At 47.9% G+C, this 55,843-nt stretch carries 63 protein-coding genes and 1 pseudogene (1 of these 64 cut by a window edge); 27 read left to right on the forward strand and 37 right to left on the reverse strand.

What is annotated here, in order from left to right:
- Window positions 1–601 precede the first annotated feature (601 nt).
- From HNR50_RS09525 to HNR50_RS09545, 5 genes are all read left to right on the forward strand, one after another.
- On the forward strand, window positions 602–886 hold the full coding sequence (locus HNR50_RS09525) for a BrnT family toxin (protein WP_184746346.1): 285 nt from the start codon (window positions 602–604) through the stop codon (window positions 884–886).
- A gap of 4 nt (window positions 887–890) precedes the next feature.
- Window positions 891–1,106: a CopG family antitoxin gene (locus HNR50_RS09530; RefSeq protein ID WP_184746348.1), complete on the forward strand. Its 216-nt coding sequence runs from the start codon at window positions 891–893 to the stop codon at window positions 1,104–1,106.
- A gap of 679 nt (window positions 1,107–1,785) precedes the next feature.
- The gene (locus HNR50_RS09535; RefSeq protein ID WP_184746350.1) at window positions 1,786–2,085 is read left to right on the forward strand and encodes a CopG family antitoxin; all 300 of its coding nucleotides are present in this window, start codon (window positions 1,786–1,788) and stop codon (window positions 2,083–2,085) included.
- A gap of 139 nt (window positions 2,086–2,224) precedes the next feature.
- Entirely contained in the window at window positions 2,225–2,542 is a 318-nt protein-coding gene (locus tag HNR50_RS22830) for a transposase (RefSeq protein WP_184746352.1), read from the forward strand.
- A gap of 233 nt (window positions 2,543–2,775) precedes the next feature.
- Window positions 2,776–3,987, forward strand: a complete 1,212-nt coding sequence (locus HNR50_RS09545) for an ATP-binding protein (protein ID WP_184746354.1) — start codon at window positions 2,776–2,778, stop codon at window positions 3,985–3,987.
- A 44-nt stretch (window positions 3,988–4,031) separates the two neighbouring features.
- Here the strand turns inward: HNR50_RS09545 and HNR50_RS09550 are convergent.
- Window positions 4,032–4,175 (reverse strand): annotated as a pseudogene (locus HNR50_RS09550) (transposase); the annotation flags it as partial.
- Between the two features lie 122 nt (window positions 4,176–4,297).
- Here HNR50_RS09550 and HNR50_RS09555 point away from each other — a divergent pair.
- Both HNR50_RS09555 and HNR50_RS09560 read left to right on the forward strand, forming a co-directional pair.
- Window positions 4,298–5,293 (forward strand): YhdH/YhfP family quinone oxidoreductase, encoded by a 996-nt coding sequence (locus tag HNR50_RS09555; protein ID WP_184746356.1) that lies wholly within the window; start codon window positions 4,298–4,300, stop codon window positions 5,291–5,293.
- Window positions 5,294–5,362: 69 nt separating this feature from the next.
- Window positions 5,363–6,394, forward strand: coding sequence for a serine hydrolase domain-containing protein (locus tag HNR50_RS09560; protein ID WP_184746358.1), 1,032 nt, complete (start codon window positions 5,363–5,365; stop codon window positions 6,392–6,394).
- Window positions 6,395–6,490: 96 nt separating this feature from the next.
- Here HNR50_RS09560 and HNR50_RS09565 read toward each other — a convergent pair whose 3' ends face one another.
- Entirely contained in the window at window positions 6,491–6,919 is a 429-nt protein-coding gene (locus HNR50_RS09565) for a hypothetical protein (RefSeq protein ID WP_184746360.1), read from the reverse strand.
- A gap of 1 nt (window position 6,920) precedes the next feature.
- Entirely contained in the window at window positions 6,921–7,370 is a 450-nt protein-coding gene (locus tag HNR50_RS09570; protein WP_184746362.1) for a LytTR family DNA-binding domain-containing protein, read from the reverse strand.
- Between the two features lie 276 nt (window positions 7,371–7,646).
- Between HNR50_RS09570 and HNR50_RS09575 the strand changes: the two genes are divergently transcribed.
- Complete coding sequence (locus HNR50_RS09575) at window positions 7,647–8,120, forward strand: GNAT family N-acetyltransferase (protein ID WP_184746364.1); 474 nt, start codon at window positions 7,647–7,649, stop codon at window positions 8,118–8,120.
- A 62-nt stretch (window positions 8,121–8,182) separates the two neighbouring features.
- Here HNR50_RS09575 and HNR50_RS09580 read toward each other — a convergent pair whose 3' ends face one another.
- The gene (locus tag HNR50_RS09580; protein WP_184746366.1) at window positions 8,183–9,115 is read right to left on the reverse strand and encodes a hypothetical protein; all 933 of its coding nucleotides are present in this window, start codon (window positions 9,113–9,115) and stop codon (window positions 8,183–8,185) included.
- A 327-nt stretch (window positions 9,116–9,442) separates the two neighbouring features.
- On the opposite strand from HNR50_RS09580, the gene HNR50_RS09585 reads away from it, so the two are divergent.
- Both HNR50_RS09585 and HNR50_RS09590 read left to right on the forward strand, forming a co-directional pair.
- Window positions 9,443–9,877, forward strand: coding sequence for a hypothetical protein (locus HNR50_RS09585; RefSeq protein WP_184746368.1), 435 nt, complete (start codon window positions 9,443–9,445; stop codon window positions 9,875–9,877).
- 14 nt (window positions 9,878–9,891) lie between these two features.
- Entirely contained in the window at window positions 9,892–10,371 is a 480-nt protein-coding gene (locus HNR50_RS09590) for a hypothetical protein (RefSeq protein WP_184746370.1), read from the forward strand.
- Here the strand turns inward: HNR50_RS09590 and HNR50_RS09595 are convergent.
- Window positions 10,361–11,050 carry a Crp/Fnr family transcriptional regulator gene (locus tag HNR50_RS09595; RefSeq protein ID WP_184746372.1) on the reverse strand — a complete coding sequence of 230 codons (690 nt, stop codon included), beginning with the start codon at window positions 11,048–11,050 and terminating at the stop codon, window positions 10,361–10,363. The two genes, HNR50_RS09590 and HNR50_RS09595, sit on opposite strands and share 11 nt — an antisense overlap.
- Before the next feature lie 143 nt (window positions 11,051–11,193).
- On the opposite strand from HNR50_RS09595, the gene hcp reads away from it, so the two are divergent.
- Window positions 11,194–12,819, forward strand: coding sequence for a hydroxylamine reductase (gene hcp, locus HNR50_RS09600; protein WP_184746894.1), 1,626 nt, complete (start codon window positions 11,194–11,196; stop codon window positions 12,817–12,819).
- A gap of 117 nt (window positions 12,820–12,936) precedes the next feature.
- Here hcp and HNR50_RS09605 read toward each other — a convergent pair whose 3' ends face one another.
- The gene (locus tag HNR50_RS09605) at window positions 12,937–13,128 is read right to left on the reverse strand and encodes a hypothetical protein (protein ID WP_184746374.1); all 192 of its coding nucleotides are present in this window, start codon (window positions 13,126–13,128) and stop codon (window positions 12,937–12,939) included.
- 190 nt (window positions 13,129–13,318) lie between these two features.
- Between HNR50_RS09605 and HNR50_RS09610 the strand changes: the two genes are divergently transcribed.
- The 9 genes from HNR50_RS09610 (at window position 13,319) to HNR50_RS09650 (ending at window position 23,354) form a co-directional block, all read left to right on the forward strand.
- On the forward strand, window positions 13,319–15,409 hold the full coding sequence (locus tag HNR50_RS09610) for a methyl-accepting chemotaxis protein (RefSeq protein WP_184746376.1): 2,091 nt from the start codon (window positions 13,319–13,321) through the stop codon (window positions 15,407–15,409).
- A 20-nt stretch (window positions 15,410–15,429) separates the two neighbouring features.
- On the forward strand, window positions 15,430–16,338 hold the full coding sequence (locus HNR50_RS09615) for a helix-turn-helix transcriptional regulator (RefSeq protein WP_343060173.1): 909 nt from the start codon (window positions 15,430–15,432) through the stop codon (window positions 16,336–16,338).
- Window positions 16,339–16,372: 34 nt separating this feature from the next.
- Window positions 16,373–16,906 (forward strand): GyrI-like domain-containing protein, encoded by a 534-nt coding sequence (locus HNR50_RS09620; RefSeq protein WP_184746378.1) that lies wholly within the window; start codon window positions 16,373–16,375, stop codon window positions 16,904–16,906.
- Window positions 16,907–17,006: 100 nt separating this feature from the next.
- Window positions 17,007–17,639 (forward strand): PAQR family membrane homeostasis protein TrhA, encoded by a 633-nt coding sequence (gene trhA / locus HNR50_RS09625; protein WP_184746387.1) that lies wholly within the window; start codon window positions 17,007–17,009, stop codon window positions 17,637–17,639.
- A gap of 70 nt (window positions 17,640–17,709) precedes the next feature.
- The gene (locus HNR50_RS09630) at window positions 17,710–18,675 is read left to right on the forward strand and encodes an aldo/keto reductase (protein ID WP_184746389.1); all 966 of its coding nucleotides are present in this window, start codon (window positions 17,710–17,712) and stop codon (window positions 18,673–18,675) included.
- Between the two features lie 30 nt (window positions 18,676–18,705).
- A complete protein-coding gene (locus tag HNR50_RS09635) occupies window positions 18,706–19,542 on the forward strand; it encodes an EamA family transporter (RefSeq protein WP_184746390.1) in 837 nt (278 codons plus the stop codon).
- A 237-nt stretch (window positions 19,543–19,779) separates the two neighbouring features.
- Complete coding sequence (gene katG / locus HNR50_RS09640) at window positions 19,780–21,984, forward strand: catalase/peroxidase HPI (RefSeq protein WP_184746392.1); 2,205 nt, start codon at window positions 19,780–19,782, stop codon at window positions 21,982–21,984.
- A gap of 56 nt (window positions 21,985–22,040) precedes the next feature.
- The gene (locus HNR50_RS09645; protein WP_184746394.1) at window positions 22,041–22,673 is read left to right on the forward strand and encodes a GyrI-like domain-containing protein; all 633 of its coding nucleotides are present in this window, start codon (window positions 22,041–22,043) and stop codon (window positions 22,671–22,673) included.
- 21 nt (window positions 22,674–22,694) lie between these two features.
- Window positions 22,695–23,354 carry a lysoplasmalogenase gene (locus HNR50_RS09650; protein WP_184746396.1) on the forward strand — a complete coding sequence of 220 codons (660 nt, stop codon included), beginning with the start codon at window positions 22,695–22,697 and terminating at the stop codon, window positions 23,352–23,354.
- On the opposite strand, the gene HNR50_RS09655 is transcribed toward HNR50_RS09650, so the two are convergent.
- The 14 genes from HNR50_RS09655 to HNR50_RS09720 form a co-directional block, all read right to left on the reverse strand.
- Window positions 23,355–23,675 (reverse strand): ArsR/SmtB family transcription factor, encoded by a 321-nt coding sequence (locus HNR50_RS09655; RefSeq protein WP_184746398.1) that lies wholly within the window; start codon window positions 23,673–23,675, stop codon window positions 23,355–23,357. It lies immediately after the preceding gene.
- A gap of 160 nt (window positions 23,676–23,835) precedes the next feature.
- A complete protein-coding gene (locus HNR50_RS09660; RefSeq protein ID WP_184746400.1) occupies window positions 23,836–25,620 on the reverse strand; it encodes an FAD-dependent oxidoreductase in 1,785 nt (594 codons plus the stop codon).
- 3 nt (window positions 25,621–25,623) lie between these two features.
- Window positions 25,624–26,796 (reverse strand): NADH-quinone oxidoreductase subunit D, encoded by a 1,173-nt coding sequence (locus HNR50_RS09665; RefSeq protein ID WP_184746403.1) that lies wholly within the window; start codon window positions 26,794–26,796, stop codon window positions 25,624–25,626.
- Window positions 26,790–27,326, reverse strand: coding sequence for an NADH-quinone oxidoreductase subunit C (locus HNR50_RS09670; RefSeq protein ID WP_184746405.1), 537 nt, complete (start codon window positions 27,324–27,326; stop codon window positions 26,790–26,792). The genes HNR50_RS09665 and HNR50_RS09670 overlap by 7 nt, the downstream gene beginning before the upstream one ends.
- A 9-nt stretch (window positions 27,327–27,335) precedes the next feature.
- Complete coding sequence (gene nuoB, locus HNR50_RS09675) at window positions 27,336–27,992, reverse strand: NADH-quinone oxidoreductase subunit NuoB (RefSeq protein WP_221439850.1); 657 nt, start codon at window positions 27,990–27,992, stop codon at window positions 27,336–27,338.
- Window positions 27,993–28,002: 10 nt separating this feature from the next.
- Window positions 28,003–28,935: a respiratory chain complex I subunit 1 family protein gene (locus tag HNR50_RS09680; protein WP_184746407.1), complete on the reverse strand. Its 933-nt coding sequence runs from the start codon at window positions 28,933–28,935 to the stop codon at window positions 28,003–28,005.
- Window positions 28,935–32,171, reverse strand: coding sequence for a proton-conducting transporter transmembrane domain-containing protein (locus tag HNR50_RS09685; protein WP_184746409.1), 3,237 nt, complete (start codon window positions 32,169–32,171; stop codon window positions 28,935–28,937). Before HNR50_RS09685 ends, HNR50_RS09680 begins: the two co-directional genes overlap by 1 nt.
- Window positions 32,165–32,521: a sodium:proton antiporter gene (locus HNR50_RS09690; RefSeq protein ID WP_221439851.1), complete on the reverse strand. Its 357-nt coding sequence runs from the start codon at window positions 32,519–32,521 to the stop codon at window positions 32,165–32,167. The genes HNR50_RS09685 and HNR50_RS09690 overlap by 7 nt, the downstream gene beginning before the upstream one ends.
- Entirely contained in the window at window positions 32,518–33,219 is a 702-nt protein-coding gene (gene mbhE / locus HNR50_RS09695) for a hydrogen gas-evolving membrane-bound hydrogenase subunit E (protein ID WP_184746411.1), read from the reverse strand. Before mbhE ends, HNR50_RS09690 begins: the two co-directional genes overlap by 4 nt.
- A complete protein-coding gene (locus HNR50_RS09700) occupies window positions 33,212–33,481 on the reverse strand; it encodes a Na(+)/H(+) antiporter subunit B (protein WP_184746413.1) in 270 nt (89 codons plus the stop codon). The genes mbhE and HNR50_RS09700 overlap by 8 nt, the downstream gene beginning before the upstream one ends.
- Window positions 33,478–33,819, reverse strand: coding sequence for a monovalent cation/H(+) antiporter subunit G (gene mnhG / locus HNR50_RS09705; protein ID WP_184746415.1), 342 nt, complete (start codon window positions 33,817–33,819; stop codon window positions 33,478–33,480). The genes HNR50_RS09700 and mnhG overlap by 4 nt, the downstream gene beginning before the upstream one ends.
- 1 nt (window position 33,820) lies before the next feature.
- The gene (locus HNR50_RS09710; protein ID WP_184746417.1) at window positions 33,821–34,081 is read right to left on the reverse strand and encodes an MrpF/PhaF family protein; all 261 of its coding nucleotides are present in this window, start codon (window positions 34,079–34,081) and stop codon (window positions 33,821–33,823) included.
- Window positions 34,074–34,571 carry a Na+/H+ antiporter subunit E gene (locus HNR50_RS09715; RefSeq protein WP_184746419.1) on the reverse strand — a complete coding sequence of 166 codons (498 nt, stop codon included), beginning with the start codon at window positions 34,569–34,571 and terminating at the stop codon, window positions 34,074–34,076. Before HNR50_RS09715 ends, HNR50_RS09710 begins: the two co-directional genes overlap by 8 nt.
- A gap of 112 nt (window positions 34,572–34,683) precedes the next feature.
- Window positions 34,684–35,205, reverse strand: coding sequence for a DUF1801 domain-containing protein (locus HNR50_RS09720; RefSeq protein ID WP_221439852.1), 522 nt, complete (start codon window positions 35,203–35,205; stop codon window positions 34,684–34,686).
- A gap of 67 nt (window positions 35,206–35,272) precedes the next feature.
- Here HNR50_RS09720 and HNR50_RS09725 point away from each other — a divergent pair, with 67 nt between their 5' ends.
- Genes HNR50_RS09725 through HNR50_RS09735 form a run of 3 tightly spaced genes read left to right on the forward strand, consistent with a single transcriptional unit; the run spans window position 35,273 to window position 37,883 of the window.
- Window positions 35,273–36,208 carry an ABC transporter ATP-binding protein gene (locus HNR50_RS09725; RefSeq protein ID WP_184746421.1) on the forward strand — a complete coding sequence of 312 codons (936 nt, stop codon included), beginning with the start codon at window positions 35,273–35,275 and terminating at the stop codon, window positions 36,206–36,208.
- Complete coding sequence (locus HNR50_RS09730) at window positions 36,205–37,062, forward strand: ABC transporter permease (protein ID WP_184746423.1); 858 nt, start codon at window positions 36,205–36,207, stop codon at window positions 37,060–37,062. Before HNR50_RS09725 ends, HNR50_RS09730 begins: the two co-directional genes overlap by 4 nt.
- Window positions 37,059–37,883 carry an ABC transporter permease gene (locus HNR50_RS09735; protein ID WP_184746425.1) on the forward strand — a complete coding sequence of 275 codons (825 nt, stop codon included), beginning with the start codon at window positions 37,059–37,061 and terminating at the stop codon, window positions 37,881–37,883. The genes HNR50_RS09730 and HNR50_RS09735 overlap by 4 nt, the downstream gene beginning before the upstream one ends.
- Here the strand turns inward: HNR50_RS09735 and HNR50_RS09740 are convergent.
- Window positions 37,873–38,619, reverse strand: a complete 747-nt coding sequence (locus HNR50_RS09740; protein ID WP_184746427.1) for a type 2 periplasmic-binding domain-containing protein — start codon at window positions 38,617–38,619, stop codon at window positions 37,873–37,875. The genes HNR50_RS09735 and HNR50_RS09740 overlap by 11 nt on opposite strands.
- Before the next feature lie 209 nt (window positions 38,620–38,828).
- Between HNR50_RS09740 and HNR50_RS09745 the strand changes: the two genes are divergently transcribed.
- The 3 genes from HNR50_RS09745 (at window position 38,829) to HNR50_RS09755 (ending at window position 40,558) form a co-directional block, all read left to right on the forward strand.
- Window positions 38,829–39,143 (forward strand): hypothetical protein, encoded by a 315-nt coding sequence (locus tag HNR50_RS09745; protein ID WP_184746429.1) that lies wholly within the window; start codon window positions 38,829–38,831, stop codon window positions 39,141–39,143.
- Window positions 39,144–39,239: 96 nt separating this feature from the next.
- Window positions 39,240–39,395 (forward strand): hypothetical protein, encoded by a 156-nt coding sequence (locus HNR50_RS09750; RefSeq protein ID WP_184746431.1) that lies wholly within the window; start codon window positions 39,240–39,242, stop codon window positions 39,393–39,395.
- Entirely contained in the window at window positions 39,392–40,558 is a 1,167-nt protein-coding gene (locus HNR50_RS09755) for a M20/M25/M40 family metallo-hydrolase (RefSeq protein WP_184746433.1), read from the forward strand. The genes HNR50_RS09750 and HNR50_RS09755 overlap by 4 nt, the downstream gene beginning before the upstream one ends.
- A gap of 11 nt (window positions 40,559–40,569) precedes the next feature.
- On the opposite strand, the gene HNR50_RS09760 is transcribed toward HNR50_RS09755, so the two are convergent.
- The 14 genes from HNR50_RS09760 to HNR50_RS09820 all read right to left on the reverse strand — a co-directional run bounded on the left by HNR50_RS09760 (window position 40,570) and on the right by HNR50_RS09820 (window position 53,873).
- Window positions 40,570–41,310 (reverse strand): ABC transporter permease, encoded by a 741-nt coding sequence (locus tag HNR50_RS09760; RefSeq protein WP_184746435.1) that lies wholly within the window; start codon window positions 41,308–41,310, stop codon window positions 40,570–40,572.
- Window positions 41,310–42,044 (reverse strand): ABC transporter ATP-binding protein, encoded by a 735-nt coding sequence (locus HNR50_RS09765; RefSeq protein ID WP_184746437.1) that lies wholly within the window; start codon window positions 42,042–42,044, stop codon window positions 41,310–41,312. The genes HNR50_RS09760 and HNR50_RS09765 overlap by 1 nt, the downstream gene beginning before the upstream one ends.
- Window positions 42,045–42,049: 5 nt before the next feature.
- Complete coding sequence (locus HNR50_RS09770) at window positions 42,050–42,646, reverse strand: UbiX family flavin prenyltransferase (protein ID WP_184746439.1); 597 nt, start codon at window positions 42,644–42,646, stop codon at window positions 42,050–42,052.
- The gene (locus tag HNR50_RS09775; RefSeq protein WP_184746441.1) at window positions 42,636–43,526 is read right to left on the reverse strand and encodes a UbiA-like polyprenyltransferase; all 891 of its coding nucleotides are present in this window, start codon (window positions 43,524–43,526) and stop codon (window positions 42,636–42,638) included. Before HNR50_RS09775 ends, HNR50_RS09770 begins: the two co-directional genes overlap by 11 nt.
- On the reverse strand, window positions 43,513–44,967 hold the full coding sequence (locus tag HNR50_RS09780) for a menaquinone biosynthesis decarboxylase (protein WP_184746443.1): 1,455 nt from the start codon (window positions 44,965–44,967) through the stop codon (window positions 43,513–43,515). The genes HNR50_RS09775 and HNR50_RS09780 overlap by 14 nt, the downstream gene beginning before the upstream one ends.
- Entirely contained in the window at window positions 44,967–45,824 is an 858-nt protein-coding gene (locus HNR50_RS09785) for an ABC transporter substrate-binding protein (protein WP_184746445.1), read from the reverse strand. The genes HNR50_RS09780 and HNR50_RS09785 overlap by 1 nt, the downstream gene beginning before the upstream one ends.
- Window positions 45,825–45,919: 95 nt before the next feature.
- A complete protein-coding gene (locus tag HNR50_RS09790) occupies window positions 45,920–47,641 on the reverse strand; it encodes a GGDEF domain-containing protein (protein ID WP_221439853.1) in 1,722 nt (573 codons plus the stop codon).
- 50 nt (window positions 47,642–47,691) lie between these two features.
- Window positions 47,692–48,276: a hypothetical protein gene (locus HNR50_RS09795; RefSeq protein ID WP_184746447.1), complete on the reverse strand. Its 585-nt coding sequence runs from the start codon at window positions 48,274–48,276 to the stop codon at window positions 47,692–47,694.
- 15 nt (window positions 48,277–48,291) lie between these two features.
- Window positions 48,292–48,873: a hypothetical protein gene (locus tag HNR50_RS09800; RefSeq protein ID WP_184746449.1), complete on the reverse strand. Its 582-nt coding sequence runs from the start codon at window positions 48,871–48,873 to the stop codon at window positions 48,292–48,294.
- Window positions 48,874–48,911: 38 nt separating this feature from the next.
- On the reverse strand, window positions 48,912–49,037 hold the full coding sequence (locus tag HNR50_RS22600) for a hypothetical protein (RefSeq protein ID WP_281389081.1): 126 nt from the start codon (window positions 49,035–49,037) through the stop codon (window positions 48,912–48,914).
- A 308-nt stretch (window positions 49,038–49,345) separates the two neighbouring features.
- Window positions 49,346–49,786 carry an ADP-ribosylglycohydrolase family protein gene (locus HNR50_RS09805; protein ID WP_184746451.1) on the reverse strand — a complete coding sequence of 147 codons (441 nt, stop codon included), beginning with the start codon at window positions 49,784–49,786 and terminating at the stop codon, window positions 49,346–49,348.
- Window positions 49,787–49,826: 40 nt separating this feature from the next.
- Window positions 49,827–50,174, reverse strand: coding sequence for a hypothetical protein (locus HNR50_RS09810; protein WP_184746453.1), 348 nt, complete (start codon window positions 50,172–50,174; stop codon window positions 49,827–49,829).
- Window positions 50,174–52,639, reverse strand: a complete 2,466-nt coding sequence (hrpB, locus tag HNR50_RS09815; RefSeq protein ID WP_184746455.1) for an ATP-dependent helicase HrpB — start codon at window positions 52,637–52,639, stop codon at window positions 50,174–50,176. The genes HNR50_RS09810 and hrpB overlap by 1 nt, the downstream gene beginning before the upstream one ends.
- 49 nt (window positions 52,640–52,688) lie before the next feature.
- Entirely contained in the window at window positions 52,689–53,873 is a 1,185-nt protein-coding gene (locus HNR50_RS09820) for a glycosyltransferase (protein ID WP_184746457.1), read from the reverse strand.
- 121 nt (window positions 53,874–53,994) lie between these two features.
- On the opposite strand from HNR50_RS09820, the gene HNR50_RS09825 reads away from it, so the two are divergent.
- On the forward strand, window positions 53,995–54,630 hold the full coding sequence (locus HNR50_RS09825) for a hypothetical protein (RefSeq protein ID WP_184746459.1): 636 nt from the start codon (window positions 53,995–53,997) through the stop codon (window positions 54,628–54,630).
- Here the strand turns inward: HNR50_RS09825 and HNR50_RS09830 are convergent.
- Window positions 54,608–55,504, reverse strand: coding sequence for a GNAT family N-acetyltransferase (locus tag HNR50_RS09830; protein ID WP_184746461.1), 897 nt, complete (start codon window positions 55,502–55,504; stop codon window positions 54,608–54,610). The genes HNR50_RS09825 and HNR50_RS09830 overlap by 23 nt on opposite strands.
- Window positions 55,505–55,556: 52 nt before the next feature.
- On the reverse strand, window positions 55,557–55,843 hold the final stretch of the coding sequence (locus HNR50_RS09835; protein WP_184746463.1) for an ATP-binding protein. It continues 1,972 nt past the right edge of the window; 287 of the gene's 2,259 nt are visible here — the last part of the coding sequence; its start codon lies off the right edge, out of view; the stop codon is at window positions 55,557–55,559.

Consider the following 55,843-nt stretch of genomic DNA (forward strand, 5'->3'; position numbering starts at 1 on the left):
AAAATGCACCTGACAGCCCTACTGTCACAAATACTGCTTTTCGCTTCGCGGCAGTATTTGCGCCAGCTTAACGGTCTGCAGGTGATTTTGGCGTTCTACGGATATATCCGTATCAGAATGTGGTTTATGTCGAACTGTATCTTTCTTCAAATTCGGAACATATAAATCCTGCTGAGCAGGATGAAAAATTATTGGTTATTGCAAAATCAAAAAAAGAAAGAACCAGAACAGATACTGATTACTGAATTGATAAATTGGTTCATAAATTAACAATATACGAATTAGAATGGAAAGTATGTAATAAATATTGGCGTTGTGATTTATTACCTCCGGTGGAAGATTATTAAGAAAGAATATAATCCTCCAGCAGAGGATGAAGAAAATAATGGGCTATAGAAAAAATCAATATGGAAAGTTTCAGAACCGTAAAGTTATTCTGAATTGATATATATATTCATATATTTTCAAAACATTAAGTAGAATCGGAACGTTTGGAATTGATTTCGGTGTCTGTGATTTATAGGTTCCCCTTTCAATTATTAAGTTTGCGTTCCAAAAATTGATCCTTTACAATTTTCAAGAATATAATTATTATATAATTATGAAATACATATCATTTGAATGGGATGATAACAAGAATTCTATCAATGAAGAAAAGCATGGAGTCTCATTCGATGAAGCAAAATCGGTTTTCTACGACGAAAATGCGATCGAATTCTATGATGAAAACCACTCAGATGAAGAAGATAGATTTCTTTTATTGGGTAGGAGTCATCATTTTCGAATAATTCTTGTTTGTCATTGCATCCGCGAAAAGGGATCAAAAATTCGGATTATTTCAGCCAGAAAAGCAACCAAGAATGAACAACAATATTATAAGGGGTAAGAGAATGAAAGAAGAATATGATTTTTCAAAAATGAAATCAAGAAAAAATCCCTATGCTAAAAAACTGAAAAAACAGATCACCATTAGAATAGCAGTAGATACAATTGAATATTTCAAAGAACTTTCTGAAGAAAGCGGTATGCCATATCAGAATTTAATAGACTTGTATTTAGAGGACTGTGCGAATCATCATAGAAAGCTTCATATGAGCTGGGAATAATAAGAACACCGTAGAACAAAAAAATGCAACTGACGACTTTTTTGTCACGCCAGCTGCATTCGCACCTGACGCGCCAACCCTTCGGGACAAAGTTGCAGCTGATTTTGGCGTTCTACGGATAAAATCCGTATCAGAACATTTTTTCTGTAGAACGGTTTTTCTTTTTCAAATTCGGAACATATAAAATCCTCCTGTGGAGGATGAAGAAATTTGGGCAATATAAAACTCAGAATGGAAAGAATCAGAACAGTAGCTTTTGTCTGAGTTGATAAATTGGTTTATATATTAACAATATAGAAATTTTAATTAGAAAGTATGCAAAGAAATCCGGTGTTGTGATTTATAACCTCCGGTGGAAGATTATGCTTCAGAGAAAGGTTGGCAATGTATATACGTGGAATATATATTTAAAATATGGATATCATCTGGGTTGAAGATAAGAATTTATGGTTGCAACTCAATCGAAACACATCATTCGAAGTAATTGCAGACAAGATTCTTAATAAGCAATACATCGATATACTTGAGAATCCAACATGAGAAGAACAATTATATTTTATTATGGAATTAAACAATTACACTTGGATTGTACCGTTTCTTATCAATGATAAAGAAGAGATTGTTCTTAAAACGGCTTTTCCAAGGCGTAAGTACCATAAGAAATATGGGGGTATATAGAATGGAACAGTTATTACCAGAAGAATTGGAAATAGAGAATGATATTGAGAATCTAGGACCTGTTTCCGCTGAAAAGAGGAATAAAATTGAAGGCCTTATTGATGCTGCTAAGAAAAATAAAGCTATCAGCCTACGCATAGCCAGCTATGACCTTGAAAAAATAAAGGAAAAAGCCGGAAAAGAGGGTATTCCTTATCAGACACTGATAAATAGCATTCTTCACAAATATATTACTAATCAATTACTGGAAAAAGATGAAATAATTAAGACGTTTTCAGTAATGCAAAAAATGAAAGTATAGATGAAATAATAAAGACACCATAGAACAAGCAAATGAACGTGACATTTCTATTGTCAAATTTCTTGCAGTTCTGCCAATCACAGCGGAGTATTCTTACCCCTGCTACAGTACATGGGTTCTGTTAAAAAGCAAGAAAATTATGGGACATATAAAGAATTGTACAAACTGTAATTTGCGGTCCAAGTGCTTGAGAAAAAATAACACAAAAGCAAGACAAGTCGTAATCTTTGATAAGGTTGAAAACGCGACAGAGAAAATGAAAAGAAAAATCGATACAGCTTATGGGCGGAGTCTCTATTCAAAAAGAATGGGGATAGTCGAGCCGGTCTTTGGACATATTAGAGGGACGCTTAAACTTGATAGATTCTCTTTTCGGAGCAGACAGAAGGTCAATAACCAATGGTTATTGTATTGCATAGTCCACAATATCGGGAAAATTAACCGGTATGGGATATGAAAAAGAAAGAAAAGTAGAGAATATTGATGAGAGACCGTATAATGGGTGTGAACCTGCCCCGATTGGAATATTGAAAGATCTGGGAATATCCAGGGAAACCCAATATTAGAGATGCCCTTCTGGTGAAAGCGACCTTTTCAAGGGTTATTCTACAGGCTCGTTATCTAGGCTTGATATTTTAGAAAACTAGAGTACAATCAAATATATGATAATAATTATTGGAGTGTACTCAAATGATAAGCAATTTTATAAATACCTATAAAAGACTCCTACAATATACTAAATATTCACACCATAGATACATATACTCTGATTTCAATACAGATAATCGACTAACAGGATTAATTGGTCCCAGAGGTACAGGTAAAACAACCTTACTTCTTCAGTACATAAAAGAACGAATACCAAATATCGATGAATGCATCTATGCATCAATTGATAATATTTACTTCTCCCAAAACACTTTACTTGAATTTGTAAATACTCTGTATGAGGATTATGGGGTAAGATATTTCTTCCTGGATGAAATTCATAAATACCCGCATTGGAACCAGGAATTAAAAAACCTCTATGATTCATACCCGGATATAAAGATTATATTCTCAGGAAGTTCCAGCATAGATCTTGTAAAGGGAACATACGATTTATCAAGGAGAGGTGTAATTTACAGAATTGGGGGATTATCATTTCGAGAATATCTATTATTCAATGATATAGCTGATACCGGAACAATTTCTTTCCAGGAAATTATTAATAATAGATTTTTATTTGAGTCTAAAATCGGTGAAATAAAGAAATTGAAAGGTTATTTCAAGGAGTATCTCGGTGCAGGATACTACCCTTTTGTGCTGGAAGGTAAGGACTCATACAGCCAGAAGATCCAGAGAATTATTGATAAGACAATATTTGAAGACATCTCAAATCACTATAAATTGAAAACAGAAAATCTATCCAATTTCAAACGGATACTGGCTTATATGGCTACAATACCGCCAGGAGAACTAAACCGAAATAGTATTTCCAGGAACATTGGACTTGATAATAGGACTGTTCAAAATTATTTGGAGATATTACAGGAAACAGGATTGATCACGTTATTATCTATGAATATAGCTGGAAGCCAAATTTTAAAGCAGACAGAAAAAATGTATTTAGATAACCCCGATCTATATTCCTCAATAACAAATGAAATCGGTTTTGCATCGCATATAGGAACTATAAGAGAGATTTTTTTTATTAATATGGTCAAAAACTCAGGGAATAATATCCATGTAAGTAAAATCGGTGATTTTGAAATAGATGGAAATTTATTCGAAATTGGAGGTAAGAATAAAGATAGAAAACAGCTGAAAGAAAATCCAGAAAACGGGTATATAGTCAAAGATGATATTTTATACGGATCTAAATGTGAAATACCATTGCACCTATTCGGTTTCCTTTATTAGCTGGTGGCTATGTTCCCAATCTTGTTATGGCCGCCTTACACCCTCTTTCCAGCCGATTCGTGAGAGCATTTGACAAGTCTGGAATAAGAGATGAAATTCCCAACATTTTCAAACCGGTTTATATCATAGATTTTATAGAGAATGACAAGAGAAAGAATAGGTCCGATTCCCGGTACAGTTCTCAACAGGGTTGCTGCAAATCCTCATCGCAACCAGATGAATCTAAACATACAAACTATGGTTTTTTTACTGTTTTGACTTAAAATTAGGTAATTAACCTGTATATTTTAATAATCCGAGGAGAGAGATAATGAAAGATATTGATTTTAAAGCTTACGTAGTGAATGAAGAAGAGAACAATTACCTTGGAAAAATTACCAGAAGAAAGATTGATGATCTTCCTGAAGGAGATCTATTAATAAAAGTATATTACTCCTCATTAAATTATAAAGATGCATTATCAGCTTCCGGAAATAAGGGGGTAACAAAAAGTTACCCTCATACACCAGGTATCGATGCTGTTGGAGAGATTGTACGATCAGAGGATCAAAGATTTACGATTGGAGACAAGGTAATCGTTACAAGTTACGATCTTGGTATGAATACTGATGGAGGGTTTGGCGAATACATACAAGTCCCTTCAAAATGGGCAGTTAAATTACCTGAGAATTTATCAATGAAGGAAGCAATGATTTATGGAACTGCAGGATTAACTGCAGGAATATCAATATTGAGGCTTACTGAATTAGTTAAACCGGAAGATGGGAAAATTATTGTATCCGGAGCAACAGGAGGCGTCGGTACTATAAGTGTCGCTATTCTAAAGAAATTAGGATATTCAGTCACAGCCATCACAGGAAAAGAAACAGAAAAAAAATATTTGTCGGATCTTGGTGCAGAAGAAATAATAATGAGAAAAGATTTTGAAGCTTTAGAAAAGAAGCCATTATTGAAAACAATATATGCTGGTGCAATTGATACTGTTGGTGGAATCATTTTGGAAAATATTATTAAGTCCATAAAACAGAATGGCGCAGTAACATGCTGTGGAAATGTTGCCTCTGCAAAATTAGAATTAACTGTTTTCCCTTTTATTTTACGCGGAGTAACATTAATTGGTATTGATTCTCAGAACTTGCCAATGATCTACAGAGAGAAAGTCTGGAAGCAATTAGCGTCTGATTGGAAACCGGATTCGTTAATGGATTCTTACGATGAAATTTCTCTAGATGATATTGATCAAAAAATCTCATTGATGCTTCAAGGAAAACTGAAAGGTCGTACTGTAATAAATATGAGTAAATAGCATAATGCAACGTATCGAACGCATAAACCAGAACTTCCTATGGCAGAAATCCTGTCCTACCGGAGTATTATGACAAAGAAAAATACGAAACAAATAATCAGAATAGCATTGCTGATAGGTACGATAGTCTCTTTATTTTTCGTACCATGGCTTTTGGTAAAAGCGTGGATTCTGCCATTGCCTGATACGGTTCAAGAACAGCTGGACGAAGCCATTAATCATGGATTTGACGGAATGATTGTCTATATTGACCAGGCCGGCAAACAACCGCAATTACTTTCTGCAGGCTGGCACAATCGAGAGTCCATGATACCAGCCAAACCTGATGCCTTGTTTAAAATTGCCAGCATCAGCAAATTATATGATGCCGTCGCTGTTACTAAATTAGTTAGCGAGGGACGCCTTTCTTTGGAAAAAACCATTGCTGATTATTTACCGGAGCTTGTCAGCAGAATTGAAAATGCCGAAAAAATTACCCTTAGACTAATGATCCAGCACAGAAGCGGAATCCCCAATTACACAGATTCTCCGAATTTCTGGGCTGAGCCAACTGGAACTTATGAAGAAAGTCTTGCGTTAATTGAAGGAATGCCGGCTAATTTTAATCCTGGGGATGACTATGAATATTGTAACACGAATTACCTTCTGATTAATAAGATCATGGATGATGTTTTGGGTTATCCGAATTTTCAATTTATACATGATGAAATTTTATTGCCCCTTAATCTAAACAATACCTATGGTTCATTAAATGAGGTAAATATGGATCAAGTTATGAGTGGATATCATGTAGGACATCCTTTTGATTTAAAGGCTGACGAACATGGCATGGTAGCTACGGCAGAAGATGTGGGTATATTTATAAGGGCATTGAATGAAGGATCATTGTTTAAACCGGGAGAACAGGAGATTTACTCTTCTATTTATGAATATGAACATGGTGGCTGGGTTCCCGGTTATCAAAGTTTTGCAAAGTATGATCAAGATCTTGATACTGTTTTTGTTGAATTCTACAGCACAACCGACTCTAAACTCTACTATTGGAATTTATCAGAAATTATAAATAATAGAATTGTTAAGATCATAAGAAAGAAATACTAGCCTCTACATTTTGCATATTTCAAATAGGGATACCAAAACATGTTTTTGCGGAAGACCCATTGAATCATAAACCGGAGAAATTAATCTCCGGCGTATTTATTCTGTATTTTTTACTTTGAGTTTTTTATTGATTTCCCTGGCGCTGTGGAAATTGATCAGATAACTCATAAGATAGAAGAGACTTTTTGCGATTACATATACGATGAATATAAGCCATCCTTTTCCGGCGAATGTTTTCCCTCCCGATGTGAAATGATAGAAAAGAATAAGAAGCGCCGCATCGGCCAGAACGGAAGTTATCAGATAATTGATACGCATAAGGTGCTCTTCCAGTTTATGGAAATTGACCAGCGATTCCATTCTGAAGACGACTGCGCCGCCAAGCAATATCATCTGCCACAGGTTTCTCCTCCCGAGAACTTCCATATTGTTGAATTGCAGGACCAGTGTCCAGACAAGCAATATGGCTCCGCAAACAGCCGCCGTTTCCCAGAACATTTTCCAATAATGATCTTTTAATGACATATTATTTCCTCCTGTTAATTCCCAATATGGATTTCAAATCCCCGACATATTTTCTCGAGATATAGACTTTCTTTTTGTTCTTTAGCATCGCTTCCATTCTTCCGTCGATGACAGGTCGAACCGATTCGATCTTCCCTGTATTGAGGATCATCCACTTCGACGCTCGGAAAAACTGATGTTTCGGCAATTCCTCTTCCAGTTCGTATAGTTTTTTCCGGCTTATGTATTTGTCGCATTCCCCATAGATAAAGACTCTTCTGTCAAAAGACTCTACATAATAGATCTTTTCCGGATCCAGTAAGTGAAGCTCTTTGTCAACTTCGCCGAACAAAGCTGTCGGCGGGGAATCGAGATATGTGAGAAGTGCGGATACTTCATCATCAATAGCGTGACAGTAGATGACCACTTCCGTTTCTGATTCTTCCGATATATGTTCAATAGATGTTTTCATTTAACCAGCTCCTTATGAAATTCAATATAATCTGATATGATTAAATGCTACAGGGATTAGGGGTAAAATGCGGAAAAGCTTGCTTAAGATGCATATTGAAGGAAAAGAATGGTTCCGCTGCCATTGGAAATCTCATATCATCAATTCTCCAAGTTCCAGATGCAGCATAGTTATTCAGAAAGAAAGCGATAATCCATATTTATGTGAACTGGTTTTTTAAGGTTGATAGATTTAAATCACAAAAATGATTAAGCCAAATCAGAAAAGGAATATAATATGATAAGTTTCAGAGATTTAAATACTCATGAGTTCCTGGAATATAAAAATTGTTTTATAGACGAATATAGTCAGGAATTGTCAGAAAACTACATGTACTCAAAAGATAAATCCCTGGTTATAGCGACACATGATTTTAAAACATCATTCGAAGATAGTGATATTAATCAAAATAACCATCTTTATGGTATTGAAATTGATGAATCGGGAATTAAAGAACTGGTTGGATATATCTGGTATTCGATTGATGAAGAAAAGCATTGCGCATTTATAAATGATTTTTATATCTTCCCCCAAAACAGAAATCAAGGATTAGGATCCATGAGTTTACTTCATTTAGAATCAATATTAAGTAAAAGTGATATTTGGGAAATAAAACTGCGTGTGGCTTATACAAATAAAAGTGCGGCCAGGCTATATAAAAAAATAGGTTTTACAGAAACCGGAATTAATATGAATAAAATTCTCAGATAGTCGATATATTCACGTCAACTTCCGGGATCTTTTGATTATTTATATTGATTGAACGAATTCCTCTAAAGGGGAGATATACCTAAAGTCCATGAATAATCATCATCGTTATGGGAATCTATTTCAAGGATTGTATCAGCTCCGACTTTCCGTTCTGTGAATTCGGTGAAACCGAGCTTGTCTACATTTATCTCGAACATCGGGGAATAGAGAGTTTCTGAATAGAAATAGCGGGGATAGGCTATATTGGAAAATCCGGTTATCTCGCAAGAGAAAACTCCCTCCGCATCCCCGGCGGTCCTGGTTCCATAGGCATCATATAATCCTGATAGACTGACTCGTGCGTTTGAATCAGATCTGTAGGTAAATGACCAGGAGATATGCAGTCTGAAGCCTTCATTATTGTAGGGGTAGTAGTAAACATTCTCTCTGTAAGTTCCTGTCCGGGTTTTTCCATCATGATTTCTTTCTTCGGTGGTTTCCAGTTTATAGGCCAATTCCCGGGACAATCTGTATTTCTGTCCGTCAGGTTTTATATATTCGATATAATTGTTTATATTGAGGGGATCCAAAGTAAACCCCGAATATCCCAGGTCCGATAACAGATTGGTATATTCCTGATCACCGGCAAATTTCATCGAATCGTGGTAACCGCTTTTAATGCCGGTAATAGAACAGTAAATATGATCTTCATCTGCTGTTGCGGAAATATCCATATAATACCGATCTGCAAAATCATATTTCTCTGAAGAAGTCTCATCATAAAACCGTTCCAGCAGAAGAGAGAATGTATAATCTCCCGTTTTGGTCAGGACAATATAGGTCAGTTCCTCTTTTTCTCCCGTATCCCGGATATCTCTGACAAACCAGTTAGCGCCTGTGGGAATTCCGGCGATATCCACTGTTTCGGTGATTCCGCCTCCTGTTGCAACATCACAGGATATGAGAAACAGCAGTAAAAACGGTATATATATTAAGGAATTAATTTTATATATCATATTAGTAAACTAGCCATTGTAATTTCCTTCCGTCAAGTCAAAGAATTGATTATTTATATTTTAACTAAAAATATTCACTGAATTGGTTAACATTCGCTTGTAGTATAGAATTAAATTATATGATTTGACAGTTCAAGTCAGCCTGATATACTTCTATTGGTTCTGTGATATATTCAGGTAAAGGAGACAGTTCTGGATTCGGTCAGCCATTCTTTTAAAATCTCTTTTCTCATTTTCTGCGGTTTTTTTGTTGTCCTGTTCCTTTTCTTTCTGGCGGTCACTCCTTTGATTCCCCGGTATATACATGTTTTTGACAGGCAGGTAAAAGTGCCGCACAGGCTCTTTGATATCGATGATTACCTGGCGGAAGACGGGCGGGGCAGGGGAGAATTTACACTCACTACCCATAGGGAATGGGCTAGGTACAAAACGATCCGCGGAATGAGGGGATGGATGAGAGTGCATGTCAAACTGGAGAGAATATCCGATTTATCCATCAAAAATCCCGAGAGGACTATATCGGACGGAATCGGTGACAGAAATGATATGGCGCTGCTTCTGGTGAATATGATTTACGTCATATCCGGACAGAAAGTCGATCTTGTCCGTATAGAGGACGATAATCCCAAGTCGGATTTTCCCATGTATTATCTCTATTATCACGATATCATTTATGAGGTGTTCAACGACAGATCATATCGGAACAGGGCGATTATCGAGCACATACCCTTTGACAGCCTGTTCGGCAAGGCTGAAAATTAAGTAAGGAAAATATTATGAAGAAGATTGTATTAGCTGCTTTTTTGATAGTGTCAATGAATGTGATACTTGCTTCCCAGGATAAGATGACCGCTTCCTACGGGAATATAAAGATTGATATTCCTTTGGGTTGGATGGTTCAGTATACCCAGTCTCCCAGTGTCTTTTTTATCTTTTCGCCCCTGGAGCCCAATGATACTTTTCAGGAAAATGCCAATCTGGTCATTGAAGCTCTGCCCTATAAAATTTCTCTGTCCGATTATATATCTCTCAGTCAGGAAGGCCTGAAAAGCGTTTACGGGAAGTTTGAAATGCTGGAAACCGCTGAAAATTACCATATAATCCGGGGGTATATCGGTTCCACTCAGGTTCAGCAGCTGCAGATTTTCTACGTAACGGATAATAATGCCTATATCCTGACCTTTTCATCAAACCCCGATAATTTTGCCAGATTCAGGGATCAGTTTTTCACACTGGCCGGCACATTCAGATATTAGAGGTTAAAATCTGCCTTAAAGCTTCTTTTTCCAGAATCCGGACTGTTTTCCCTTTAAGCTCCACCAGGCCTTCATCCGACAGTTCCGAGCAGGTTCTCGAAAGTGACGGGCGGGCTACGCCGAACAGTTCAGCCAGTTTCTCCCTGGAATAGGGGAGCGAGACTGTATCGCTCTTCTGTTTTGCCGAGAGGCTCAATATGTATCCGGTGAATTTTTCTCTTAATGATTTGAATTTGAACAGACGGATTTTTTCTGCCAGAAAGGCCACTTTGTTGCCTGAATCACTGAAGTAATTGAGTAGAAATTCTCTGCTCTTTTGCGCCAGGGACAGAACATCCTCTCTAGGGATGGAGATGAGGCGTATCGGTTTCTGCGATATAAGTGTTACCGGGAGAGTGTTGTCATCGGCAAACAGGATTCCCGAAGCCATGGCATCGGGGGCTTTCAGGTTTTCTATTTTGATTGTCCGCCCTGTATAATCCTGTATCTCTGCCGATACTTCGCCTTCCAGCAAGATCCTGAGGGAATCATAAAGATCTCCCCGGATCATAATCATCTCGCCTTTGCTGAAAGTCAGAATATGATAAGTTATTGATTCCATCAGTGTCCGGATCTCTTCCACTTCGATGCCTTTGAAGAGAGGACTGGACGCCAGTATGGCGATATCCCTGTTTTCCATCTCTTAAAAATATCATAAAAATGTTTAACATGTAACACATGTTACGGAATGGATAAAAAAAGACTGATAATCTCACTCCTGTAAGCAGAAGCAACCGGCTTTGAACCGGCTTGTGCAATTCAAGGAGAGTAAAAAGAATGAGTATGTTTTGTTTTCAGTGTCAGGAAGCAGCCGGGAACAAGGGCTGTACAAAAATCGGAATGTGCGGGAAACCGGAAGAAACTTCAAACCTTCAGGACCTTCTGGTATACACGGTTAAGGGAATTTCCATTTATGCCAATGAACTGGCGAAAAAAGGTGAAATAGAGAATTCTGTCGGGCAGTACGTTATCCGCGCCCTTTTCGCGACAATCACCAATGCCAATTTTGATGATGACAGAATCGAGGCCCTTATCACAGAAGGGCTGGTCCTGCGGGACCGTCTGGCGGAGAAAGCCGGTTATTCTGGGAATAGGCATGATGCTGCCACCTGGACGGTCAGCAATCCTGCCGGTTATCATATTAAAGCGACAGCCATCGGAATTCTTTCCACGGAAAACGAAGACGTCCGTTCGCTGAGAGAACTTCTCACTTACGGCGTTAAGGGAATGGCCGCTTATGCCGAACACGCCGATGTTCTGGGTTTTGAAGACCCCTCTATCTATAATTTCATTTACGAAGCCATGGCTTCAACGACAATGGATCTTTCAGTTGATGAAATGGTCGCCATAGTTATGAAGTGCGGCGAAACAGCTGTTACGACGATGGCTCTTCTCGATAAGGCCAATACAGAGACTTACGGCAATCCTGAAATTACAGAGGTGAACATCGGCGTAGGAACCAATCCGGGAATTCTTATCTCCGGCCACGATCTGAAAGATATGGAAGAGCTTCTGAAGCAGACAGAAGGCACGGGTGTCGACGTTTATACCCATAGCGAAATGCTTCCGGCCAATTATTATCCGGCTTTTAAAAAGTATGATCATTTTGTGGGTAACTACGGGAATGCCTGGTGGAAACAGGATAAAGAGTTCGCCTCATTCAACGGACCCATTATAATGACTACCAACTGTATCGTTCCTGTGAAGGATGAATACAGGGACAGAATTTTTACGACAGGTTCTTCCGGTTACCCCGGAGTTAAACATATCGGAGACCGTGCGGCAGGCGGAGCCAAGGATTTCTCCGAAGTCATTAAACTGGCTAAGTCCTGCGAACCGCCTGTTGAAATAGAGAAGGGGTCAATTATCGGCGGGTTCGCCCACAATCAGGTTATGGCTCTGGCCGATAAGGTTGTTGACGCTGTCAAAACAGGTGCAATTAAGAAGTTTGTGGTTATGGCCGGTTGTGATGGACGGCAGAATGCCAGAAGCTACTTCACCGATGTGGCTCAGGAGCTGCCGAACGATACGGTTATCCTCACTGTGGGCTGTGCGAAATACAGGTATAACAAACTGAATCTGGGAGACATCGGAGGAATTCCGAGGGTTCTCGATGCGGGGCAGTGTAACGACTCCTATTCCCTGGCGGTCATCGCCCTGAAGCTGAAAGAGGTTTTCGGCCTGGAAGATATCAATGAGCTTCCAATCGCATTCGATATCGGGTGGTATGAACAGAAAGCTGTTACGGTTCTGCTGGCTCTCCTTCACCTGGGAGTCAAGGGAATCAGACTGGGACCGACTCTCCCGGCATTCCTTTCTCCTGCTGTGGCCAAAGTCCTTGTGGAGAACTTTGATATAAAAGCAGTGGGATCCGTAGCGGACGACATTGCCGATATGATGGCTGTATAAGCCTTATTAAAGGAAACAGAGATGCGGGGCTTGAAGTCAGCCCCGCATTTTTCCCGGATCTTCCAACTGATGTTGATGTATGTGAAAACTACGATGTTTTATTGAAAGCTCTTGTGGTTAAACTGCGGTGACTGGTTGAACCGTTTTCCGGTATGCAATGGCGTAGGGTTGAAAATCTGCCGTTGAAAACACTTCTTCACAATAGAGACACACCAGTTTCTCCGATTTGTCTGACAGGTTGTACTTGTGAAATTCCCCGCAATGGGGACACTGAAGGTAACTCATCATTATCTTTTCCGTATTAACCATATTCTCCTGCCTTTCCCTTTAGAAGTACATCAAAGGGATATATCATAAAAATACAGTGTTCTTTTATGAAATGATATAGGAAAAATTCCTATTTTTCAGGTCGTTTTTCCATTCGCAGGTGTGATATCCTCTTATGAATTTGTGAAAGTCAGCCAAAGTACGCCTATAATATATAGAGAAGGAGATCCCCATGAGCAAAATGGAAAAAAGAGGTTTCGATCTCAGAAGAAAAATGATACTGATGGTTATATCAGGGATTCTGATGATCAGCATCATTTCCGTCAGCATGACTCTTATCCTGATCAGAACCGTGGACAGTTACAGCTTTTTTCTCAATACCATTTCGGGGAAAACCTACAATCTCAATCAGATCAATTTGAAGCTGAATGTCTCTCAGAATAAAATAAGAGCCTTTCTGATGGAGCTGGATCAGAACGAGTTTTATCTGGTTCGTGATCAGATACGCGCCATGGAGGATCTGGTTGAAGAAATCTCTGTTTTTGATCAGCAAATATACGGTTATCTCGATGACAGGGAATTCCTTGATTCAACAGCCGAAGTCCGGTCCGGTCTGCTTGAGCAGATCGGCGAACTGAAGACCGCCGCGGAAAAAGTTTTTCAACTTCAATCGGAGAGAGGTCTGGCAGAAAACAGCGGTATGAGAGGGCAACTGAACCGCATTACCGCAGCTCTCAACGTGGAAATGAATAAAAGTCAATCTTTCCAGGTTCTGGAGGCATTTGAAAAAACACGGGTTCTCGAACTGAATTATCTCCTCAGAGGCAATACTGATTTTATCGCGCCTTTCAGAGAGCAGCTGACAGAATTAAAGAATATGCTTCCCGCCGATACCGAGACGGCTGTTTTGCTCAACAGATATTCTATCGCTTTCCTGGATTTAACCGAGTCGGAGGCTGCCATCGTCAAGGCCATTGCGGATTTGGCTTCTGTCAATACAAAACTCGATTCTACCCTCAATGATGAAATTGAGAGAATGGATAACTTTCTGGTCGAACAGAAAACTCTTTTATCGGCATCCAATACAAGAAATGTGGTCAATATTCTGATTACGGCAATAGCTGTCGTGCTGCTTGAACTGATTATCGCCGTTATCATATTGAGATCTATTTCCGTCCCCATGAAATTTATCATGGATGAGACCGCCCGTCTTGAAACAGGTGATCTGCGGGCTGATATCGATTACAGAAAAAAAGATGAGATGGGTCGTGTTTCCCGTTCTATCAATGGAGCTATCGGGGCTTTCCGGCAGCTCATTTCGAGGGCGCAGAATGTATCGGAACAGAGCGTAGACCTGACATCATCCATCGTTGCCACCGCATCGGAAACAGCCGCTGCCACTACGGAAATAAATGCCAACATCAACTCCATCAATAAGAAAACCAATATGCTCCTGGAGCAGGTGGATAATTCCAGTAAGGCTACAGCGGATATTTTCCAAGTGATAAACCGGTTCAAAGAGTCTGTTCACACCCAGACAGCTTCCGTCGAGGAAGCCACGACCGCTATTGAGCAGATGATTTCAACAATACAGAGTGTCGCTCAGATCGCCCAGGAAAGAGGAAAGGCGGCGGAGAATCTCAACAAGGTTACGGAAAATGGCGAAAGCCAGATAAACAACACTAACCGGATGATCGGAGAAGTGGCCCAAATTGCTGAGGATATACAAAATATCACCAAAATTATCAATGGAATCGCTTCCCAGACTAATCTTCTGGCTATGAATGCCGCCATAGAAGCCGCCCATGCGGGCGATGTCGGGCGGGGATTTGCTGTTGTCGCCGATGAGATCAGAAAACTGGCGGAGTCTTCATCGGTTAACGCCAAACAGATCAATACCCTTCTCAAGGAAGCGGGAATGAGAATCGGTTCGGCGTCGGAAGCTTCAAGCGAAAGCATCAGTTCTTTTCAGGACGTTAAATCAGAAGTGGATGTTTTCCTCCATTCACTCTCGGAAATCGCCGCGTCCATGTCAGAAATGTCAATCGGATCTCAGGAAATCCTGAAATCGACAGCCCATCTTTCCCAATCGATGACGGACATTTCCGATGAGACGGAGGAGATCGTCTCCGATGTCAACAATATCAGCGGATCGATGGAATCGGTGAACCGCCTGACCAATGAAACTACGAACGGCATATCTGAAATTCAGCTGGCCATAGAGGAAATCGATAAATCCATTGTTGATCTCAATGACAAATGTGTGGAAAATGAAGAGCTGATGAGTAAAATGAACAGCAATCTGAAGGAATTTCAGATCTGAAAATAGACAGGCTCCTCTCAATTATCGTCTATCTGCTCAATCGCGATCTGGTCAGTGCCAGAGTTCTCGCCGAGCGGTTCGGCGTAACAACCAGAACAATTCAACGCGATATGGAAGCCATTGAGCTCTCCGGAATTCCCATTGTAACGATTCAGGGTCCCAACGGCGGATACGGGATTATGGAAAACTTTAAAATCCACAATCAGCTCGTGTCCGTTGAAGACTTCTATTACATCATCACGGCTCTTAAAAGTGTTTCGGAAACACTGGCGGACGATAAAATCGACAATACCCTGGAGAAGATGAAAACGCTCATACCATCGCGTCAGACGGAATTTCTGTCCGAGAGGAATGAGAAGCTGTCAATCGACTTCACTATGCTCGGAGGGGATCCGAGACATCAGGAATCCTTTAAAGTCGTGAAAGAGGCAGTCGATTCGGAGAGGCTGCTCCGTTTTACCTACACCAATAATAAACTGGAATCGATCAGGCGGACTGTCGAGCCTCTGACCATAGCTTTCAAATGGCGGGCCTGGTATCTTTTCGCCTGGTGCTGCGAAAAGGGGGACTTCCGGACATTCCGGATTTCCCGGATGCGCGACCCGGAAATCCTTCCGACGCGTTTCAAACGCAAAGATATTTCTTTCGAAGAGTATCTTTCGAAGCAGGAAAAGAACAAATCCACTCCCACGACGGAGCTGACATTGCGCTTCGATGCTCCCATGCGGGCCATTGTTGAGGAATTTCACTGCCCCGACGATTGCAGCGAAGGACCGGAAGGAAGCCTCATCGTTAAAGCTTCCATGCCGGAAGACGGTTGGATGTATGGATTTCTATTGTCCTATGGAGAGTTCGTCACAGTTATCGATCCGCCCCATGTCAGAGAGAATCTGAAGCGGTCCGCTGAGAAAATCGCAAAAAAATACTGAAAATAAATATATCTGCGACATAGGGGTGTCGTATATGCCGTTCCATAATGAGATCAACAAAACAAGCCGGGCCGGACAGGGACTTCCCAGACCGGCGGAACGGCAAATAGAGGAGATCACTATGGAAATTAAAAATGTGGAAAGACAGCAGACTCTTATGATCAGAATGACAGCCCCCGCGGCAAAACTGCCGGAGATTATGGGTGAAGTCTACGGAGAGCTGGGCGCTTATATGGGGCGGAAGGGCATTGCTTTTGCCGGAGCCCCTTATGCGATGTACTACAATATGGATATGGAGGCTCTTGATGTGGAGATGGGTTTTCCCATCGTCTCTGAGGATGAGGGGGAGGGGCGGATTAAAACCGGAGAAATCCCCGCCGGGAAAGTGGCGGCCACTGTCCATGTCGGTCCTTATGCGAAGCTCGAGGATTCCTACAACAGCCTGATGAGCTATGTCAAGGAGAAAGGTCTGGACGTGACGGAGTGGATGTATGAGTACTATCTCAATTCTCCCATGGAAGTGAAGGAAGAGGAATTGCAGACTGAAATTTGCTATCCGATTAAATAAAGCCATCAAGGGGGGCGGCTGAACCGCTCCCTTTTTTCTCTTTCTCCTGTTCACGTCGGCTGGTAATGTTCATAATGGAAGGGAAGGAGACATCTATTTAATGGAAATCCATACCACTGAAGAAAAGCTTAATGCTCTGACTCATAATATCGGCGCCGGGCTAAGCATCGGGGGGCTGGTTTTTCTTCTTTATCTAACCGGTCAGAGCGGGGGAACGGCCACCCATTTTGTCGCTTTTTCTCTCTACGGAGCATTTCAGATACTGCTTTACCTTTCTTCGGGGCTGACCCATCTTTTCACGGACAAACCGCATATTCACGGTGTAATCCGTGTCGTCGATCAGACTTCTATATACCTTCTTATAGCAGGAACCTATACTCCCGTGGCGCTTATCGCACTCAAGGGAGCCTGGGGCTGGTCTATTTTCGGAGTGATCTGGGGCATGGCTATTCTCGGAATTGCTTTCAAACTGATAATGGGACGGAAAAAGCATATCATTTCCGATCTCTTTTATATCCCCATGGGCTGGACGATCGTTGTCGCCCTCAGGCCGTTGATGCGCGCGGCTCCCCCGGGACTGCTTATGTGGGTGGCCATCGGGGGCGGATGCTATACGGTCGGCGTGTTTTTTTATCTTATAAAGAAAATTCCCTATGCCCATGTGCTCTGGCATCTTTTCGTTCTGGGCGGAAGCATTTCCTTTTACCTGGGGTTTATAAAATATTTGATTTGAATTATATTTTTGTCTCTCCATATGATTTTTATTATATTCTAATAAAATAATATTAGGAGAGCATAACTCAATGGAAAAAAGAAAGCTTGGCAATTCCGGAATATTAGTTCATCCCATCGGAATCGGTCTGTGGGCCATGGGCGGAAATCAATGGGGGCCTACTGAGGACCGGGAGTCTCTGAGTACGATAGACCGCGCTCTCGAACTGGGTATAGATTTTTTTGATACAGCTGATGTCTACGGCGACGGACACAGCGAAGTGCTCCTGGGCCAGGCCATGAAAGGCCGGCGTGATAAATTCGTTCTGGGAACCAAAATCGGCTGGTTTGATTTTGACGGCGATAAAGGACAGTCCGCCTACACGACAGTTGAAAAAGTCAAAGAAGGTGTCGAGACCAATCTGAAACGCCTCGATACGGATTATATCGATGTGCTCCAATGGCATGTAAACTTCAGGGAACCGACCATGGAAACCTTTATCGAAGGATCTATGAAACTGAAGGAAGAGGGAAAGATCCGGGCTTTCGGAGTCAGTTCCAGCGATTATCCCTTTATTGAAGCTTTCTTCGGAAACGGAGAAGGCGACACTTTGCAGATAGATTACAGCATACTCAACAGAATGGCGGAAAATGAAATTTTTCCCTTCTGCCGGAAGAAGAATGTCGGCACGATAATCCGCGGCGGATTGGCCATGGGATTACTGACCGGGAAGTTTTCCCGGGACAGCGTATTCGATGAGAATGATTTCCGGAAAAGCTGGAAGGATGATAGCGAACAGAGAGAACAGTTTCTGAAAGACCTGGAAACCGTGGAGAAACTGAAAGAAGCGTTCCCCGGAGAAAACCTCGCCCAGCTGGCTATACGGTTTACAATCAGCCATCCAGATGTGTCTGTTGTCATCCCCGGAGCTAAGAGGATCTCTCAGCTCGAGTCCAATTTCGGCGCTGCTGAAAAAGGACTTCTCAGCAAGTATGAGCAGGCTCTGATCGACAGTATCGTCAATCCCGGCGGCGGACGGAGAATCTGGCCTGCTTGATGCGGTAATGCATTTCAGATAGGATGAGCCATGGGAATAATCTATGCTCTTCTATCGGCCCTTTCATATGGAACCGCCGATTTTCTCGGCGGTTTTTCATCGCGGAAAAACTCCGCTCTTCTCGTAGTCGCACTTTCTCAGGCTATGGGGCTTGTTACGGCTTTGGTGGCGGTCTATTTTCTACGGCCCGAATCTCTTTTGCCCTCTGATCTTTTGTGGGGTATAGCCGCAGGAATTGCCGGTGCATCGGGCGTAGGACTGCTGTATCACGGTCTGGCGACCGGTTTTGCCTCTATCGTTTCGCCCACGGCCGCCGTTGTCGGTGCGGCACTTCCCGTACTGTTCGGTCTTATCGCCGGTGAGCGTCCCCCGCTGATGACCTGGGCCGGCGTAGCTGTCGCCATTCCCGCCATTTTACTGCTTTCCTGGGAAAAAGGGGAAAAGCGCGATCATATTCTCAGATCTCTTGAGCTGGGAGTCCTGTCGGGAATTGCTTTCAGCGGATTTTTCATCTTTATCGCCCGGACCGGCGAGGGATCAGGTATGGCTCCTCTTCTGGCGGCCCGCGGTATAACGGTCCCTCTCTTCTTTACGATCGCCCTGGTCAAAAAGCAGAAACTGATTCCCCGGAAGGGTACTCTGGTGACTATTCTGGCCGGGGGATGTCTCGATATGCTGGCCAATGTTTTCTATCTGCTTTCGACTCGCACGGGGTTTCTCATTATCGCGGTTATTCTCACATCTCTCTATCCCGCACCGACCGTCTTTCTCCAGCGCTTCTTTATCAAGGAGAAATTGTCTGCTGTCAGGCTGGCCGGATTGGCTCTGGCCATTGCCGGAGCCGCATTGATCGGGATAGGCGGATAGAGTTTGATAACAGCATAAAGTTCCATTTCTCTCTGTTTCAGAAAGTCGTGAATCTCATTGGTGTATTTTTTTCTGATCTTTACACAAAATACGAAAGATCGTTTGATTTTCTCATTCCCTTGCACAAGACTTAGTGTAAGGGAGAGGTATGACACTTTCCGATAACCTCAATATTTCATTTCTTAAAATAATTATTTACTCAAAAACAATTTATTCTCACAATTCAGGGGGAGTTCCATGAGAGAAAAAGGCAAATGTCCCGTAACGGGAGCTACAAGCCGCGGCTCTAATTCAGGTATGGCCAATAAAGACTGGTGGCCGAATCAGCTTAATTTGAAAATCCTTAACCAGAATTCGAATCTTATCAATCCTTTGGATGAAGATTTCAATTATGCCGAGGCTTTTCTGAACCTCGATTATCAATCCTTAAAGGATGATCTATATGCTTTAATGACCGATTCCAAAGAGTGGTGGCCCGCCGATTACGGTCATTACGGACCTCTTTTTATCCGCATGGCCTGGCACAGCGCCGGAACCTACCGGGTCAGCGACGGACGGGGAGGAGGCAATACGGGGAACCAGCGCTTTTCTCCTCTCAACAGCTGGCCTGACAATGTCAATCTCGATAAGGCAAGACGGCTTTTGTGGCCGATCAAACAGAAGTACGGCCAGGCTGTTTCCTGGGCTGACCTTATGATTCTCGCGGGCAATTGCGCCCTGGAATCGATGGGATTCAAAACTTTCGGTTTCGCCGGAGGCCGGGAGGATATCTGGGAGCCGGAAGAGGATATTTACTGGGGCGCTGAGCAGGAATGGCTTGCTACCAGCGACAAACCGAACAGCCGATACAGCGGGAACCGCGATCTGGAAAATCCTCTGGCTGCCGTACAGATGGGTTTGATATATGTGAATCCCGAGGGTCCCGACGGCAATCCCGATCCGGTTGCGTCGGGAAAAGATGTGCGGGAAACTTTTGCCCGCATGGCCATGAACGACGAGGAAACCGTTGCTCTGATAGCCGGGGGGCACACTTTCGGGAAATGTCATGGAGCCGGTGACGCGGCCCATGTGGGACCGGAACCGGAAGCGGCTCCTCTGGAAGAACAGGGGCTCGGCTGGAAGAGCAGCTTCAAAAGCGGTAAAGGCGGCGACACCATCTCCAGCGGTATCGAAGGCGCCTGGAAACCCAATCCCGTTAAATGGGATATGGGCTATTTAAAGGTTATGTTCAAATATGAATGGGAGCTTGTGAAAAGCCCCGCCGGTGCCCATCAGTGGCTCGCCAAAGATGTGGATGAAGAGGATATGGTGGAAGACGCTCATGATCCCGAAAAGAAATTCCGTCCCATGATGACCACCGCCGACCTTTCGTTGAAATTCGATCCGGCCTATGAGAAGATCGCCCGCCATTATCTGGAAAATCCCGATGTCTTTGCCGATGCCTTTGCCCGGGCCTGGTTTAAACTCACCCATCGGGATATGGGTCCCCGTTCCCGATACCTGGGGCCGGAAGTTCCGGAAGAGGAGCTGATCTGGCAGGATCCCGTTCCCACTCCAGAGGATAATCTGATAGATGATGACGATATCGATGAGCTGAAGGAAAAAATCCTGTCATCGGGACTCTCCGTTTCCCGGCTTGTCTCGACGGCCTGGTGCTCTGCTTCAACTTTCCGCGGTTCCGATATGCGGGGAGGCGCCAATGGCGCGAGAATCCGTCTGTCTCCGCAGAAGGACTGGGCGATTAATGAACCGGAACAGCTTCAGAAAGTGCTTAAAGTTCTGGAAAAAATACAGAAAAACTTTAAAAAGAAGGTCTCCCTTGCGGATCTGATCGTTCTGGGAGGCTGTGCGGCTATTGAGAAAGCCGCCGAAAATGCCGGGTATGCCGTTTCGGTTCCCTTTGACCCGGGACGGACCGATGCGACTCAGGAACAGACCGATATCGATTCTTTCTCGGTTCTGGAGCCCTGTGTTGACGTTTTCAGAAATTTTCAGACAGGAATAAGCGGTCCCGGAGCTGAACATTATCTGCTCGATAAAGCCCAGCTTCTCAGATTAACGGCACCGGAAATGACTGTATTGATCGGCGGTTTAAGGGCTCTCAATACCAATTTCGGCAAGTCCCAGAAAGGGGTTCTGACCCACCGGCCCGAAGTGCTGACAAATGACTTCTTCGTCAATCTTCTCGATATGGAGACGGAATGGAAACCTGTTTCCGAAGAGGGGAAGGAATTCGAAGGCCGCGATCGGTTGACCGGAGCTTTGAAATGGACAGCCACCAGGGCGGATCTGATTTTCGGCTCCCACTCCCAGCTGCGGGCTCTGGCGGAAGTCTATGCCTGCGATGACGCCATGGAAAAATTCCTGGAAGATTTTATAATGGCCTGGGATAAAGTTATGAGCAACGACCGTTTTGATCTTTCTGTAACATATACGACATAGAGTTGTCCTATTAGTTCTCCTATAATGCGGATATCATTGATTTATTGGAGTTTAAGATGAAGCATGAATGGAGAAAAGAGGAAAAAAATTACTACCAGCCGGGGAGGAAACCTGAATTAAAGGAGATTCCCCGGTTTCAGTTTCTCACTATTTCCGGACAGGGGAATCCCAACAGCGAATCATTCGGCGAATACATAGCTCAGCTCTATGCGCTTTCCTACGGTTTAAAGATGAATCTGAAGAAAATGGACAATCCTCCGGCGGAATATCAGGATTATGCGGTTTATCCTCTGGAGGGCGTCTGGGATCTGACGGAAGAGGGGCGGCAGACTTATGACGGGGCGATAGATAAGGATGAGCTGGTCTTTACGCTTATGATCCGGCAGCCCGATTTTATTGATGAAGAGTACTTTCGGGAGATTCTGGAGCTGACAGGGAAGAAAAAACCGCATCCCCTGCTGGATAAAGTGAGATTTCAGTCAATAGAAGAAGGCCCGGTGGTCCAGATGCTCCATGTGGGATCCTATGATGATGAACCGGAGAGTTTCAGGCAGATGGAGGCTTTCGCTGCGGAGCAGAGGCTGAAGCGGTTATCGAAAACACACCGGGAGATCTATCTTTCCGATTTCCGGAAAACCGAACCGGCTAAGTTGAAAACGGTTTTAAGGTTCCGGGTTGCAAAGTCGTAATCGCGCGGCGATAATGTAACCATGACTGGACAACTGATCCCTTATCTCGTTTTTTCGCTGGCACATGTTCTCGGAGAGTTTATCGGTTCTATGAAGATCCGCTATTTTACAAAACTTCTCCTCATGCCGCTGCTGGCTTTATATTATCTGGCGGGAAATCCCGATCCTTCGATCCTTATGATTCTGGCTATTGCCGGCGGTTGGCTGGGAGATCTGTTTCTTATGATCCCCGATCCGGAAAAAACGCGCCGATGGTTCAAGCCGGGACTTGTCGCTTTTCTACTGGGGCATATTTTTTATATGTCGGTTTTTTTCAGGGCTTCAGCGGGAAAGATTGAGCTGACAATGCCTGTCATAACTCTTACGGGTTTCGTTATTGTCTATTGCGCATTGGTATTTCTGAAACTGAAACCATACATGGGAAAACTGGCTCCGGCTATTACAGTTTATATCGTTGTTATAGCGGCGATGGGTATTTCAGCTGTTTTATGTCTTCCCGGACAGGCAGCGGGGCCGGCCGTAACAGTTATTGCCGGAGCGATGATTTTTATGGTTTCCGATACGGTGAATGCCTGGAACAAGTTTGCAAAAGAAGTTCCGATGGAAAGGGTCATCACCATGACAACCTATCTGGCGGGGCAGGGGCTGCTGGTGGCGGGATATCTGGGGTTCATTCTCTGATCAGGAATAGAGCTGTTCCAGATAATCGATCAGCTTCAGGACTCTCTGATCTTTGAGCTTATAGTACATCTGTTTCCCGTCCCGTTCCTTTTCCAGGAACCCGGCCAGAGTCATAATTTTCAGCTGCTGGCTGAGGTTTGACAGTTTTGATCCGCAAATGGAAACCAGCTCCGAGACGGTGAAGGCTCCCTGGCTGACGGCGCAAAGGATATGAAAGCGGACCGGATTGGACATAATCATCAGCAGCTGTTCCACCTGCTCGCACCGTTCCACGACAAAGCGTGATTGTATCTGATTTATCAATTCCTGTCGGTCTTCCATATTATTCCTTTGTTATAGTTCCTGATCGGCAGTAACAATATCCCATCGTTCGGAAAATTGCTATAGCCGATCAGGTTTGCATCGGGGAGTTCTGTTTCGGGACTCGCCCGACACCAACATCTGGTTCAAAAGGCAGAGGTTTTGTACCTCTGCCCCGAACCTACTTGTCTTTAAAATTCGTCAGGTAGATATCGATACCTTTCGCCGCCGAATGCCCGTCGGCAATGGCGCTGATGGCATCGCGCTTGCGGTTGGCGATATCACCTCCGGCAAAGATCTTGGAATCTCCGGTCTGGCGGAACTCATTGATCTGAACCATGCCGCGGTTGAACACGAGGTTTTTGCCGATCTCTTCGGGAATGAAGCTGTAATCCGCTTCCTGTCCGATGGCCGTAATGACCGTATCGCATTCGATGACTTCCTCCGATCCTTCGATCAGAACCGGTTTGGGTCTCTGCCCTTCGCCCTGATCAACCATTTCCGCCATTCCGAAAAACAGTTTCAGCCTGGTCGAGTCGCCTTTCTCCACGCGGAGGGGTATGGCCTGGGTGACCAGCTTGCATCCCTCTCCCTGAGACTCGTGGATCTCCTCTTCGTCGGCGGGCATATCCACTTCCCGCCTTCTGTAGAGGATGGTCACTTCGGCCCCGTAGCGGCGGCTCGTTCTGGCCGCGTCCATGGCCACGTTTCCGCCTCCCACGACGACAACCGATTTACCGATGTCGGGAGTTTTGCCTTTGGTCACTTCGTCGAGAATATCCAGACCGGACTGGACGCCCGGAAGGTCTTCACCGGCAATTTCCAGTCCGTAGGGATCTTTCAGCCCCGTGGAAAAGAAAATGGCGTCGTATTCGTCATAGAGGGTTTTGAAATCCCGGTCTACGCCGATCTTCAGGTCCTGATTGATGGTGACGCCCAGCTGCCGGATGTATTCCACATCCTTCTCCACCTGTTCGTAGGGGAGCCTGTATTCGGGGATTCCGTAGCGGAGCATACCCCCGGCTTTCTCGTTGGCGTCGAATACGGTAATCTCGTATCCAAGCAACCTGAGATAGTAGGCGGCGCTCAATCCTCCGGGGCCTGAACCGATTACAGCGATTTTCTTTCCGTTGCTCTCATCGGCGCTCTTCAGGATTTCCTTGTAATCGCCCAGATAGATCTGATCGATGATATAGCGCTTGAGCCAGCGGATGGAAATGGCTTCGCCTTTGTGCTTCATGGCGCAGACATACTCGCAGGCGTGGGAACAGACCCGCCCGCAGCTCGCCGGAAGGGGATTGGCGTTGTAGACGATTTTCAGTCCTTCTCCCATATCGTCGTTTCGGATCGCTTCGATATAGGCGGGAACGTCCATATGGGCGGGACAGGTGGCGATACAGATTCCGCAAGCCACACAGCGGTCCGCTTCCTCCATGGCCTGTTCTTTGCTGTAGCCCTGAACCATTTCGATAAAGCTCTTCTGCGATTCCTCAAAGGAGAGCATGGGCATTTCCACCCGTTCCGCTTCGAGAAGATCGTAGCCTTCGGCTCGCCTGTATCCTTCGGCCCGGTCGTCCCAGGGCTTGGTCTCGCCGCCGGGTATAAAGCGGAAGTCCTCCGGATCGGTGGTGATCCAGATGTACTCGTTGCTCATTCCCAGGCTGCCGGTCGGGCAGATGTCCACGCAGAGGGCGCACCAGCAGCACCGGCCGTAATCGATTTTCGGCCTCAGCCCCGAATCGCCGTGGGAGCTTGTCTTCCCTTCCAGGGGAACCAGGTCGATGGCATTGTTCTGGCAGATCTCCTCGCAGGTTCCGCAGCCGATGCACTGGTCAATGGCGTTCTGATGAAATCCCCGGTAGCGGTCGGCTCCCGGCCGGGTTTCAATGGGCTTTCTGTTCGTATAGGGTTTTTCCAGAGCTCTTTTCCACACGGAAAAGGGGGCTATTATGTCTTTTAAACTCATCTCTTACCTCTCTATTTCCGGCGGATAGGTGTGCAGACTGACCATTAAACCGGCCGTATCGGCGATATTGGTCCTGATGGCCAGATGCTCCATAAGAGCCACGGCATGGGTGTAGGAGGGGCCTCTCACATAGGTCCGCCTCGGCTTGTCCGATCCGTCGGACTGAACGTAGAATCCGTATTCCCCTCTGGTGCATTCGGCCCGTTTGTAAGTGTGTCCGGCGGGGATTCGCCAGTGGAGAACGTTGGGCAGTTTGGTGAAGAAAGGCCCTTCCTTCGGCATCTTCTCCACGATCTGCCTGATCAGGTCTATGGACTGGTACATCTCCCTGATCCGCACTTCGCATCGACCGTAGGCATCGGATTTTGTTCCCGTAACGACATCGAAGTCCAGTTTGTCATAGACGAGATAGGGCGAATCCTTCCTGATATCCCTTTTGACTCCCGCCGCTCTGGCATTGGGGCCGGTTATGCCGTATTTATCCACCATGTCGGGCGTAATGATTCCCAGACCTTTGGCCCTCATTTTAAAGACGGCGTTGTGCATCATGGCCAGTTCCACATCGTCGAGGGTCTTCTCAACGGTTTTGAGCGTATCAAGAAGCTTATTGATCCATCCGGGGGGGAAATCGGCCCGGACGCCTCCGGGAAGCATGTACATGTGGTAGATTCTTCCGCCGGTCAGCTCCTCGAAGAGGTCGAGCATATAGTCGCGGAGGGTGACGGTCCACTGGCCGATGGTTCCCATGCCGAAGGAACCCGCCTGGCCGCCGATCCACATGAGGAAACTGGTCAGCCTGGCCATTTCCAGGTTGAGAGTCCGGATCCATTCGGCCTGTTCGGGGATTTGTATTCCCGCCAGCTCTTCGGTGCACGCCGCGAAAAGGTATTCGTTGAAATCCGGTTCGGGCACGCAGATACGGCAGACTACGGGAAAACACTGGATGTATTTTCTCCGCTCCATCAGCTTTTCAAATCCTCTGTGGAGATAGCCCACATGGGTTTTGCAGTCTATGATCTCGTCTCCGCAGATCGTCAGCTCCAGCGACATGTTTCCGGTAATTCCCGGGTGCTGGGGACCCTGCCAAACCCTGAGGTACTTGCCCGATGAAAGGTCGTACCGGCTTTTTCCGTCCACTAGGGGAGGAAACTTGCTGTTTTCTTTTTCTTTTACCATGTTTCCGCCTCGCTGGGATAAAGATTTTCTTTCATATACTCCCTCGGATCGTGCGACTCTCTTCCGGGCCGCGGGTAATAGGTTTTGTCCGAGTATTCTTTCGTGTCGAAATCGCGCCGCATGGGGGGGATGTCCTCCCAGCCCTCGAGGGCGAAGTTCTCATAGAGCCCGGGGCTTCCGGGGAACTCTACGCCGTACATCTCCCGCATCTCCTGCTGATAAGTGGCCGCCGCCGGCCAGAGGTGATGGATCGACTCCATCTGAACATTCTCCCGGGCGATCTTCACAACCACTCCCATATCGTGATGCTTCTCGTAATTGTGGAGCATATAAGTCAAATGAAATTCGTTCTTCTCCAGGTGATCGACGACTGTAAAAAACACCAGATGGGTGTAGCCGTATCGCTCCTTCAGGGCGCTGACCACTGCGACAGCATGCTCTTTCGAGGCTGTTATAAAGTGGAGATCCGCTCTCTGTTCCACCAGATCTGAGACCTGGAATTGTCTGGATAATTCATTAAATTCAGTCATGTTTTCTCCCTACCAGTTGTAGTCCGGCATATTCCAGTCTTTGATGATTTTCTTCTGGTTCCCTTTGTACCATTCGAAATTTTCCGCATACTTGTTGGCGTTCTCACCTTTGCCGTCTTTAATGAGCTTTTTCAGCTCGTTGATTCCGGCGAGGAGAGCTTCGGGTCTGGGCATGCATCCGGCGATGTAGACATCCACCGGTATATAGTGGTCCAGTCTGTTTATCGTGTTGTAGCTGTCCCAGTACATGCCGCCGTTGACTGTGCAGCTTCCCAGTCCCAGAACGAACTTGGGGCCCTGCATCTGCTCGTAGGAGCGGACGATTCTCTTCATGGTTTTGACCGAGGCGTAACCTCCGATGATGAAGAGGCCGGCCTGGCGCGGCGTCGGCCTGGGCTGAACGCCATACTGATACATGTCGTAGCGGCTGGTCATAAGAGGGCGGAGCTCGATGGCTCCGCAGCCCGTACCGAAGCCGAGAATCCAGAGGGATTCGGATCGGGCCCAGTTGAGAAATTTCTCCCAGATGCCCCGGTAGGGGGCGTCGACCTGAGGCGCGGCGTCGCAGAACAGGGCTTTTTCCTCGTCGGGAAGACCGGCGTTGAGGAGCCTGCCCTGGTCGTTGAAGAGCTGCATCTGGTCCATATCATTCATATTGTCACTCACATCAAACTCCTTAAATCATCTGCTGGATCACAGCTATCAGTCCCAGCAGAGTGGGGACTCCCAGAAAGAACCGGATGGACTGTTCGGTCCGGAACCGGGGGAATGACACACCGACAAAGACCACGTAGAGGTAGATGAGGAAGGTCTTCATGATCATGATTCCCAGGGCGATGAATATATTGGGATGGGCCGCTCCGCCGAAAAAGAGGTTCATAAAGAGAACCATTTTCGCGCCGTTGAAGATGGCCCGGTTTGTCTGCAGCATCCCCAGGAATGAGGAATGCATTTCCGTCGGCGGCCCGATGGGAATTTCCTGCGGCGCGATGACGATCGAGAAGGGATTGTTCATGGACATTCCCAGGAAGGCCAGCATGCCGGCGGCCATGGCGAAGGGGTTGGTAAAGGCCACCCAGTTCTGCCATCCTCCCTGCTGGGCCGCGACGATCTCCGTAATGGAGAAGCTGCCGTACTGGGCGGCGACGGCGATAACCGCCAGCGAGAAGGGAAGTTCGAAAGCCGTCATCTGGGCCAGACCCCTGGCGACCCCGATGGGGCTGTAGGGGTGTCCGCTTTCTCCGGCTCCCAGTGCCATTCCCAGCTGTCCGAAGAATATAAAATACATGACGAGCAGCACATCGCCGGAAAAGCTGAAGTTGGCGAAAATTTTCGATCCGAAGATGACGGGGATGAAGAAATAGGTTCCCAGACCGCCGGCCAGCCGGAAGACCGGGCCGAGGTAGAACATGATCCCGTGGGTGACTCCGCTTCTCCGGGCGTTGTTTTTTATTATATCGATATAGGGCTGCCAGACCGGCTGGCCTATACGTCCCTGTACCTTGGCCCTTACCCTTGCCATCGTTCCCAGAAGAAGAAGGGAATAATTGAGTATCACGAAGAAGGATATGAGGGTGTACAGGGCTTTGGTTAAAATTGATGTTAACATCAGAATGTCCCTCCTGCCAGAAGATGGAATAGTATGACGAAGATGATTATGTGAAAGGCGTAGGTCTGGGCGTTGCCCGAATAAATCCTGCGCACCAGTCCGCCGAATGCGTCTGTCGACTTCCTTATCATGGTCCAGAACCTCTCGGCCCGCACTTCGACCAGGAAGCCGAGAGCCTTCTGATAGTGGGAGAAGAAGTTATAGGCATAATGTGTCGTTTCCGGTTTGTAGGGCCGTTCGGCGGCGAAAACGATGTTGAACTGTTTCACTTTCTGGATTCTGCTGTTCACGATCATCAGCCAGGCCAGGGGAATCAGAAAAACTCCCATGGTGACGTACATGACTGCCGAGCCGTTCCAGTAGCCCAGGGACGACAGAACCGTGGAGCCCTGCCATGCCACGCCTTCCGCCGCTGCGGGATAAACCATTTCGACAGCGGCCTGGAGCGGTTTGATCAGCAGAGAGGGGAACATGGAGAATCCCATAATGGCCATCATGAAAATCGCCTGGGGGATTAGGCCCCAGATCGGCGCTTCCTTGATGTTCTCAAACATGCCGGTTTTAGGCTGCCCCAGGAAAATCGTGTGGATCAGCCGGAACAGATAGAGGAAGGCGACGCCCGATGAGAACATGGCCAGTCCCGCGTGGAGATACCAGCCCTTCTCCATAAGCGAAGAGTAAAGCAGCCACTTGCCGCCGAATCCCGTCAGCGGCGGCACGCCGGAAAGGGCGATAATCGCCAGAAGCACGGAGATAAAGCTGATGGGCATCTTCTTTATCAATCCTCCCATCTGATACATGAGCCGGGTTCCCGTCCTCATGATAACGCCGGCTATGGCCATGAAGAGGAGCCCTTTGAACAGGAGATGGGTCACCGCCAGATAGAGAGCTGTCACCCAGCCCAGATGGGACTGGATGCTGAAGGCCAGTATCATATAGCCGATCTGCCCCATGGAAGAATAGGCCAGAGTGTATTTGATATCCTCCTGGAAGAGAGCCATCATAGCTCCGGCGAGGGCGGTAACGACGCCGATCCATCCCAGAATGGCGTTGATGTCGATCGAGGCGAGAAAGGCATTGCCCGCGCCGGGAAAGAATGTCTGTCCGTAGATTCCCGCCGTAATAAAGAGAACGAAAAGTCCCGCTTTGCTGAGAACCGAACTGAGAAAGGTCGAAACTTCATCCTCCGCTTCCGCATAAGCGCCGGGAAGCCAGATATGAAACCCGATCGCGCCCATTTTGATCAGAAGGCCTATAGCGAAAATCAGTCCTGTAAGCGGACCTCTGAATCCGTCGGCCAGCGCGTACATGATCATAAAAGCTCCGGCGAGGGAAAACATGATGTAACGGAGAGAAGCCCTTGAGGCCTGTCGTCCCCGGATAACCAGAAAGAAGGAGGAGACAGTCATCATTTCCCAGGAAAAGAAGAATCCGAGGGAGCTCTTGAAAACCAGGAGGTTCCCCAGCGAGAGGATCATCATCACCAGAAAGGGGAGAAGCCCCGGTCTCTTATCTCTTTTATTGAAGAGCAGGAAGAGCTGGACCAGTGAACCGGCAATGAAAACAGCGCCGAATATAAGCGTCATGTTGTTCAGATCGCCGTAGATGAGATAAGCGTATCCGCCGAGACCCGCCATGGCCAGAATATTTTTCACGGCGAAAGGCAGAGCTATAAGATCAAAAAGGGCATAGAGGGCCAGTGCCGCGAGGGGCAGGAGAAGCCGTTCCTGACCGTCTGACAGGCTGAAGAAAGCCCAGACCAGTCCGAGCGATGTCAGAATGATGATGCTGAGAACCGGAGCAAGAATCTGCCAGGCCGGTTTTATGGTCAGGCTGGCCGGTGCGGGAGCCGCTTCCGGTGCAAAATCTTCCGGAACCTGAGGAGCGATAACGTCTCCGGCATCCTCACCGTGAGCCTGGGTTCTGATAAACCAGCGGAAGAGGTAATACACTTCCAGGAGAGAACCGATCAGAATGACGGCGATTCCGCCGATGTTTCCGGCGGCGCCGAAAGAGGTTATGACAGCCCATTTCGCCCAGAATCCCGGGAAGGGGGGCAGAGCCGTCAGGGCGAGAACGGCCATTCCTGCCGGAATGAGCCAGCCCCTGTTGCCGCGGTAGTCCCCTTCTTTCGATGATTTGTGAAGTGCGTCTTTTTTGAGGAATTCCGTCAGCCAGAAAAGAGCGCTTTTTGCCAGAGCGTGATTGATCAGCAGAGCCAGCGCAATCACTTCAATTGTATCCAGGCGGAGCATCGATGCGATAATCGATAATCCCCTTTCTTCCGAAAAGCCTGCCGATGGGCTCAGCAGAACGAAAAGAATGAGACCGGTCTGGGCAAGCGATGAATAGCCGAGCATTCTGCGGCCGCTGGACTGCCGGATGCCCGCCAGATTGGCAAGGAAAAAGGTCAGGCCGGCGATTATAAGGGCTGCATAGACAATTCCGCCGCCGAAAGCCTGAAGCAGAGGCTTTAATTTCATAAAAACCAGAATGAGCGCTGTCGTGTTCATGGCGCTTATGACGGCTCCCGTTCCCGGATCGGCTGATTCGTACACATCGAGAGCCCAGCCGTTAGCGGGAAAGGGTTTCAGTTCTATGAGAATCCCGATCGTCAGGAGCAGGAGCGGCAGGTAGAGGTTTGCCTGTCCGCCCTGTGCCACAATGACATCGAGATTGAGCTGTCCCGTTTCTCTGTAGAGGAAGGCCACGCCTATAAGGTAGAACGCCGAGGAGAGCCCTCCGGCGATCATGTACTTGAATCCCCCCTCGAATCGCCGTTCATCGCGGCCGGACACGAGAAGCCCGTAGAGGGAAATGGATGTTATTTCCATAAAAACGAAGAGGTTGAAGAGGTCTCTTGTCATCACCAGCCCGCTCAAACCCAGAATGAGAGCGAAGTAGAGGGACAATTCTTTCCCCTGCCAGACCGCTTTCTTTACGAAGATCTGAAAGGCTCCGCTGAGTAAAGCGACAAGATAAATCACGGCCAGACCCGTCGCCTCCATCATGGAAACCGACAGGTTGATGGATACGGGCGCTTTGAACCCGGCTGTCTGACTGATAATGGCTCCTGTCTGGAGGATCTGGGCGATCCAGGAGAGACTGGCTGCGAAAAAGCCCGCCAGAACGAGAAGGCTCAGTGTTTTTATCAGACCCTTTCCCGCCTTTTCCAGCACGGGGAGAAGGAAGGCCATAGCCAGAGCCGCTGCAATTATAACAATAGGTGTCACCATTTCAACTCCTTGTGCTCATCGGCATTCATGGTCGGATTATTCTGAACCATCCGCACAGCGAAACTGAGCATCAGCGCTGTAACGGCCAGGCCGATAACGATGGCCGTCAGAACCAGAGCCGAAGGGACGGGGTCGACCGCATTCATTAAAGCCTCTCCCTTCGAAAGAGCTTCATCGAGGATCGGAGCCGTTCCGCCCTTGCGGTAGCCGATCGCCACCAGAAGGATGTGTATTCCCGTGTCCAGGATGGAAAATCCTATGATCATGCGGATCAGATGTCTCCGCGAGAGGATTCCCCACAGGCCGATCGCCATGACGACGAAAGCCAGAATGTAGAGTAATTGCGTCACTTTTCACCTCCTTTGGAGATCATGGCATTCAGTACGGCGCTGAGCTCCGAGCCGACTTTTATTCCCACGAGGGAATAGATGACCGGTATGGCGCCGGCGGAAAATATCCCGCTCCATTCGCCCCTGGGAAGGAACCGGGGATCGAGAAATCCCGCTGCCAGATAAAGGCCCAGAAGACCGATCGCCACATAGGACGCTCCGGCAAGAGCTTCGAGGAGCGAGGTCATGAGGTGGGAAACACCCGGAATGACGCCGCTGAGAAGAAGAAGGAGGGCGGCCGAAGCGATAACGACGCCTCCCTGAAATCCTCCGCCCGGACTCAGGTGCCCATGAGTGAAAATATAGATCCCGAATATGAAGAGTATGGGGAAAAGCAGGGAAGCGCCGCTTGCGAGCAGTTCGCTGGGGCCCTGGGTCTTTTCCCTCTCTTTTTCATCCATCTTCAGCCCTTTGAAGGCCAGCATGATTCCCGCCGCGGCTGCGAAGAGAACCGTCACTTCTCCCAGCGTATCCAGGCCCCGGTAGGTCACGACGACCGAAGTGACCAGATTGGGCGAGTTCAGGTCATCGGCGCCGGAGGAGAGATAGTATTCCGCCAGAGAGGAAACATGAGTCTGTTCTCCCAGGCCTTCCAGGAGGGGAAGCAATATAAGCGCCAGAAGAACCATGGAAACGATAAGAAGGATTCTTTTAAGCATTTTTATCCTCCTTATCAGTCGAGGAAGCGGTAATGCGGCTTATCCGCCTCCAGGCGATCAGGAAAACGACTGTCGTCAGAGCCGAACCTATGGACGCTTCTGTCATGGCGACATCAGGCGCTCCCGCCAGTATATAGATGAGCGAGGCCACGAGGCTGACCGCTCCGCTGGCGATAATGGCTGAAAGTATTTTCCCCGTGTAGAGAGCGAAAACCGCCGAAACGGCGATGACGATACCCAAAACGGCTACGATGTAGATCATTCTTCATCCCTCCTTGCCTTCAGATCATCGCGGGACGATTGGCTCTTTCCCTTGACGAAAGGGTTCATCCCGATGAAATGGGCCGCCCGCGCCAGCGCGTGGGAGGAGAGGGGGTTTGTGAGAAACACGAAAATGATCAGAGCCGCCATTTTCAGTTCCCATCCGGGCTGATGCAAGGCGATCCCCGCGAAGATAAGGGCGCTTCCCAGCGTGGTGGCTTTCGTTCCGGCCTGCATCCTGTTGTAGGTGTCGGGCATTCTGATAAGTCCGATAGCGGCCAGGAGAAGAAAGAGCGATCCGATTATGGCGAGTATTCCGCCGATATATCCCAATATCATATCAAAGCTCCTTTTCCAGATAGCGGGCCAGGGCTATGACCCCGAGAAAACTCAGGATTCCGTAAACCAGAGCCACATCGAGGTAGATGACCCTGCCGAAGCAGCAGGCGAACATGGCAATCCCCGAAAGGGAGATGATGGTCATGGCGTCCAGGGCGACGACGCGGTCCGTCGCATCGGGGCCGGCGAGCAGTCTGTAAAAAGAGAGAACCCCGGCTATGAGGACGATGATTCCGGCTGTGAGAAAAAGCTGATTAACCAAAGATCACCTCCAGATATTTCTCGAAGCCCGAGACGATTTTCGATGTGCTTTCATCGACATCATGAGAGGCGACGTCGATCCAGTGAATGTAGAAGTCCTCCCCTTCGGCCTCAACGGTTATGGTTCCGGGAGTCAGGGTTATGGCGTTGGCCAGAAACAGCCTGCCGAGGCGGCTTTTCAGTTTCGTTTTGACTCTGACGATACCGGGGTTGATGGGGAGAGAGGGCTTGAGAACCCTGAACGCCACATCCAGGTTTGAGAGGATTACCGCTTTTACAAAAACCAGTAAAAAAATAAGAGCGTAAATGATTTTGCGCGGGGCCAGGCTTATCTCTTCATATATCCGCAAACCCGGAAGAGGCAAAAGGGAGAGAAACAGGGCGATGCCCGCTCCCAATGCCAGATCGGCTGATGAAAAAGGATACATAACCAGAAGCCAGATAACCGTCAAAATGAGAAAAGTAGCAAGACGCATTCGAATCGTCTTCATTGCTCCTCCTTTGAAGGACTTCACTTCGATAAATTATTATTTTATTAAATGTTAAATCGTTAAACTGTAGCTGTCAACAAAAAGAGAATTGGGGAGATGGGAGGAAGGATATTCAGCGTGTGGCGGCGACTCTGTAGAGAACGATCCGTTCTAGCAGGTCGAGAGGCAGCTCTTCGTCCCAGGGTAATTGAACCGCTCCCTTGGATGCTTTATAGGCCTTCAATTCCGGGGAGAATTCTTCGATTCCGGCGGGGGTGGGGTAGAAGCCGATGTGGTTTTTATTTCCGGCAAAATGAACGAGGTTCTCTCCCTGATGATAAGTCGGCATCCCGTAGGTCATTTTTTCCGTGGCCAGGGGTGCCGATTTTCTGATTATCTCTCTCAGCTGTTTCAGTTTGGCCCGGCGCTCTCCCGTGAACGTTTCCATATAGGCATCGACTTCCGGGGAGGGCTCCACCTTGAAATAAGTCCCCATTTCCAGCAGTTTCTCCTCAATTTTCTTCATAACCGATGGCCCGAGGCCGTGGAGGGAGGCTATTTCATCAATGGTGAAATTTGTAAAATCGCTGAAGTCTTCTATTTTCAGAGACTCGAGAGCTCTGTGTGCCGGTGCGGGCATTTTCATATCGATCATAAAGTCATTATAGGTTTACAACCGCAGTGTTGCCAAATTCTTCCGTTAGAAGTAGAATTCCACATCTATGAGTAACAACGACGAAATTATGATCAGGGCTGAATCTCTGACGAAGAAATACGGTGATTTTACCGCAGTGGACGGGATCAATTTCTCTGTGAAGAAAGGAGAATCTTTCGGTCTGCTCGGTCCTAACGGGGCCGGGAAGTCCACGACCATGAGGATGATCGCCGCCGTGTCGAAACGGAGCGGGGGAGAGCTGGCCATTCTGGGACAGGATCCCGATCGCGACGGACCCGATATCCGGGCCCATCTGGGTGTTGTTCCCCAGACAGACAATCTGGATACGGAAATCAAGGTGAAAGACAATCTGTACGTCTACGGCCGTTATTTCGGCCTTCCGGGGAAGTTTCTCAGGGAAAAGAGCCGCGATCTCCTGGAGTTCGCCCAGCTGACGGAAAAAGCCGATGCCAAAGTTGATACCCTTTCCGGCGGTATGAAGCGCAGGCTCACAATCGCCCGTGCTCTGATCAACGAGCCGGACATCCTGCTTCTGGACGAGCCTACGACGGGGCTCGATCCCCAGGCGCGCCATATCCTCTGGGACCGTCTCTTCCGCTTGAAGGAAGAAGGGGTGACTCAGGTTATAACGACCCATTACATGGATGAAGCGGAACAGCTCTGCGACCGGCTTATCGTTATCGACAAGGGAAAGATCATGGCCGAAGGATCTCCTGCCGATCTGATTCAGCGTTATTCGAGCCGAGAAGTGACGGAACTGCGCTTCGGATCGGACAGGAACGCCGCCGCCGCGGAGAAACTGGCGGATCTGGGTGACCGGATGGAAATACTCCCCGACAGGATTCTCATTTATGCGGAAAACGGAGAGGCTGTTCTCGAAGCCGTCGCGTCCAGAGAATTCAAACCGCTGACCAGTCTTGTCAGGCGGTCCAGCCTGGAGGATGTGTTCCTCCGGCTGACCGGAAGGAGCCTTGTGGAATGAGTTCATCAGCCATAGAGAAAAAGGCCCTTTCCGGCGCGGCGGCCCATTTCGGAGAACGCCGCAGTTCAAAAGCCGGGATGTTCGGCGCCTGGTATGCGGCAGAGCACCGGCTTCTCACCATGAAGGCTTTCGTCTCCACGATTGTGGCGACGAGCATTTTCAATCCCCTTATGTACCTTTTCGCTCTGGGGGTCGGAATCGGAAGTTATGTGGACAAGGGGTCCGGAGGGGCTCTCTTCGGAGTCTCCTATCTCACATTCGTAGGACCGGCTCTTCTGGCCTCGGCATCGATAAACGCCGTTTTTGAAGAAACAAGCTATCCCGTTATGGGCGGATTCAAATGGACCCGGGAATTCTATGCCATGCATGCGGCGCCACTCCGGCCCGATCAGATCGCATCGGGTGTGCTGATTGCGGCGATGATACGGTCCGTTTTTACGGTCCTGGTTTTCTGGATCATGCTCCGCCTGTTCGGGACTCTTCCCTCCCCGAGGGCTATTCTCGTACTCCCGGCGGCTGTTCTCAGCGGATTGGGAATCGGTTCGGTCATGGCCGCGCTGGCCGCCAGTCTTAAAGATGACGACGGGTGGTTCGCCCTTATCAACAGAATGGTTATCGCGCCGATGTTTCTCTTTTCGGGGACATTCTATCCCCTTGAGCAGATGCCTATTTGGATCCGTTGGATAGGCTGGATTTCTCCTCTCTGGCACGCAACGGATTTCGGCCGGTGGGCGGGATTTGATCATCCGGTTGAATCATGGCTGGTCGTCGTTCACGCAGTCTATCTTATCGGTCTGGCCGGAATCGGATGGTTTCTGGCTTCAAGGCAGTTCGCAAGGAGGCTGGAGGAATGAGTGAAATAAAACGGGATATTCCCCCCCGCTACAGGGGACCTCTTTCCCATATCTTTTCAGGCCGGGCTCACACGGTCGTTCTGCGCTCTCTTTATGCGCTTAAGACATCGGCCTGGTATGTCGTTCTGTCGGGGTTTTTCGAACCCCTCTTCTATCTTCTCGCTTTCGGTCTCGGCGTAGGGAAACTGATCGACGGAGTGACGGGACCGGCCGGTCAGCCCATCGCCTATGCGGCTTTTATCGCACCGGCCCTCCTGGCCACTTCGGCCATGAACGGGGCATTTTACGATTCCACATGGAACATTTATTTCAAGATGCGGTTCGCGCGGCTCTACGAAGGGATGCTGGCCACGAGCCTCGGGCCGATGGATGTGGCTCTGGGGGAAATTGTCTACGCCCTTCTGCGGGGGCTGGTTTATTCAACGGGATTTCTTATCGTCATGTACGCCATGGGACTGGTTCTCTCTCCCTGGGGCTTCCTGGCTGTTCCGGCCGCTCTGGTTATCGCCTTCGGTTTTTCCGCCTGCGGGATGGCCGTAACGAGCTATCTGAAAAACTTTCAGGAGATGGACTGGCTGAATTTTATCATGCTGCCCATGTTTCTCTTTTCGGCGACACTCTATCCCATAACGGTCTATCCTCCGGCCATTCAGTTGCTGGTCAAGGCTCTGCCTCTCTGGCACGGCGTAGAGCTGATCCGCCATCTGACCATCGGTCCTCCCGGCATGGCTGTTCTGGGGCATCTGGCCTATTATGCTGTGATGATCGCCATCGGACTGACATTTACGACCAGAAGACTGACAAAGCTGTTTATGAGTTGATGTCTGGATTTTCCGGTGGATCGACATTCCATGAACGGTAAATTTCTTCGATGAGCCCCCTTTCCTCTTTGAGAAAGCTATCGAGACGATCAATGACATCTTCATGTTCGAAAGTGGAGAGACAGTGGTCTGCCTCGTCAAAAGGAAGATTTCTGTCAAAGGTTATCAGGTTTTTGAAACCTTTCTCCTCTGCTGTGTAGAAGGCCGGAGCAAGAGAAAGATAGGCCGCTTCCAGTCTGCCGCTGACGATCATTGCAACCAGAGATTCATATGTGTCGACTTCGATGAGTCTGAGATCCCCGTATTTAAGATACACTTCGAGCGAGGGGGCAGTATAGCCGCGGATCGTGCCGATTCTTTTATAACTGATGATTGAGCGGCCGGCATTTTCATTTCTGACGATAATACCGTCCAGAACGACCATGACAGGGGCGCTGTAGATAAGCTCGCAGTCAGGAGAATTCCAGTCCGGATTATCGGGATAACGGAAATCCAATAGACCGGCCTGGTAATTGTCGGAAAGGCGGAGAATGGGATAGGGTTTAAACTCGAAGTCTATACCGGATTTCTTTCCGAATGCCTTCAGGATATCCGGTACAATCCCGACGAAATCTCCCGACGAATCTATTCCGTAAAAGGGAAGATAGGAAACTTCTTCCACTCCTATCGAAAAGGTTTCTGAGTATAAAAATATCAGAGGAAAAAGAAAGAACAACAATGCTATTGGATATCTCATTTTTCCTCCTGATTTCCGAATTTAAATATAATCTTTCGTCATCTTTTTATCAAAAAAATGATGGAAACTATCCGTAATATAGCATGACATTCAGGTAATCCTTTTGAGGGGATTATCCATTAATGTAACTTCTAAAAGCTCAAAAGGTCCTGAAAGGGCATATAACCCCCTGGCATGCTTTCTGCATTGACTAAAGCAAGGAGCTTACTATGCCAATAAAAGACGCGGAAAACTACATCAGAGAAATTGCGGTTGATATGGATTTGAGAAAATCTCTCTATGCCTACAGCACTTCAGCTGAAATGATGACTTCCATTAAGGACTCGGGATTTAACTTTAAACTCTATGAATTTGAAGAATCGATAAATCACCTGAAGGTCGAATCTCCCGATGAGGAACAGGCCATCATGCTGGAAGAGATTCTCCTCTGGTGGAAAATGCTCATGTATGACGGGTCTATCTGTGAAGAAGCGAAATCGGCATCCTGTTCTCCTTCCCGGTGTTTTTCCTGCAGCAGCTGTTGAAAACAGAGCTTTGTTCTCCTTTTTCTTCTGAAGTATTACGATTTTCACACTTATTGGGTAAACTGTTCATATAATACGGCTTCAATGGAGGAGCGCATGGACAGCAGGGTGACTGCTTTGAAAGGCGAGTGGTCTTTCGGGGATCATATAGGAAAAATAAGAACGATTCCGGGAATCAGAAGAAATCAGTACAGCATGAATCCCGGAATGCCGTGCCTGTATGCTCAATTGTTCTCCCGGAGCCCTGTTTGAAACTTACGGATGAACAGAAAAACGAAATAATCTCTTTTACAGTCGAACTGGTCCGCCTGGCGGGTGATTCGGGGCATGAAGCCGCTACTGCCCGATGCGTCTACCGGAAGATGGAGGAACTGGGATACGACGAAGTTACGGTCGATGAATACGGTTCGGTTATCGGTATTTTGAAAGGACAGAAAGAGGGACCGGCTCTTCTTTTCGACGGGCATATGGATGTTGTTCCCGTGAGGGATAGAGAAGACTGGACCCATGAACCCTATGGCGCGGAAATCTCGGAAGGTCGGATCTGGGGGAGAGGTACAGCCGACATGAAAGGGGCTCTGGCCGCCATGATCTGCGCTCCCACTTATCTGGAAAAAACGGATTTTTCCGGGAGGATTATCGTTTCGGCTTCTGTGGCGGAGGAGCTGCTTATCGGTTCGGCACTGGAGAAAATCCTGCAACGCTATCGTGCCGATGCTGTTGTCATCGGCGAACCGACAGGTCTTAAACCGGGAACGGCAGAAAAAGGCCGGTCAAGCGTTGAGATGATCTGCAGCGGAACCGTGGCCCACAGCAGCCGCCCCGACCTGGGTGACAATGCGGTTTACCGCATGATGGAGGCCGTTGAGAGGATACGCCGGATGCCGCGCCGTTCTCATCCGCTCCTGGGAGAGGAAGTGATTGAACTTGTGGAGATAACATCGGAGCCCTCACCGGGAAACGGCTCTATTCCCGATAAATGCCGGGTGTTATGGGAATGCCGACTCTTGAGCGGGGAAAGGGAAGAGGAATACCTGGAGAGATGGAAATCGGCTCTCGAAGGAACCGACAGGACCGAAATCAAAATCGCCTCTTATAATCTTCCTTCCTACCGGGGACCCCTTTTGACCATGAAGGATTTTCTTCCGGGATGGATCGGCAGTGAAATCGACCATTCGTTTACGGCTCTTGTCGGCAGATCCTTAAAAAAATGCGGAAAAGCTGTGCATGAATACGCCTCGCCCTTCGGCTGCAACGCCCTTATCAGCGCGGCCCGCATGAAAATCCCCACCGTCATACTCGGGCCGGGGGACATAGCGCTGGCTCATAAACCCGATGAGAGCATTGTGATTGATGAGCTGTTGAGCGCCGCGTCCGTCTACGGAACCATCGCCCGCAATTTTTTAAACTCCTGATCGGCTTCGGTTCAGGTTTTGCTCTCCGTCCATGGGCAGAGTAGTCTCTGGCCGAGGTTGACCAGTTCCATCAGGAAAAAACCCGCCGCTCCGAGAACGAATATACCCCCGTACATCTCGCCGTAGGCCAGACGCGACCAGGCATCCATGATATACCAGCCGATTCCCGTTCGCGACGCGTAGGTCTCGGTGAGGAAAAGAACGGCGATTCCCGTACCGAGTGTCAGTCGGACCGTAGAGAAAATCCGGGGCAGAACCGCCGGAATAATGAGGTGAAACAGGCTGTCGGAAAACTTTCCGCCAAGGCTTCGGTATGAATCGAAATAATGCCGGTCGATCTCTTTGACTCCGTCGGTGATGTTCAGGTAGAACTGAAAGAAAACGATAAGCCCCACCATAAAGATTTTTGAACCGTTGCCCAGTCCCAGAAAGAGAATAACCAGAGGAAGAAGCGCAATTTTGGGAATCGGGAACAGAAAATACATAACAGGGCTGATCAGTCTGTCGAAGGTTTTGCTGGTTCCGGAGGCTATACCAAGGATGAGCGCGGGAATAAATGAGAAAATAAGCGCGGCAAAGACCCTCAGAAGCGAATATCCCAGGTGAGAGAGGAGACCGGTCAGAATTTCCGGCCGGGACAGTTGTCCCAGAACCACGAGAGGCGACGGAAAAAAAGACATATCCGACAGCCTGCTGCCAAGCTCCCACAGAAGGAGCAGCACCAGCAGGGATATTAAGCGTTTTCCCTTCATCAGCTTCTCCTTTCCAGCTCCCGGCGGACCGTGACACAGTGTTCGAAAAAATCGGGACTCGTGCGGTATCGGTTCCCCGATGGATTGTTCTCCACTCTGTGCATCTCCCCTTTGCTGTTGAGAATATGGATGGTATCGGACAGGAATACCGCTTCCTCGATGCTGTGGGTCACATGAATGACAGTCATGGATCGGCCGCTTTTTTCTTTGAGAGTTAAGAGACGCTCTTGGAGCAGTTCGCGGGTCATGGCATCGAGGGATGAGAACGGTTCATCGAGAAGAAGGAGATCCGGTTCCAGTATGAGGGCCCGTCCGATGGCCAGTCTCTGGCGCTCTCCTCCCGAGAGATTGGCCGGATAGGAATCTCCGCGGTCTTTCAAGTCCAGTTCCGTGAGGATCTTATCTATTTTCACCCTGATTTCATGCCTATCGGTTTTTCTCAGTTTTAAACCCAGCGCCAGGTTTTCCCGGCAGCTTTTCCAGGGAAACAGGCCGAAGTCCTGGAGAATCATGGAGATATCCCGTCTTCCCGGAGAGGCCTCTGTTCCCCCGATGAGAATATTTCCCCTTTGAGGGGCAATGAGTCCCGCTGTCAGGTAGAGCAGACTGGTTTTTCCGCAGCCCGATTTCCCGATGATTCCGTGGATTTTTCCTTTATCAAAGGTGTAATCGAATGAGTTGAAAATTTGCTTTTCCGGCCCGTAATCCAGAGTGACGTCTTTAAGAGTGACCATCGGTTTCAGTCCATCGCTCCGTCCCAGCGCTTTGCCGTCTCCTGGGGAATCCCAAGCAGATCGAGCAGGCGGGATACGGTCCCACGAACCATTTCATCAATCGAGGCGGGTTTCTGGTAGAAAGCCGGTACGGGAGGAAAAATGATACCGCCCGCATCTGTGACCGCGAGCATATTCTTCAGATGAATCCGGTTCAAAGGTGTTTCGCGAGTCAGCAGAATGAGGGGTCGCCTTTCTTTCAGAGTCACATCGGCGGCCCGTTCCAGAAGGTTCGAAGAGAGGCCTCCGGCGATCCGGCCGAGGGTTCCCATGGAACAGGGCGCCACCACCATGCCTCCCGTGCGGAAGGAGCCGCTGGCGATGGGGTGGTGTAGTTCATTCCGGGGATAGGTTATCAGCAGATCTCCCATCCCGTCCAGCTCTTCCGTCCATTGCTCCCAGGATTTTTCCGTTTCAAAAGAGAGAACCTTCCGGGCCTGTTCGGTCAGAACCGCCGAAACCGGAATGTTCATAGAAATAAGAGCGCGAATCGTTTCTATGCCGTAAACGGCACCTGTCGCTCCGGTTATGCCGACGACGACGGGATTCCTGTCAATTTCCATAGAGACCTCCGGGAAGATAGATATCCAGAAGCGCAAATAGAAGAAAGAGGGGAGAGAGCAGCTGATTCAGATGATAGGAAGCCAGGGGAATCCGCTTGATGCTTCCCTTCCTGGCAATCAGCTGCTGGGCTGCGAGAAGCCCGGCCGCCGCAACCAGTCCGATGCCGTACCAGATCCGCAGGGGGAAGAAAAAGTAATTCGCTCCCCAGAAAACCAGCGCCCCGAAATGAGTCAGGGCTGATATATCGAGACCCCATTTCTTTCCGAAAAAGGCCGGAACCGAATGTATCCCCTCATTCCGGTCGTGATCTATATCCTGAACGGCGTAAATGATATCGAAGCCAGCCACCCAGAGAGCCGCACCGGCGGTAAGAGGAAAGAACCGCAGTTCAAAAGCTCCCCGCAAAGCGAGAAAGCTTCCCATAACCGCCGCGGAAGTGGTGATACCCAACCAGTAGTGGCAGAGAAAGGTAAAGCGCTTGGTAAAAGAGTAGCCGAATATGAGAACCAGAGCTACAGGAACCAGAACCAGGCAGAGGGGATTGAGCTTCCAGGCGGAAAAGAGAAAGAGCCCCAGGCAGAATGCCGTGAAAAGACCCAGCTCGAAGGGCTTCAGCCTCCCCGAGGGCAGATCTCTACCGGCCGTCCGGGGGTTTGCTTCGTCTATATGGAGGTCGATAATCCGGTTCAAGGCATTCGCCCCGTTCCGGGCGCCGAATACGGCCAGCAGTATCCACAGAACCTTCATCGGCTCGGGCTTTCCCGAGCTTTCCAGAAGAAAAGCCATAACAGCCAGGGGAAGGGAAAAGATAGTGTGCTCTATCATCACAGCCGATCCGATCAGGCCGATCTTGCCGGCGGCTTTTTTAATCAGTTCCAAGACCCAGTTCCCCCCAGATCGCATCGATCCGCTCTTTCACATCTTCGCTCATTTTAATATCTTCGGGCCACTCCCTGTGGTGGTTGTCCATGGCGCCTTTTTTTGTGGCGTCAATGCCGATGCGCGTCCCGAAACGGGGCAGGGGAGATGCGTGATCCAGAGCGTCGAGAGGTCCCTGGGAAAGGATAAGGTCACGGCCCGCATCGATATTGTTGAAAACTTTCCACATGACGACGCTCAGATTCTGAACATCCACATCGTGGTCGACGACGATAATCATCTTGGTGTACATCATCTGCCCCAGACCCCAGATGGCGTTCAGGACCTTGTGGACCTGGCCGGGATAGCGCTTTTCAATGGAGATGATGGCGCAGTTATGGAAAACTCCCTCAAGGGGAAGGTTCATATCCACGATCTCGGGGATCATTCTTTTCAGCAGCGGCAGAAAGAGACGTTCCGTCGCCTTCGCCATATAGCAGTCTTCCATGGGCGGCTGCCCTACTATTGTCGCCGGGTAGATCGGGTTTTTTCTGTGGGTAATACATGTCACATGAAATACGGGATAATCGTCCGCCAGAGAGTAGTAACCCGTATGGTCCCCGAAGGGGCCTTCTCTTCGCAACGGTTCGGAAGGATCGACATAACCCTCCAGAATGAACTCCGCCTGGGCGGGTACTTCGAGGTCGCATGTGACGCATTTGACCGTTTCCACGGGTTTGCCTCTCAGATATCCGGCGAAAAACAGCTCCGACACACCTTCGGGCAGAGGTGCTGTCGCCGCATAGGTGACAGCGGGATCATCTCCCAGCGCCACGGCGACGGGCATTCTCTCGCCCCTTGCTTTGTATTTCTGATAGTAGTGGGCGCCGTCCTTATGAAGGTGCCAGTGCATGCCCGTCGTATTTTTATCAAAGACCTGAAGACGGTACATACCCATATTCTGGGAACCTGTCTCCGGATCTTTTGTTATCACAAGGGGAAGGGTGAAAAAAGGTCCGCCGTCTCCCGGCCAGCAGGTCAGGACCGGCAGTTTGCTCAGATCCGGTTCGTGTTCGATGACTTCCTGACAGGGAGCTTTTAATACTTTATGGGGAAAGAAAAGCCGTGCCCACTTCGCTTTGGGTAGGAAGCTGGCGAAGTCTATCTTCACCATCTGGGAGAAAGCCCAATCCAGAAGCTCTTCCAGCTCCTGCGCTTTTTCATCAATGGAATTACATCCCAGAGCCAGAGCCATCCGTTCGTAACTTCCGAAAGCGTTTATCAGTACGGGATAATCGGATCCTTTGACATTCTCGAAGAGCAGAGCCGGGCCGTAAGCTTTGGAAACCCTGTCTGTTATCTCGGTGATCTCTAGACGGGAATCCACGGGATGGGAAATCCGCTTGAGATCCTCTCTCTTTTCAAGTTCTTTTATGAAGTCCCGCAGATTTTTATATGCCATCAGTGTATAACCATCCCGTCTCTGGATACATCCAGTTTAAGATCATATTTTGTTTCGTACCAGTCTTTTACGGAATTGAAGTACTCTTCAGTAGGTAGAGTAATCTCCTTGAAGTCGGGCATGGGAAAGTCTTTCGCATCGGGGAGACGGATCGCATCGAGCAGCTGGGGATGGAACTTCTCCGGATCGGCATTAATTTTTCTCACAGCGTCATTCCACGATGCCTTAAGAGCTTCGGCTCTTCCGGGATTTTCATTGAGAAACTTTTCGGAGAAGGCCAGGATCGTCGGGGTCAGGTCCGTATCGGCCTGATCTTTCAGATTGACGAATCCATCAGCCAGGAGGGGCCATGCGAGGCCGTCGGAGAGACAGGCCATGGGCAGCTTTCCGGTTCTCAGCATTTCCAGACGAACCGGAACCTGGGGAACGGCGATTTTTTCCACTTTTTCACCATTAAGAAGGGTATCCACCATATATTCGATAACAGTGTTTTCCGAAATTCCCACCTGATAAACCCCGTCGTTTGCGTGATCGGGGTGGGCGGTAATAAAAAAACGGCACTCCGTGAGAGTGAGAATCTTCAGAGGCGATCCGCTTTTCTCAAAATGGAAAAGACCGATCATATCGCCGGAAATCCCGTCCAGTTCTCCCGCTGCCAGAGCGATATCGCGCTCTTTGGCGCTCATAAAGGGAATGGCTTCCACATCGTCCATCACTATGAGGGGAAGGGCACCGGGATCGGGCATAAATCCGATTCTCACTTTCTTATCCTGATTCTCTGCTTCCTGTTTACCCTTTGCATTAAGTCCGGTGAGAACCAGCAATCCGCAGAGTATTAAACACAACCTTGTTTTCATTTCAGCTCCATAATTGCTATATTTTTATCTAATTGAGAAGTATACAGGATTGGTGAAGATTGCGGAAGCTGATAAATTAATTCGGTTGAATTGAATCAATCGGCTATGACGGCCCGGTTCCGGCCGCTGTTTTTGGCTGAATAGAGGGCTTCATCGGCTCTCTGCAGGACTTCGTCGATCGACTCGCCGCCATCGGAAGTGGTGGCCCCGATGCTGATTGTCAGAGATGGAGCGTCCGGGCTGGACCATGAACGGATACTGGACAGGAGGCGGTCAATGATCCGGCGGAGATCGTCCGGCGTTTCAGGAGAGAGGAGAATGAGGAACTCATCGCCGCCCCATCGGGAAGCGTGATCATAGGGCCGGATCGATTCTATAAAGATCGAAGAAACGGCTGTGAGAACCGTATCGCCCATTGCGTGGCCGAAGGAATCGTTGACTTCTTTGAAATAGTCTATATCGATCCATATCAGTCCGAAAGTCTCTTTCGTTCTGGCGCTCCGCTCATTCTGGCCCTTCAGCCTTTCCGTCATCCCTCTCCTGTTGAGAAGGCCGGTCAGAGGATCGGTTAGCATCAGGTCTTTGAGTTCGGCCGTTCTCGCTTCCACCTGCTTTTCCAGATCGTCTGTATAAAATCGTATCGCATCTGCCATGGAGGCGAAGCTCTTTATCAGGGCGTCGATTTCCCCTTTGCCCGATGGGAGATCCAGCTCTTCGTGAGAATCCTTGCCCAGCCTCCGGGTCGCTTTTTCGAGCGCCCCTATTGGCTTGAATATCTCGATCCTGAGAAACAGGCTCAAAATAATCAGAACTCCGATGAGAATGAGAATGAATATGATTATGGCGGGAATGAATCGGGAGACCGGCATGATTTCCCCGATATTCAGAAGAGAAATTTCGTACCAGCCGATCGTCGGCAGATAGGCTATCCCCGCGAGGATCTGTTCTCCCCCGATTACAGCTTTCAAGGTTTCGATCTTTTGAAGATCATCGGCTTCAAGAAGCTTTTCCATAATCGCATAAGCCTGCGCGCATTCCCCGGGGTCGGTCAGGAGCAGATCGATCGTGTGCTTATCCTGTTCCGGCTTTACAAAACTGGCATAATCGATCATTTCGGGGTCGCGATAGAGCTGTATGGCGCCGTATCTGTCGACGAATAACGTCGTGACGCCCGCCTGGTGAACATTGACGACTTCCGAGAGAAAAACTTCAAGGGGGATGCCCGTGCCGACGACTCCGAGGATCTCATCACCTATATCGCCGGCGATATCCCGCATGAGAATATCGATCCACAAATTGGTTATGCCCAGTTCCGCATCGGGATTGACATTGAGGTGGAAATCCAGACCTTCTTCGATCAGCCTGTAGAACCATATGTCCGCCTCATTTTCCGGATTCAGATAGTAGCGAAGCTCGCTTCCGCTGTATTCATTCTCCGCGTTATTGTGATAATAGGAACCGTTCCGGTTCAGGGCGACGAAATAGCTGTGGGACTGGAACTTCTGACGGTAATTCTCCATCTCCGATAAGGCGGGCTCGAATAAACCGGAATCTTCCGGGTGACGGGCCAGGCTTTGAATGGCTGTATTGCCAGCCATTTCCTGAGCTATGCCGATTTCCCGTTCCAGAGGCTGGAGAATGCGCGCCGAGTCGTTGAGGACCTGTATTTCCACGACCCTCCGCCCCCAGCTGTCCACAACCGATGAGACGATTTTTGCGACGAGAGCGTAAGTCAGGACCGATGCGGCTATGAGCAGCAGGAAAGTGATAATGGAGAAGCGGAATCTGAGGCTCATGCCTTTGCCTGTAGAGAACATATAGTAAAGTTTAGTACAAGTAGAACCATTCTGAAATGGCTGCTAAGTTCTTATTCATTTTCTCCCGATAATCCCAATTCCCTATAGACTAATTGTCTTAACTTTCTGAAAGGGGCATAACTCATCATGGTTTCATCGGTTTCATATTTTTGAATAATCTGCAGGCAAATATATATATTGCCTGTCAAATATTCGTTTTCCGCTTTTTTATATTCTGCTAATAAATTTTGAGATATAATAATATCGTTATCGGAAGGAATCTTCTGGAGAATTTCTTCACGAAGTTCTTTTGCTTCTTTGTTGGTTGGATTAAGTTTAATCGCTTCATTCAGAAGATTTAAAGCACTTTTGTAAGTAATAATATCTTCATCTTTAAGGGTATTTAAAATAATCGAGGCTTCATCGTATAACTCTTTGCATTTTGCTGCATTTTCGGGAGAGATTTCTTCCGGAGCAATTCCGATAATAACTTCAGCCTGGTGAATCAGATCTTCGAGACCCGGCCATGCAGGATCGATCTTAAACAATACAAGAAGTTCATGATAGCCTTCCAGTTGTCTCTCGGTAGGCTCTGCTGAAATAACCGGAAAAGTGAAGAGACTTAGTAACAACAGGATTTCAATCTTTCTTCTCATGCCTTTTTTCTGCCTTCAGAATCCTTTTAAAGAATCATAATATTTTTTGTAGACTAAAGCCTTCAGTTTGATAAAATCAGGATTATTCTCTATAGCTTCATTGTTTGACAATTCTCTTATCGTTGAAAAAGACTTATATAAATCACCATCCATATATTCTTTCATAGCCCTCTCATAGAGACCTCTCAGGCCAGATGACATAATAATAGGTCTATTTCCGCCTTTTTCAAAAAGCATGACATCCTTTAACTTGATTGCCGGAATATTATCCGGATTGAGACATATAGATTCTGTTACCAGATCCATGGCCTGCAATACTTGTATTTCCGTTTTGGTCTCCAACTGCCAGATTTTTAAAGCATCTTCATATAATAATTGACTCTGATTTATACAATACTGATCTATCTTTACCTGATTGATGCCCAGTCGTGATTCCGCTGCGGATAGTAATTCTGATAATCCAGGCATGTCGGGATAGGATTTCCATAGTATGAGCAGGTCATAGTATTCTTTCGCCTGGAGTTCCAACTCTTCCTGAGAATTGAGGCTGAATGTGATTGAACACAATAATAAAAAGATTAATAGTTTAGCTTTCAAAAAACATACCTTTTCAATTCTATCATGCAGTTATATTATTACTCTTTTCCTGTATATAAATCATCTAAATCAACAACTTCAATACCCTGTTTATTTAAGTTGTAGCCGGCTTTTTCAATTGAGATATACATAGCATCAGGAAAGGATTTAAAATAACGGAACATTTCAGTTGGAAATCCTCCTTTTCCTGAAAAATCGGGATGATCAACTATATAAAAATCGGATCCTTTTCTTTCCAGTTTTATCTGAAAATCCGGGACTTCTTCATCCGAGAAAGTTAACCAATGGACCAATCTTCTGTCCGATGTATCAATTCCCGACAGAAACATACATTTGTTTATTACATCGTGGGCGGAAGATAAGGACGTAAGATCGTGATTTTCTTCTTTTATCTGCCAAAGACCCCGTTTCAGACTCTTTTTGATTGTTGCTCGACATATCATAGATTTTACCTTTATCGTTATTCAGCATTTTAAATCTCCTCCAGAGATTTTTCTTTTATCGTCATCATTTCTTCAATAATATTAACATATTTCGAGTCGAGAAATTGGATAGAATATCTCTTTACAATCTCAAGTAAATGAAAACTCAGACGGCTAAGAGCAAATTCTATCATTTCCAAAGGGATCTCATTATAGAAAGCTTCGGCTATTGATCCGGCAATAGCTGCCTGGGTGTCCGCATCACCTCCCAGTGAAATAGCATTTCTTAGAGCATCTTCAAAATTCTCTGACTCGAGAAAACAGATTATTGATTCGGGAACTGATTGCTGACACAACGTAACGGATTGGACAAACGAAGATTTTGAAACTCTGACAAAACTGGTAATCGATAAATCGGTCGAATTCAACTGTCCCATACTTTCCATGCCCGGAGGCGGATACAGCATGAAGACCGCCGTGGATTTATCCATTCGTCACGCCGGTCTTCTGGATAGCTACAGAAACTGACCCCTACATCTCCTCATCCTCAACAAGATTCCCGTCGCCAACCGTATCGAGAACCACAGAATGAACATCGTAATCGAACCATGTCCTAAAAATATCCAGCGTAAACCCCTCGGGCCGAATGTCATCGTCGGGATAGTGGCCGCTCAGCTCGTATTCCAGCAGGTCGAGATAGTTCTCTTCAATCCACTCTTCGATGGACTCAGCCTCATCATCGCTGACCAGATAGACAGTCCTGTCCTCGTTGATCATCTCCAGAGTCATCTTTCCCCCGTCGTCATAGGGGTCGTTTTTATTTATCCAGTCCAGTGCGGGCTGTTTATATGTCAGTACCAGAGCGCCTCTGTTTATCATTATTTTCTCCTCTTCGCCCGGTTCGTGGGCTCGGCCTCATAGGGATTATCGGGCCAGTAGTGTTTGGGGTACCGGCCTTTCAGGTCCTTTTTCACTTCATTGTAGGTGTTATCCCAGAAGCTTTTCAAGTCTCTGGTTATCTGAATGGGACGGGAGGCCGGCGAGAGAAGATGGATTGTCAGCTGATGCTTTCCTCCGCAGAGAAGAGGCGTTCTGTCCAGTCCGAAAAGCTCCTGCAGCCTCACCCTCAGGAATGGTTCCTTTTCAGAATAATCAATGGGAATTTTCGATCCGCTGGGCACGATGAGGTGTGTCGGTGCCAGTTCATCCAATTGCCTGAGCTGTGTCCAGTCAACCAACCCCTTCAAGGCATCGAGAAGAGGAATCTCGGCTAACCGGCTTTTCAGGTTTACAGCTCCGAGAAAAGGCGTCAGCCAATCCATATTCTCTGTAAGGGCTTCATCTCTGAGATCGGGGTATTCCTCGAAACCTTCGCGGCGAAGGAAGAGAATACGGTTGCGGAACAGTGTCGCTTCTTTGTTCCAGTTCAGGTCATTCAAACCGCCTTGTGCCAGATAGCGGCACAGCGCTTCGCGGAAACGTTCCGGTTCAATGCTGTTCAGTTTCTGTTCTTTCAGAACCAGGTGGCCGAGTTTTCTCATTTTCAGAGCGGCAAAGCGGTTTTTTTCTTTATCGAAGTCCAGCGTTTCCTCTTCTCTGATCGCCTCTCCGAGTTTTTCCAGAATTTCCTCTTCCCTCAGAGCAGCGGCAAGAGAAATCCGCGGAACAGATCCTGTTCCTCCCAGCGAGGGAATAACCAGATAATCGCAGTGGGAGAGAGAATCTCCTTCTTCAATCGAAGCCTGGCTGCCGTTGGAAAGAGAATAGGTTCCATCAGCCCTTCTTTTTCCGACTCTATCGGGGTATGCTGATAGGAGAAGCGAACCGGCAGTAATTTCTGAAACGGTACTCTGCTCTTTTTTCCCTTTCCCCATGGAACGGCTGTACTCCTTGATCCGGTTTGCCGCATTCCTGTCGATTGATCCTCCGGGAGGGGTCTTACCTGTCAGAGCTTCCAGTCTGTATAATATGTCAGTCTGATGATAATCCCTGGGGAATCGCAGGCAGTCTCTCTCGGAAAGGATAGCCGCCAGATCTCTGGCTTTTCGGGGGGCTCCGGCTTTATCTCCATCCAGAACCATGGCTCCCAGTCGGGGGTGTAGCGGCAGATCGCTGATTTGCTTTCCTTTTCCGGTTATCCCTGTCCTGTCGACGGCGCCCAGTTCCTCCAGAAGCATCCGTCCGCCACGGAAGATCGAGTCATTCGGTCTGGTCAGCCATGTCAGTTTACTGTAGTCGTTATAGCCCCAACGGGCGAGAACCAGCGCCAGACCGCAGAGGTCTTCAACGGCGATTCCCGGTTCTCCGAAGGGATCGAGCCGTTTGTGTTCATTCCAGAGGCGGTAACATAGGCCGCTTTCAAGCCGTCCCGCCCGTCCCGTTCTCTGATCGGCCGATGCCCGGGAGACAGGCAGAGTTTCCAGGCTGTCCATTCCCATCCGGGGATCGAACCGGGGAGTACGTATCAGCCCCGAATCGATGACCACCCGGATTCCTTTTATCGTCAGGCTCGATTCGGCAATGGAGGTCGCGAGAACGATTTTACGTTTTCCCTCTTCGGCCGGTTCGATAGCCAGTTCCTGTTCCTCCCGCGAAAGGTTTCCATAAAGAGGAAAGACTTCAATAGAACCGGGAAGAGAATCTGAGAGCATCGACTGGACTCGCCGGATTTCCCCGACGCCCGGAAGAAAGACAAGAATGCTGCCCCTTTCCTCCCTGACCGCTTCCCTGATAATCCAGACCGTGTGGTCGATCAGATCCCGGTCCCGGTCCTCCCTGTAGCGGATCTCGACGGGGTAGCTTTTTCCCTCGCTGGATATTACCGGTGCGCTGCCCAGATATTCGGCAACGGGAGCCGCATCGAGGGTGGCCGACATGACCATAATCTTCAGGTCTTCCCGGAGAATCTCCCGGCTCTCCTTTAGAAGCGTAAGAGCCAGATCGGCATCGAGAGAGCGTTCGTGAAATTCGTCGAAAATGACTAGAGCCGTATCGCCCAGTTCCGGGTCGCGAACCAGTCTGTTGAGAAACACCCCTTCTGTAACCACTTCGATGATTGTGCGGTCCGATACTTTTCTGTCCAGATGAACCGAATATCCGACCCGTTCACCGGTCTTTTCTCCCAGCTGCCGGGCCATCCACCAGGCGGCGTTCCGTGCGGCCAGCCGCCTGGGTTCCAGCATGACTATTTTTTTTCCCTTCAACCAGGGCCGATCGATCAGTTCAAGGGGGACGGCTGTGGTCTTCCCCGCTCCGGGAGGCGCCTCGATAACCAGGGAAGATTCCCTTTCGAGAGTTTCCAGAATTTGAGGCATTACATCGTATACGGGAAGGTCACGGTTCATGAGCAGCATTGTACAGGAGTGAGTCGTTTGTGGGAACTGATTGAGCTCTTCAGGAGATTTTCTTCAGTTTCATAAATTTGTATTCTTCAATCAGCTGATTGTACTTATCAAAGACAATGCCGGCTACGCTTTCCCAGGAGCGGTAGAGGTCTCTGTAGGCCCCTTCCCCTGTCTTGCGCAACAGGTCTCTATCAGCCAGAATTTCTGTTATTTTATCAGCATAAGCTTCCGATGTATCGCTGCTTAAAAAGCCGTTTACCTTATCGACTACGCCGTTTGCCGTCGTAGCCCCTTCGATGAATACTGTAGGAACAGACAATCCCGCTGCTTCTCTTGTCGCCAGCGAAGCATTATCGTAAAGCGAGGGGAACAGAAAGAGATCGGCTGTACTGTAAATCGCTTTCAGCTCCTTGCGGTCATAGACGGGACCTATAAACTGAACTTTTTCCCGCAGCCCCGGTTTCCTGACCAGATTCTCCATTTCCTGAAGGTCGCTTCCGTTACCGACAAAGCGCATCTGGAAATCCATTCCCCGGTCATGAAGAATTTTCAGGGCTTCGATAATCCGGCGGATGTTTTTCACCCATCGGTGCTGTCCCACATAGAGAAAGACCGGAGAAGAGTCATCGGTTCTGAGCAGCTGTCTTCCCGAACGGATCAGCTCTTTCCTGTCTTCATTTTCCTGAACGGCAATATCGCTGCCGTTCGGAACATAATCGACAGGCCCTTTATATCCGTATGATCTCAGGGTATCTATTATCGCTTCATTGGGAACCCATACAGCATCGGCGCTGTCGTAGAACTGAACTATGAGTTTAATCAGCTGATCCAGCGGGGTGTCCAGAGGAAGCCACCGGGCAAAATCGTCGCGGTATTTGGAATGGAAAGTCGCCACCATGGGGATGTTCCGTTTCTTTGACAACGAGAGAGCATAGCCGCCGCTGACAAAAGGGCAGTGGGCGTGGACTATATCGAAAGGTATTGTTTCAATCCTTTCATTAAATGATCTATCTATTCTGGGCAGCCCGAGCCGGTAGGGCCCTTTTCTCTGAATAGGCAGGGAGGCGAATCGGAGGATGTGCTCCTGCGAATCCCTGTATCCGGGAACCCTCGGTCCTATGGCAAATGAAGGACTGTATTTTTTGTTGAGCCAAAAGGCATAGTTCTGGGCGGTTATAGCCACTCCATCCATAATCGGCGCCAGAGAATCATTGAATTGACCGCTAATAATCATATCTATTTCAGCCTCTACAACTGTAATTTATAAATCACTCAAATCATCGTCAAACAATATTTAATTGAAGTTAGATCTTTATGAGAAGGAAAGCTGTTCTATAATTAAAGAAGGAGGTCTTATGGTTGATTATACTGCCGGGGGCGGAGAAGAGAAGAAAAAATCCGGTTGTCTCACGGTCCTTATTATTATTGTTGCCATTCTGGCCGGATTGGGCACCGCTGTCTATTTTCTGCTTCCGTCTATCATTGCCGGAGCTGTATCGGGCGGTTTCGCCTCAGGAATACTGCCCGATGAAGTCCTGATGCAATTGGAAACAATTAATGTTCAGATCGATGAAAACATCGGTCAGTTGGAGCAATACGGACTGGATAACGATGAAATACGGACTCTAGTGGAATCAATTGATTACGGAACTGTGGAATCTGTACTGGATGAGCTGGAAGGCATGGAGAATGTCACGACTTCCGACCTGATTGATCTGATGGACCGCCGCGTCGATTTATCGGCTGTCGATCTGGAAAGGGTCAAAAAAGATTTCAATAGTCAGATTCCCGAAGAGAACCTGAACAGGTTGCTGGAACAGGCACGTGAGAACCCTCTTTTTGCCAAAGCAGCCTTCAATATATTCAAAGAGACTCTGCTGAAATCTCTCGAAAGTGAGGATACCATAATTCCGGAACCGGAAATGGAGCCGGAACCGGAGCAAAGCGGCGGATCTTCTTCGGGCAGTTCTACAACAAAGAAGAAAAAGTAAAGCAGGACACGGACATATCTATCTCGAATCCCGCGCCTTTGTACAACCGGAGCGCCTGCTCGTTCTCGCCGTTAACCACCAGCATGCAGTCGTCCAGTCCGTTTTCCTGACCTATGGAAATGCCCGCTTTCAGCAGTTCTTTTCCCAGTCCTCTCCCCTGGTATTCCGGGATCAGGGCAATGGGAGCGATAAAGCTGTAAATTCCCGTTTCATCTTCCTCTTTTATCACTCTGACTATGCCGGCGCCTTTATCTCCATCTCTGAGGATAGCCATTCCTCCGGTCAGAACCGATTTGTCATTATAGTGTTTCAGCACATCTTCACGGCTCAAAGGTGTTTCCGAGCCCTTAAGGTTCCTGAAAGCGGCATTCCGGATCTCTCCGTACAGTTCCGCATCCCTTTGGGGATCAATCGCTTTCAGAGAGAAACCCTCGGGAAAACGGGCCGCAGTCTTTTCTTTGTTCTTCCGCACCATGACGAAGGACGTGCGGTAATAGGTAAATCCGAGATCCCTGATCAGGCTCTGAGTCTCTTTCAGCTTATCGGGGAGAAACATTTCCATTTTGTCTACGGGACAATCGAGGGGGAGGGCCGCTTCCAGAAGTGAGCGGTAATTCTCAATATCAGTCTTTTCGCAGTGGAAAATCCGGATACGGGCCCGCTTCCCCTTTACGAAGTACTCATCACAGATAAGCGAAAGGACTCCCCGGAGGTCATCTCCATCGAAAAGCAGCCATGTGGGATTCTCCGGGCCGATTGCAAAATCTTTCAGATCCTCATCATAGAGAAAGGATTCATCGTGATCATATTTGTGATCTCTGCAGTAAGCGAGGAAAGAGGTGAGATTTTTATCATTCAGTTCTGTTACGGTCATAGCTTATAATGTTTCAAATACAGGATTTCCGCCAGAGAATAAACAGTTGGAACTAAATATTCAGGGATTCCAGATCCAGGGGTATGAGAATCTCAAAGACCGTGCCTTCGGCGGAGCTTGACATTTCGATGCATCCCCGGTGCTCTTCTACAATCCTCTTGACGGAAGTGAGACCCAGCCCAACTCCTCTGCTTGTCTCTCTGGTCGTAAAGAAGGGTTCGTAAATCTTGTCCTGAATCTCTTCCGGTATTCCCGGGCCGGTATCGCTGACCTTAATGGAAAGGTAACGTCCGGGATAAACGCTGCATAGCGAACGGTAGCAGTAATCCCGGTCCAAGG

The sequence above is a fragment of the Spirochaeta isovalerica genome (genome assembly GCF_014207565.1).
Classification (GTDB): Bacteria; Spirochaetota; Spirochaetia; order DSM-2461; family DSM-2461; genus Spirochaeta_F; species Spirochaeta_F isovalerica.

Coding starts and splice junctions, on each gene's coding strand:
- HNR50_RS09525 (WP_184746346.1), top strand. CDS start 602: ATGAAATACATATCATTTGAATGGGATGATAACAAGAATTCTATCAAT.
- HNR50_RS09530 (WP_184746348.1), top strand. CDS start 891: ATGAAAGAAGAATATGATTTTTCAAAAATGAAATCAAGAAAAAATCCC.
- HNR50_RS09535 (WP_184746350.1), top strand. CDS start 1,786: ATGGAACAGTTATTACCAGAAGAATTGGAAATAGAGAATGATATTGAG.
- HNR50_RS22830 (WP_184746352.1), top strand. CDS start 2,225: ATGGGACATATAAAGAATTGTACAAACTGTAATTTGCGGTCCAAGTGC.
- HNR50_RS09545 (WP_184746354.1), top strand. CDS start 2,776: ATGATAAGCAATTTTATAAATACCTATAAAAGACTCCTACAATATACT.
- HNR50_RS09555 (WP_184746356.1), top strand. CDS start 4,298: ATGAAAGATATTGATTTTAAAGCTTACGTAGTGAATGAAGAAGAGAAC.
- HNR50_RS09560 (WP_184746358.1), top strand. CDS start 5,363: ATGACAAAGAAAAATACGAAACAAATAATCAGAATAGCATTGCTGATA.
- HNR50_RS09565 (WP_184746360.1), bottom strand. CDS start 6,919: ATGTCATTAAAAGATCATTATTGGAAAATGTTCTGGGAAACGGCGGCT.
- HNR50_RS09570 (WP_184746362.1), bottom strand. CDS start 7,370: ATGAAAACATCTATTGAACATATATCGGAAGAATCAGAAACGGAAGTG.
- HNR50_RS09575 (WP_184746364.1), top strand. CDS start 7,647: ATGATAAGTTTCAGAGATTTAAATACTCATGAGTTCCTGGAATATAAA.
- HNR50_RS09580 (WP_184746366.1), bottom strand. CDS start 9,115: ATGATATATAAAATTAATTCCTTAATATATATACCGTTTTTACTGCTG.
- HNR50_RS09590 (WP_184746370.1), top strand. CDS start 9,892: ATGAAGAAGATTGTATTAGCTGCTTTTTTGATAGTGTCAATGAATGTG.
- HNR50_RS09595 (WP_184746372.1), bottom strand. CDS start 11,050: ATGGAAAACAGGGATATCGCCATACTGGCGTCCAGTCCTCTCTTCAAA.
- hcp (WP_184746894.1), top strand. CDS start 11,194: ATGTTTTGTTTTCAGTGTCAGGAAGCAGCCGGGAACAAGGGCTGTACA.
- HNR50_RS09605 (WP_184746374.1), bottom strand. CDS start 13,128: ATGGTTAATACGGAAAAGATAATGATGAGTTACCTTCAGTGTCCCCAT.
- HNR50_RS09610 (WP_184746376.1), top strand. CDS start 13,319: ATGAGCAAAATGGAAAAAAGAGGTTTCGATCTCAGAAGAAAAATGATA.
- HNR50_RS09620 (WP_184746378.1), top strand. CDS start 16,373: ATGCCGTTCCATAATGAGATCAACAAAACAAGCCGGGCCGGACAGGGA.
- trhA (WP_184746387.1), top strand. CDS start 17,007: ATGGAAATCCATACCACTGAAGAAAAGCTTAATGCTCTGACTCATAAT.
- HNR50_RS09630 (WP_184746389.1), top strand. CDS start 17,710: ATGGAAAAAAGAAAGCTTGGCAATTCCGGAATATTAGTTCATCCCATC.
- HNR50_RS09635 (WP_184746390.1), top strand. CDS start 18,706: ATGGGAATAATCTATGCTCTTCTATCGGCCCTTTCATATGGAACCGCC.
- katG (WP_184746392.1), top strand. CDS start 19,780: ATGAGAGAAAAAGGCAAATGTCCCGTAACGGGAGCTACAAGCCGCGGC.
- HNR50_RS09645 (WP_184746394.1), top strand. CDS start 22,041: ATGAAGCATGAATGGAGAAAAGAGGAAAAAAATTACTACCAGCCGGGG.
- HNR50_RS09650 (WP_184746396.1), top strand. CDS start 22,695: ATGACTGGACAACTGATCCCTTATCTCGTTTTTTCGCTGGCACATGTT.
- HNR50_RS09655 (WP_184746398.1), bottom strand. CDS start 23,675: ATGGAAGACCGACAGGAATTGATAAATCAGATACAATCACGCTTTGTC.
- HNR50_RS09660 (WP_184746400.1), bottom strand. CDS start 25,620: ATGAGTTTAAAAGACATAATAGCCCCCTTTTCCGTGTGGAAAAGAGCT.
- HNR50_RS09665 (WP_184746403.1), bottom strand. CDS start 26,796: ATGGTAAAAGAAAAAGAAAACAGCAAGTTTCCTCCCCTAGTGGACGGA.
- HNR50_RS09670 (WP_184746405.1), bottom strand. CDS start 27,326: ATGACTGAATTTAATGAATTATCCAGACAATTCCAGGTCTCAGATCTG.
- HNR50_RS09680 (WP_184746407.1), bottom strand. CDS start 28,935: ATGTTAACATCAATTTTAACCAAAGCCCTGTACACCCTCATATCCTTC.
- HNR50_RS09685 (WP_184746409.1), bottom strand. CDS start 32,171: ATGGTGACACCTATTGTTATAATTGCAGCGGCTCTGGCTATGGCCTTC.
- mbhE (WP_184746411.1), bottom strand. CDS start 33,219: ATGCTTAAAAGAATCCTTCTTATCGTTTCCATGGTTCTTCTGGCGCTT.
- HNR50_RS09700 (WP_184746413.1), bottom strand. CDS start 33,481: ATGATCTACATCGTAGCCGTTTTGGGTATCGTCATCGCCGTTTCGGCG.
- mnhG (WP_184746415.1), bottom strand. CDS start 33,819: ATGATATTGGGATATATCGGCGGAATACTCGCCATAATCGGATCGCTC.
- HNR50_RS09715 (WP_184746419.1), bottom strand. CDS start 34,571: ATGAAGACGATTCGAATGCGTCTTGCTACTTTTCTCATTTTGACGGTT.
- HNR50_RS09720 (WP_221439852.1), bottom strand. CDS start 35,205: ATGATCGATATGAAAATGCCCGCACCGGCACACAGAGCTCTCGAGTCT.
- HNR50_RS09725 (WP_184746421.1), top strand. CDS start 35,273: ATGAGTAACAACGACGAAATTATGATCAGGGCTGAATCTCTGACGAAG.
- HNR50_RS09730 (WP_184746423.1), top strand. CDS start 36,205: ATGAGTTCATCAGCCATAGAGAAAAAGGCCCTTTCCGGCGCGGCGGCC.
- HNR50_RS09735 (WP_184746425.1), top strand. CDS start 37,059: ATGAGTGAAATAAAACGGGATATTCCCCCCCGCTACAGGGGACCTCTT.
- HNR50_RS09740 (WP_184746427.1), bottom strand. CDS start 38,619: ATGAGATATCCAATAGCATTGTTGTTCTTTCTTTTTCCTCTGATATTT.
- HNR50_RS09745 (WP_184746429.1), top strand. CDS start 38,829: ATGCCAATAAAAGACGCGGAAAACTACATCAGAGAAATTGCGGTTGAT.
- HNR50_RS09750 (WP_184746431.1), top strand. CDS start 39,240: ATGGACAGCAGGGTGACTGCTTTGAAAGGCGAGTGGTCTTTCGGGGAT.
- HNR50_RS09760 (WP_184746435.1), bottom strand. CDS start 41,310: ATGAAGGGAAAACGCTTAATATCCCTGCTGGTGCTGCTCCTTCTGTGG.
- HNR50_RS09765 (WP_184746437.1), bottom strand. CDS start 42,044: ATGGTCACTCTTAAAGACGTCACTCTGGATTACGGGCCGGAAAAGCAA.
- HNR50_RS09770 (WP_184746439.1), bottom strand. CDS start 42,646: ATGGAAATTGACAGGAATCCCGTCGTCGTCGGCATAACCGGAGCGACA.
- HNR50_RS09780 (WP_184746443.1), bottom strand. CDS start 44,967: ATGGCATATAAAAATCTGCGGGACTTCATAAAAGAACTTGAAAAGAGA.
- HNR50_RS09785 (WP_184746445.1), bottom strand. CDS start 45,824: ATGAAAACAAGGTTGTGTTTAATACTCTGCGGATTGCTGGTTCTCACC.
- HNR50_RS09790 (WP_221439853.1), bottom strand. CDS start 47,641: ATGTTCTCTACAGGCAAAGGCATGAGCCTCAGATTCCGCTTCTCCATT.
- HNR50_RS09795 (WP_184746447.1), bottom strand. CDS start 48,276: ATGAGAAGAAAGATTGAAATCCTGTTGTTACTAAGTCTCTTCACTTTT.
- HNR50_RS22600 (WP_281389081.1), bottom strand. CDS start 49,037: ATGTTCCGTTATTTTAAATCCTTTCCTGATGCTATGTATATCTCAATT.
- HNR50_RS09805 (WP_184746451.1), bottom strand. CDS start 49,786: ATGGATAAATCCACGGCGGTCTTCATGCTGTATCCGCCTCCGGGCATG.
- HNR50_RS09810 (WP_184746453.1), bottom strand. CDS start 50,174: ATGATAAACAGAGGCGCTCTGGTACTGACATATAAACAGCCCGCACTG.
- hrpB (WP_184746455.1), bottom strand. CDS start 52,639: ATGAACCGTGACCTTCCCGTATACGATGTAATGCCTCAAATTCTGGAA.
- HNR50_RS09820 (WP_184746457.1), bottom strand. CDS start 53,873: ATGATTATTAGCGGTCAATTCAATGATTCTCTGGCGCCGATTATGGAT.
- HNR50_RS09825 (WP_184746459.1), top strand. CDS start 53,995: ATGGTTGATTATACTGCCGGGGGCGGAGAAGAGAAGAAAAAATCCGGT.
- HNR50_RS09830 (WP_184746461.1), bottom strand. CDS start 55,504: ATGACCGTAACAGAACTGAATGATAAAAATCTCACCTCTTTCCTCGCT.